Source organism: Pseudomonas sp. FW300-N1A1 (genome assembly GCF_058789115.1).
In genome coordinates this window covers 1-55,248 of sequence record NZ_JBYTBK010000013.1, presented here as the reverse complement: position 1 = coordinate 55,248, position 55,248 = coordinate 1, and the positions used below count along the sequence as shown (strand labels likewise).

The 55,248-nt window shown below is 60.1% G+C and carries 55 protein-coding genes; 29 read left to right on the top strand and 26 right to left on the bottom strand.

Translation table 11 applies throughout. The annotated features are described in order from the left end of the window. Window positions 1-97: 97 nt before the first annotated feature. Window positions 98-427 (top strand): DUF2025 family protein, encoded by a 330-nt coding sequence (locus tag AC3WQN_RS11805; RefSeq protein WP_103399513.1) that lies wholly within the window; start codon window positions 98-100, stop codon window positions 425-427. Here AC3WQN_RS11805 and AC3WQN_RS11800 read toward each other — a convergent pair. Together AC3WQN_RS11800 and AC3WQN_RS11795 are read right to left on the bottom strand one after the other, a co-directional pair. Then, window positions 415-747 carry an antibiotic biosynthesis monooxygenase family protein gene (locus AC3WQN_RS11800; protein WP_103399512.1) on the bottom strand — a complete coding sequence of 111 codons (333 nt, stop codon included), beginning with the start codon at window positions 745-747 and terminating at the stop codon, window positions 415-417. The genes AC3WQN_RS11805 and AC3WQN_RS11800 overlap by 13 nt on opposite strands. Further along, window positions 744-1,454 carry a CTP synthase C-terminal region-related (seleno)protein gene (locus tag AC3WQN_RS11795; RefSeq protein WP_103399511.1) on the bottom strand — a complete coding sequence of 237 codons (711 nt, stop codon included), beginning with the start codon at window positions 1,452-1,454 and terminating at the stop codon, window positions 744-746. The genes AC3WQN_RS11800 and AC3WQN_RS11795 overlap by 4 nt, the downstream gene beginning before the upstream one ends. Window positions 1,455-1,469: 15 nt before the next feature. Between AC3WQN_RS11795 and AC3WQN_RS11790 the strand changes: the two genes are divergently transcribed. Beyond that, entirely contained in the window at window positions 1,470-2,420 is a 951-nt protein-coding gene (locus AC3WQN_RS11790; protein WP_103399510.1) for a LysR family transcriptional regulator, read from the top strand. Between the two features lie 6 nt (window positions 2,421-2,426). On the opposite strand, the gene AC3WQN_RS11785 is transcribed toward AC3WQN_RS11790, so the two are convergent. Further along, window positions 2,427-3,485 carry a diguanylate cyclase gene (locus AC3WQN_RS11785; protein ID WP_103399556.1) on the bottom strand — a complete coding sequence of 353 codons (1,059 nt, stop codon included), beginning with the start codon at window positions 3,483-3,485 and terminating at the stop codon, window positions 2,427-2,429. 170 nt (window positions 3,486-3,655) lie between these two features. Next, window positions 3,656-4,264 (bottom strand): TetR/AcrR family transcriptional regulator, encoded by a 609-nt coding sequence (locus AC3WQN_RS11780; protein WP_103399509.1) that lies wholly within the window; start codon window positions 4,262-4,264, stop codon window positions 3,656-3,658. 204 nt (window positions 4,265-4,468) lie between these two features. Between AC3WQN_RS11780 and AC3WQN_RS11775 the strand changes: the two genes are divergently transcribed. Beyond that, window positions 4,469-5,524 (top strand): MBL fold metallo-hydrolase, encoded by a 1,056-nt coding sequence (locus tag AC3WQN_RS11775; protein ID WP_103399508.1) that lies wholly within the window; start codon window positions 4,469-4,471, stop codon window positions 5,522-5,524. Between the two features lie 43 nt (window positions 5,525-5,567). On the opposite strand, the gene AC3WQN_RS11770 is transcribed toward AC3WQN_RS11775, so the two are convergent. From AC3WQN_RS11770 to AC3WQN_RS11755, 4 genes are all read right to left on the bottom strand, one after another. Continuing rightward, on the bottom strand, window positions 5,568-5,888 hold the full coding sequence (locus AC3WQN_RS11770) for a helix-turn-helix domain-containing protein (protein ID WP_095145325.1): 321 nt from the start codon (window positions 5,886-5,888) through the stop codon (window positions 5,568-5,570). Continuing rightward, entirely contained in the window at window positions 5,881-6,243 is a 363-nt protein-coding gene (locus AC3WQN_RS11765; RefSeq protein ID WP_095145326.1) for a type II toxin-antitoxin system RelE/ParE family toxin, read from the bottom strand. The genes AC3WQN_RS11770 and AC3WQN_RS11765 overlap by 8 nt, the downstream gene beginning before the upstream one ends. A gap of 46 nt (window positions 6,244-6,289) precedes the next feature. Continuing rightward, window positions 6,290-6,607 carry a helix-turn-helix domain-containing protein gene (locus AC3WQN_RS11760; protein WP_103399506.1) on the bottom strand — a complete coding sequence of 106 codons (318 nt, stop codon included), beginning with the start codon at window positions 6,605-6,607 and terminating at the stop codon, window positions 6,290-6,292. A gap of 94 nt (window positions 6,608-6,701) precedes the next feature. Next, entirely contained in the window at window positions 6,702-7,472 is a 771-nt protein-coding gene (locus AC3WQN_RS11755) for an AraC family transcriptional regulator (protein WP_103399505.1), read from the bottom strand. Window positions 7,473-7,585: 113 nt separating this feature from the next. Between AC3WQN_RS11755 and AC3WQN_RS11750 the strand changes: the two genes are divergently transcribed. From AC3WQN_RS11750 to AC3WQN_RS11740, 3 genes are all read left to right on the top strand, one after another. Next, complete coding sequence (locus AC3WQN_RS11750; RefSeq protein WP_103399504.1) at window positions 7,586-8,401, top strand: sulfite exporter TauE/SafE family protein; 816 nt, start codon at window positions 7,586-7,588, stop codon at window positions 8,399-8,401. A 66-nt stretch (window positions 8,402-8,467) separates the two neighbouring features. Further along, the gene (locus AC3WQN_RS11745; protein WP_103399503.1) at window positions 8,468-8,830 is read left to right on the top strand and encodes a hypothetical protein; all 363 of its coding nucleotides are present in this window, start codon (window positions 8,468-8,470) and stop codon (window positions 8,828-8,830) included. A gap of 33 nt (window positions 8,831-8,863) precedes the next feature. Beyond that, entirely contained in the window at window positions 8,864-9,556 is a 693-nt protein-coding gene (locus AC3WQN_RS11740) for a DUF6933 domain-containing protein (RefSeq protein ID WP_103399502.1), read from the top strand. A gap of 39 nt (window positions 9,557-9,595) precedes the next feature. On the opposite strand, the gene AC3WQN_RS11735 is transcribed toward AC3WQN_RS11740, so the two are convergent. From AC3WQN_RS11735 to ygfZ, 5 genes are all read right to left on the bottom strand, one after another. Continuing rightward, the gene (locus AC3WQN_RS11735) at window positions 9,596-10,555 is read right to left on the bottom strand and encodes a hypothetical protein (RefSeq protein ID WP_103399501.1); all 960 of its coding nucleotides are present in this window, start codon (window positions 10,553-10,555) and stop codon (window positions 9,596-9,598) included. Between the two features lie 335 nt (window positions 10,556-10,890). Beyond that, the gene (locus AC3WQN_RS11730; RefSeq protein ID WP_103399499.1) at window positions 10,891-11,607 is read right to left on the bottom strand and encodes an HNH endonuclease; all 717 of its coding nucleotides are present in this window, start codon (window positions 11,605-11,607) and stop codon (window positions 10,891-10,893) included. 234 nt (window positions 11,608-11,841) lie between these two features. Beyond that, window positions 11,842-13,089, bottom strand: coding sequence for a ribonucleotide-diphosphate reductase subunit beta (locus AC3WQN_RS11725; RefSeq protein ID WP_027619933.1), 1,248 nt, complete (start codon window positions 13,087-13,089; stop codon window positions 11,842-11,844). Window positions 13,090-13,543: 454 nt separating this feature from the next. After that, a complete protein-coding gene (locus AC3WQN_RS11720; protein WP_103399498.1) occupies window positions 13,544-14,365 on the bottom strand; it encodes an HDOD domain-containing protein in 822 nt (273 codons plus the stop codon). Window positions 14,366-14,410: 45 nt separating this feature from the next. Further along, window positions 14,411-15,352 (bottom strand): CAF17-like 4Fe-4S cluster assembly/insertion protein YgfZ, encoded by a 942-nt coding sequence (gene ygfZ / locus AC3WQN_RS11715; RefSeq protein ID WP_103399497.1) that lies wholly within the window; start codon window positions 15,350-15,352, stop codon window positions 14,411-14,413. 150 nt (window positions 15,353-15,502) lie between these two features. On the opposite strand from ygfZ, the gene AC3WQN_RS11710 reads away from it, so the two are divergent. Both AC3WQN_RS11710 and AC3WQN_RS11705 read left to right on the top strand, forming a co-directional pair. Continuing rightward, entirely contained in the window at window positions 15,503-15,757 is a 255-nt protein-coding gene (locus AC3WQN_RS11710; protein WP_103399496.1) for an FAD assembly factor SdhE, read from the top strand. Further along, a complete protein-coding gene (locus tag AC3WQN_RS11705; protein ID WP_103399495.1) occupies window positions 15,741-16,193 on the top strand; it encodes a protein YgfX in 453 nt (150 codons plus the stop codon). Before AC3WQN_RS11710 ends, AC3WQN_RS11705 begins: the two co-directional genes overlap by 17 nt. Here AC3WQN_RS11705 and nadB read toward each other — a convergent pair. Further along, a complete protein-coding gene (nadB, locus tag AC3WQN_RS11700; RefSeq protein WP_103399494.1) occupies window positions 16,162-17,778 on the bottom strand; it encodes an L-aspartate oxidase in 1,617 nt (538 codons plus the stop codon). The two genes, AC3WQN_RS11705 and nadB, sit on opposite strands and share 32 nt — an antisense overlap. Before the next feature lie 558 nt (window positions 17,779-18,336). Here nadB and rpoE point away from each other — a divergent pair. From rpoE to AC3WQN_RS11680, 4 genes are all read left to right on the top strand, one after another. Then, on the top strand, window positions 18,337-18,918 hold the full coding sequence (gene rpoE / locus AC3WQN_RS11695; protein ID WP_003172477.1) for an RNA polymerase sigma factor RpoE/AlgU: 582 nt from the start codon (window positions 18,337-18,339) through the stop codon (window positions 18,916-18,918). A gap of 30 nt (window positions 18,919-18,948) precedes the next feature. Continuing rightward, window positions 18,949-19,536, top strand: a complete 588-nt coding sequence (locus tag AC3WQN_RS11690; protein ID WP_103399493.1) for a sigma-E factor negative regulatory protein — start codon at window positions 18,949-18,951, stop codon at window positions 19,534-19,536. 8 nt (window positions 19,537-19,544) lie between these two features. Further along, window positions 19,545-20,504, top strand: coding sequence for a MucB/RseB C-terminal domain-containing protein (locus AC3WQN_RS11685; protein WP_103399492.1), 960 nt, complete (start codon window positions 19,545-19,547; stop codon window positions 20,502-20,504). Window positions 20,505-20,754: 250 nt separating this feature from the next. Beyond that, window positions 20,755-22,188: a DegQ family serine endoprotease gene (locus AC3WQN_RS11680; protein ID WP_103399491.1), complete on the top strand. Its 1,434-nt coding sequence runs from the start codon at window positions 20,755-20,757 to the stop codon at window positions 22,186-22,188. 238 nt (window positions 22,189-22,426) lie between these two features. Here the strand turns inward: AC3WQN_RS11680 and AC3WQN_RS11675 are convergent, their stop codons facing one another. Then, complete coding sequence (locus AC3WQN_RS11675; RefSeq protein ID WP_103399490.1) at window positions 22,427-25,321, bottom strand: ribonucleoside-diphosphate reductase subunit alpha; 2,895 nt, start codon at window positions 25,319-25,321, stop codon at window positions 22,427-22,429. Window positions 25,322-26,056: 735 nt separating this feature from the next. Here AC3WQN_RS11675 and AC3WQN_RS11670 point away from each other — a divergent pair. After that, the gene (locus tag AC3WQN_RS11670; RefSeq protein ID WP_103399489.1) at window positions 26,057-26,782 is read left to right on the top strand and encodes a response regulator; all 726 of its coding nucleotides are present in this window, start codon (window positions 26,057-26,059) and stop codon (window positions 26,780-26,782) included. Then, window positions 26,779-28,395 (top strand): ATP-binding protein, encoded by a 1,617-nt coding sequence (locus AC3WQN_RS11665; RefSeq protein WP_103399488.1) that lies wholly within the window; start codon window positions 26,779-26,781, stop codon window positions 28,393-28,395. Before AC3WQN_RS11670 ends, AC3WQN_RS11665 begins: the two co-directional genes overlap by 4 nt. A 4-nt stretch (window positions 28,396-28,399) precedes the next feature. Here the strand turns inward: AC3WQN_RS11665 and AC3WQN_RS11660 are convergent, their stop codons facing one another. Beyond that, window positions 28,400-29,125: a 4'-phosphopantetheinyl transferase family protein gene (locus AC3WQN_RS11660; RefSeq protein ID WP_103399487.1), complete on the bottom strand. Its 726-nt coding sequence runs from the start codon at window positions 29,123-29,125 to the stop codon at window positions 28,400-28,402. A 195-nt stretch (window positions 29,126-29,320) separates the two neighbouring features. Between AC3WQN_RS11660 and AC3WQN_RS11655 the strand changes: the two genes are divergently transcribed. From AC3WQN_RS11655 to AC3WQN_RS11645, 3 genes are all read left to right on the top strand, one after another. After that, window positions 29,321-29,920, top strand: a complete 600-nt coding sequence (locus AC3WQN_RS11655) for a hypothetical protein (protein ID WP_103399486.1) — start codon at window positions 29,321-29,323, stop codon at window positions 29,918-29,920. 114 nt (window positions 29,921-30,034) lie between these two features. Further along, window positions 30,035-30,712, top strand: a complete 678-nt coding sequence (locus AC3WQN_RS11650; protein ID WP_095144054.1) for a response regulator transcription factor — start codon at window positions 30,035-30,037, stop codon at window positions 30,710-30,712. Next, complete coding sequence (locus AC3WQN_RS11645) at window positions 30,709-32,055, top strand: ATP-binding protein (protein ID WP_103399485.1); 1,347 nt, start codon at window positions 30,709-30,711, stop codon at window positions 32,053-32,055. Before AC3WQN_RS11650 ends, AC3WQN_RS11645 begins: the two co-directional genes overlap by 4 nt. Before the next feature lie 30 nt (window positions 32,056-32,085). On the opposite strand, the gene AC3WQN_RS11640 is transcribed toward AC3WQN_RS11645, so the two are convergent. Then, window positions 32,086-33,090, bottom strand: a complete 1,005-nt coding sequence (locus AC3WQN_RS11640) for an AraC family transcriptional regulator (RefSeq protein ID WP_103399484.1) — start codon at window positions 33,088-33,090, stop codon at window positions 32,086-32,088. Between the two features lie 336 nt (window positions 33,091-33,426). Here AC3WQN_RS11640 and AC3WQN_RS11635 point away from each other — a divergent pair, with 336 nt between their 5' ends. Together AC3WQN_RS11635 and AC3WQN_RS11630 are read left to right on the top strand one after the other, a co-directional pair. Further along, window positions 33,427-34,761 (top strand): dicarboxylate/amino acid:cation symporter, encoded by a 1,335-nt coding sequence (locus tag AC3WQN_RS11635; RefSeq protein WP_103399483.1) that lies wholly within the window; start codon window positions 33,427-33,429, stop codon window positions 34,759-34,761. Between the two features lie 146 nt (window positions 34,762-34,907). Next, window positions 34,908-36,089: a CaiB/BaiF CoA transferase family protein gene (locus AC3WQN_RS11630; protein ID WP_103399482.1), complete on the top strand. Its 1,182-nt coding sequence runs from the start codon at window positions 34,908-34,910 to the stop codon at window positions 36,087-36,089. A gap of 266 nt (window positions 36,090-36,355) precedes the next feature. Here AC3WQN_RS11630 and AC3WQN_RS11625 read toward each other — a convergent pair whose 3' ends face one another. Beyond that, the gene (locus AC3WQN_RS11625) at window positions 36,356-36,850 is read right to left on the bottom strand and encodes a SprT family zinc-dependent metalloprotease (RefSeq protein WP_103399481.1); all 495 of its coding nucleotides are present in this window, start codon (window positions 36,848-36,850) and stop codon (window positions 36,356-36,358) included. A 183-nt stretch (window positions 36,851-37,033) separates the two neighbouring features. Next, window positions 37,034-37,636, bottom strand: coding sequence for a Yip1 family protein (locus tag AC3WQN_RS11620; RefSeq protein ID WP_095078438.1), 603 nt, complete (start codon window positions 37,634-37,636; stop codon window positions 37,034-37,036). A gap of 313 nt (window positions 37,637-37,949) precedes the next feature. On the opposite strand from AC3WQN_RS11620, the gene ttcA reads away from it, so the two are divergent. Together ttcA and AC3WQN_RS11610 are read left to right on the top strand one after the other, a co-directional pair. Then, window positions 37,950-38,774 carry a tRNA 2-thiocytidine(32) synthetase TtcA gene (gene ttcA, locus AC3WQN_RS11615; protein ID WP_095144074.1) on the top strand — a complete coding sequence of 275 codons (825 nt, stop codon included), beginning with the start codon at window positions 37,950-37,952 and terminating at the stop codon, window positions 38,772-38,774. Between the two features lie 68 nt (window positions 38,775-38,842). Then, window positions 38,843-39,514 (top strand): DNA-3-methyladenine glycosylase I, encoded by a 672-nt coding sequence (locus tag AC3WQN_RS11610; protein WP_103399480.1) that lies wholly within the window; start codon window positions 38,843-38,845, stop codon window positions 39,512-39,514. Window positions 39,515-39,639: 125 nt separating this feature from the next. Here AC3WQN_RS11610 and AC3WQN_RS11605 read toward each other — a convergent pair whose 3' ends face one another. Genes AC3WQN_RS11605 through arsC form a run of 3 tightly spaced genes read right to left on the bottom strand, consistent with a single transcriptional unit; the run spans window position 39,640 to window position 41,031 of the window. Continuing rightward, complete coding sequence (locus AC3WQN_RS11605) at window positions 39,640-40,065, bottom strand: DUF2069 domain-containing protein (protein WP_103399479.1); 426 nt, start codon at window positions 40,063-40,065, stop codon at window positions 39,640-39,642. Then, on the bottom strand, window positions 40,058-40,681 hold the full coding sequence (gene wrbA / locus AC3WQN_RS11600) for an NAD(P)H:quinone oxidoreductase (protein ID WP_103399478.1): 624 nt from the start codon (window positions 40,679-40,681) through the stop codon (window positions 40,058-40,060). Before wrbA ends, AC3WQN_RS11605 begins: the two co-directional genes overlap by 8 nt. Continuing rightward, window positions 40,678-41,031 carry an arsenate reductase (glutaredoxin) gene (gene arsC, locus AC3WQN_RS11595; protein WP_103399477.1) on the bottom strand — a complete coding sequence of 118 codons (354 nt, stop codon included), beginning with the start codon at window positions 41,029-41,031 and terminating at the stop codon, window positions 40,678-40,680. Before arsC ends, wrbA begins: the two co-directional genes overlap by 4 nt. Before the next feature lie 116 nt (window positions 41,032-41,147). Here arsC and AC3WQN_RS11590 point away from each other — a divergent pair, with 116 nt between their 5' ends. After that, a complete protein-coding gene (locus tag AC3WQN_RS11590; protein ID WP_103399476.1) occupies window positions 41,148-41,615 on the top strand; it encodes a TlpA disulfide reductase family protein in 468 nt (155 codons plus the stop codon). 146 nt (window positions 41,616-41,761) lie between these two features. On the opposite strand, the gene AC3WQN_RS11585 is transcribed toward AC3WQN_RS11590, so the two are convergent. The 4 genes from AC3WQN_RS11585 to AC3WQN_RS11570 all read right to left on the bottom strand — a co-directional run bounded on the left by AC3WQN_RS11585 (window position 41,762) and on the right by AC3WQN_RS11570 (window position 46,487). Continuing rightward, on the bottom strand, window positions 41,762-42,166 hold the full coding sequence (locus tag AC3WQN_RS11585) for an META domain-containing protein (protein ID WP_103399475.1): 405 nt from the start codon (window positions 42,164-42,166) through the stop codon (window positions 41,762-41,764). Then, complete coding sequence (locus AC3WQN_RS11580; protein WP_095144044.1) at window positions 42,166-42,600, bottom strand: hypothetical protein; 435 nt, start codon at window positions 42,598-42,600, stop codon at window positions 42,166-42,168. Before AC3WQN_RS11580 ends, AC3WQN_RS11585 begins: the two co-directional genes overlap by 1 nt. A gap of 81 nt (window positions 42,601-42,681) precedes the next feature. Continuing rightward, window positions 42,682-43,671, bottom strand: coding sequence for a 2-hydroxyacid dehydrogenase (locus AC3WQN_RS11575; RefSeq protein WP_103399474.1), 990 nt, complete (start codon window positions 43,669-43,671; stop codon window positions 42,682-42,684). 65 nt (window positions 43,672-43,736) lie between these two features. Continuing rightward, complete coding sequence (locus AC3WQN_RS11570; RefSeq protein ID WP_103399473.1) at window positions 43,737-46,487, bottom strand: response regulator; 2,751 nt, start codon at window positions 46,485-46,487, stop codon at window positions 43,737-43,739. A gap of 218 nt (window positions 46,488-46,705) precedes the next feature. On the opposite strand from AC3WQN_RS11570, the gene AC3WQN_RS11565 reads away from it, so the two are divergent. From AC3WQN_RS11565 to AC3WQN_RS11535, 7 genes are all read left to right on the top strand, one after another. Continuing rightward, a complete protein-coding gene (locus tag AC3WQN_RS11565; RefSeq protein ID WP_103399472.1) occupies window positions 46,706-47,428 on the top strand; it encodes a response regulator transcription factor in 723 nt (240 codons plus the stop codon). After that, window positions 47,415-48,779 (top strand): sensor histidine kinase, encoded by a 1,365-nt coding sequence (locus AC3WQN_RS11560; protein WP_103399471.1) that lies wholly within the window; start codon window positions 47,415-47,417, stop codon window positions 48,777-48,779. The genes AC3WQN_RS11565 and AC3WQN_RS11560 overlap by 14 nt, the downstream gene beginning before the upstream one ends. A gap of 150 nt (window positions 48,780-48,929) precedes the next feature. Next, window positions 48,930-49,832, top strand: coding sequence for a cysteine synthase CysM (cysM, locus tag AC3WQN_RS11555; protein WP_095078419.1), 903 nt, complete (start codon window positions 48,930-48,932; stop codon window positions 49,830-49,832). Further along, complete coding sequence (rlmD, locus tag AC3WQN_RS11550; protein WP_103399470.1) at window positions 49,832-51,184, top strand: 23S rRNA (uracil(1939)-C(5))-methyltransferase RlmD; 1,353 nt, start codon at window positions 49,832-49,834, stop codon at window positions 51,182-51,184. Before cysM ends, rlmD begins: the two co-directional genes overlap by 1 nt. Window positions 51,185-51,306: 122 nt before the next feature. Further along, complete coding sequence (relA, locus tag AC3WQN_RS11545; RefSeq protein WP_095144038.1) at window positions 51,307-53,550, top strand: GTP diphosphokinase; 2,244 nt, start codon at window positions 51,307-51,309, stop codon at window positions 53,548-53,550. A gap of 139 nt (window positions 53,551-53,689) precedes the next feature. Beyond that, window positions 53,690-54,523: a nucleoside triphosphate pyrophosphohydrolase gene (gene mazG, locus AC3WQN_RS11540; RefSeq protein WP_103399469.1), complete on the top strand. Its 834-nt coding sequence runs from the start codon at window positions 53,690-53,692 to the stop codon at window positions 54,521-54,523. A gap of 24 nt (window positions 54,524-54,547) precedes the next feature. Beyond that, a complete protein-coding gene (locus AC3WQN_RS11535; protein ID WP_095078415.1) occupies window positions 54,548-55,090 on the top strand; it encodes a DUF2058 domain-containing protein in 543 nt (180 codons plus the stop codon). The last annotated feature ends 158 nt before the right edge of the window (window positions 55,091-55,248 follow it).

The following is a 55,248-nucleotide window of genomic DNA, read 5'->3' as shown; positions in this document are numbered from 1 at the left end:
ATTTCCCCGTCAGAGGGAAACCCGCAACAATCTTCAGCCCGCCCTGCGTGTAAACCATCGTTCAGCTGTCCTTCGGGACGCACCTGTGAGGTTTACCATGCGCATCACGTCCGAGCTCATCTGCCAGGCCGCCGACCAACTCAACGGTTTCGTCGGTTTCAATCGCAAGACCGCTCACTACATCGTCCGTTTCAGCGAAGACTCGTTCGGCATGGATGTCGCCGACGATGCCATCATCCCGGCCAGCGAGTTCGTCTGGGCGTGCGAAGACGGCCAGACCATGACCCTCAAGCGTGAGTTGATCCGGTTGCTGCTGGAGCAGAATATCGATGACCGGATCAACATCACCGAACCGTTGCGGGTGTACATGCGCCGTGAGGACCTGCCGGAGATCTCGGCGGTGAGGAGCCTGGTTCAGTCCCGCTGACGCTCGAAGCCATATGCACGTTCAACCTTGCACACCCGTGTGTGGCACGCCTCGTACCAGGTCGAGCGTCCTTGCTCGCGGATGGCGCTGTGTTCGGCGTGATGCTTCCACGCCAGGATTGCCGCCTCGCTGGCCCAGTAGGACACGGTGATCCCCAGCCCGTCATCGCCCCGCGCCGATTCCACGCCGAGAAACCCCGGTTGATCGCGGGCCAGGTCGAGCATGCGTTGCGCGGCCTGGCCATAGCCTTGATCCCCGGCGGTGCGCAGCGAAGTGAAGATGACCGCGTAGTAAGGCGCCGCGGGTGTGTTGGCGATCATGAACGGTGCCTCGCGCAGGCCTGGACAAAGGCGTCGACCAAGGGTGCCGTTTTGCCAGCGAGCGCTGCGCGTTCGGGTTGAAACAAGGTTGCGACGAAAAACGGATGATCGTGTAACTCCACGGTTCGCACCTCGCCCGCCGCGTCGTGGCCGGTGGCATGCAGGTCCTGTTTGAGCAGCGCGCGCTCGAACTCGGGATTGACCCCGTAGCGGCAACGGTAACCTTCCTGAATGTCGCGGCTGGCGTAGGCACGGGCGATCAGCGAGCCTTCGATCAAGTGGATGCGGTCGACGGCCTCGACCAGTGAACAGGCCAGTGGCGAGAGCACGGCGCGAGCGGCGTCCGGCGAGGTTTCAGCATGCTCGGCATCGGCCCAGCCCAGCACGTTACGGGCGTACTCAAGCACCGCATGCTGAAAACCACCGCATGTGCCGAGGAACGGTCGGCGTTGTTCACGGGCATATTGAATCGCCCGTAGCGCGCCGTCGGTGTGGCGATAAGGGCTGGCGGGCACGCACCAGAAACCATCGAAGTCAGTGAAACGGGTACCAGCGTCGATAAGATCGGTGGCCAGCCAGTGAAACCGAACATCAAGGTCGGCGTGTTGCGCGGCCCGGTTCAGCGCCACAGGAATGGCCTGGTGGGCGGTGACCTGTGGGTCGTAGTCACCGATCAGCGCGATACACAGGTGAGGGGACGTTTGCATGGAGGCTCCCGAGGCTTGTTGATTCCTGGAGGCCACTATAGATTGGCGTTCACGCAATCAATATTGGCGTTTACCCAAGTGATCAATGCATCGCTGCACTATCGACTGGACTACCCTGACCTGGCCCTGATTCTGGCGTTGGTCCGCGGCGGCTCCCTGGCCCGGGCGGCGGCCCTGTTGAAGGTCGATGTGTCCACGGTGTTTCGTGCGGTACGGCGCCTGGAAGCCGCGTTGGGCCAGATGCTGTTCGACAAGAGCCGCGCCGGCTACTTGCCGACCACCTTGGCCCGTACCCTCGCCGAACAGGCCGAGCGTGCCGAGCAGGCGTTGGAAGCGGCGCGTATCGGGGTGGAGCAGGGCGGTGAAGTCATCAGTGGCACCGTGCGCCTGACCTGCACCGACTCGGTGTTGCATGCCTTGCTGTTGCCTGCCTTGGCTCAGTTCATGCCGGCATACCCGGCGTTGACCCTGGAGCTGAGTACCTCCAATGATTTCGCCAACCTCAGCCGCCGTGATGCCGATATCGCCTTGCGCCTGACCCGTTCTCCCCCGGAGCATCTGGTCGGGCGGCGATTGGGGGCGGTGTCATACAGGGTGTGCGCCAGTACCGCCTATTTGCAGGCGGTGGATCAGGGTGATTGGTCACGCCTGAGCTGGATCGCGCCGGATGACTTTCTGCCCGACCATCCGACGGTCATCTGGCGTCGTCAGCAACTGCCTGGCGTGATCCCGGGTTATCGCTGCAACAGCATGCTCGCCGTGACCGAGTTGGTGCGCGCCGGGCTGGGTGTGGCAGCGCTGCCGGACTTTCTGATCGATCCCGCGCAAGGCGTGCAACCCTTGAGCGACCCCCTGCAAGGCTACGACACCAGCCTGTGGTTACTGACCCGGCCGGACTGTCGCGCATTGCGTTCGGTGGTGACCTTGTTTGATCAATTGGCGCGGGCCATTCGCTTGCCGCACTGACGCCCTTCACGCGATTGAGGGCGTGAACCGGCCGGCGCTGCTGATTCTGTCGCGGCCATTACTCTTGGCGCTGTACAGCGCCTTGTCTGCGGCATCGAGCCAGCTGGCGGCGTCGGCGAAGTGTGGCTGGCAGGTGGCCAGGCCGATACTCAGGCTGACCCGAAGTCCGGGTATTTGCGGATGGCGATAATTGCCGAACACTTCACGCAGGCGCTCCATGACTGCGGTGGCATGTTCCAGCGGCAGATCGGGCAGAATCACGCAGAACTCATCCCCGCCATAACGTCCCGCCAGATCGTTTTCCCGCAGGTTGCGTTTTAGCTCGAGGCTGAGTTGACGTAGCACGGTATCGCCAACGATATGCCCGTAGTTGTCATTGATGAGTTTGAAATGATCGATGTCGATCAAGCCAACGGTGGCCTGGGTCTGTTGCTGCTGGCACTGCTGGAACGTGATCTGCAGCAGGTCTTTCCAGGCACCGTGATTGAGCAACCCGGTCAGGCTGTCGGTACGGCTCAAGGCACTGAGGGTGCGTTTGTGTTCGGACAGTTTGATCGCCAATTGATAACAGACCATGCCAACCGCCAGCGGGTAGAGCGTGAGCATCGGCAGGCAGGCGTAAACCTGGAGCTGACTGACCGTCGGCGAAAAAGCCGCACCGAGCAGCAACCATGAAACCGCTACGCCTGTCAGTTGCGCCAGGCTGCCCTGCACGAGCAGGCGCACGCCACCGGCTGCCACGTTGTTCATCGTCATCATTGACAGGATGGTCACGGTGCTCAGCGGGTTGAACTGCATGCTGGCGGCCCAGAAGCCGCCCAGCAGCGAGTCGAACAGCATATTGTGGCGTTCTGCCTTGTACGGAAACGCCGAGCGTGTCGACAGCAGATACGCAACGTGGGGCCAGACCATGGCGTTGAGCAGCAACGCTGCCCAGACCCAGGTGGGAACCTGTAGCGGATAGAGTGCCGCCGCTACGCTGAGGGCGCCAATGCCCAGGCCGATGATGCGGGGTTTGTAGATGCGTTTGGCAAACGACAGCCCTTTGCCACGTTGGTTTTCCATAAGTCCCTGTGCCCGGTTCGCGCTGAAATACTTTGTTGTGTTTTTATTCAGGGCGTTCATCCAGCGGATGCCACGCATCAATAGTGTCATTTATTGCACGTGCGTTCATCAATACCCTCGCCAGTCAGTTGCTGGTGGAGGGAGTATCATCTATCAGGAGAGTCCTGTGGTCAGCGCAGGTAGCAGGCCAGGAACATGTCCAGCGCCGACTCTATGACCTGTGTCTGCATCTTGGGAGACAGCGCCGGTTCGTTCATGGAAATCTGCGGCCAAAAGGCGAAGGCCTTGAGCATCCCGTGCATTTGCTGGGCGGCGAAGCCGGGATCCACGGGCTTGAGCTTGCCGTCAGCTTGAGCGGCGCGAATCCAGGTGCTGAGTACTTCTTCACGTTCGCCCATGCGCAGGACCATGTCCTGTACCCGCTCCGGGGAATGGATGGTGGCGGCAATGGCCACGCGTGCCAGATCCTGGAAACTGTTGTCTGCCAGCAGTGTCAATTTACAGTGCAGCAACTGGCTGAGCTGCTCGCGAACTGGCAGGCCGGGGTTGTAGACAGTGTCTTCTTGCGCGGTGACGTTGGTCCACAACCGTTGCAGAATTTCCGCGAACAGCTCTTCTTTACTGGGGAAGTGGTTGTACACCGTGCGCTTGGACACGCCTGCCGTCGCAGAGATCTTGTCCATGCTGGTGATGTCGAAACCGTGGGTACGGAATTCGGCAATCGCCGCCTGAACGATGGCTTCGCGTTTACGGTCGGTCAGGCGCTGTGGAGCTGTCATAAATACGCTTCGGCAAGGTGAATGGGTAATTACACTCCACAGTTTACTTAGTCCCGGCTTTGATGCAATCTTGAAACTACACCGTACAGTGTAATTGTGCGGCAAAAAAAATTAGAGTTTGCGGCTGACGCGTGCGTGCATTGGCCATTTATCGTCCGAAAAGAAAACCCTCAGCCTCAATGGTTTTTCTGGAGTCCCACCAACATGGCCACGTTCTCTTACCAGGCAGATACCGCCAAGGAACTGAAAGCTTCCCGACAGGAACAGGGGCGCTATCTCAACCATGCGGTCGTCCATCAACTGGGCTTGCGCAAGAGCTTGCGGGTGTTCTGGAACATGCTGTTCCACAAACCTGCCAATTCACGGCCAACAGGTGCCGTGCCGGTTCAGGGATTGACCCGCCAACAGTTGCTGGACGCCCCCGATCACAGCGTGTTTCGCTTGGGGCATTCCACCGTCCTGCTGAAACTGCGCGACAAATTCTGGCTGACCGACCCCGTGTTCGCCGAGCGCGCCTCCCCGGTGCAATGGGCCGGCCCCAAACGATTCCACCAGCCACCGATCAGCCTTGATGAACTGCCGGAAATCGAAGCGGTGATCCTGTCCCATGACCACTACGATCACCTGGACCATCAATCCATCTTGAAGATCGCCGACAAAACCCGGTACTTCCTCACCCCGCTGGGGGTCGGCGATACCTTGATCAAGTGGGGCGTTGATGCCAACAAAGTGCGTCAACTGGATTGGTGGGAGGGCACCCAGGTCGACGGGATTCATTTCATTGCCACCCCTTCGCAGCACTTCTCCGGTCGCGGGCTGTTCGATGGCAACAGCACGCTCTGGGCTTCCTGGGTGATCATCGACGCCGACCGGCGCATTTTCTTCAGCGGTGATACTGGCTACTTCGACGGCTTCAAGCGAATCGGCGAACAGTTCGGCCCCTTCGACCTGACCTTGATGGAAACCGGAGCCTACAACGTCGACTGGCCACTGATTCACATGCAGCCGGAGCAAACCCTGCAAGCCCACATCGACCTCAAGGGGCGTTGGCTGCTACCCATTCACAACGGCACCTTCGACCTGTCGATGCACGCCTGGTACGAACCCTTCGACCGCATCCTGGCCCTGGCCTGGGAGCGCAATGTATCCATTGCCACGCCGCAGATGGGTGAGGCTTTCAGCCTGAGTCAGCCACAACGGGGCCAAGCCTGGTGGCTGGAGGTTGAAGGGGAGGTCGAGCCGGTGGTTGTCAGCGGCTAGAGAGGCGGGCGGAAGTCGTTGGTTTTTCCGCCATGATCAGTGATCAGGCAAAGACCACTTCAATCCGCCCTTCGCGCCTTGATCTCGGCACGGTCTTGACGACGATTTGTATATCGCGGCCAAGACGGGAAAGGCATTCCATCATCTTGGCCTCACTGACGCCTCGAAATTTTCCACGGAGCATTTCGGAAAGCTTGGGCTGTGATAATCCCAGGATATCGGCAGCCTGAACCTGGGTCAGGTGACGAGCTTTGATGATTTCACCGATCTTGGTGGCGAGTTGCGCTTTAACCCGCATTTCGTTGGCGTCGGCCCCACCCAGGTCTTCGTAAACGTTGCCTGTGCTTTCTTCGATATCAATCATGTCCTGATCCCTTTGCGTGATTCTGGGCCGCTAGCAGCCTTGTTTTGATCAGTTCGATATCGCACTGGGCGGTTTCGATACCCTTGGTCGATTTCTTCTGAAAGCAGTGGAGAACGTAAATCGCAGTCTTAAAACGAACGGTATAAACGGCTCGATAGGTATTGGTATTGAAGTCTTCAACGACCTCAAGTACACCCGCTCCACCAAAACCTTTCAATGGTTTCGCCTGAGGATGCTTTGCACCGTCCTGTGCCAAGTGGAGGGCGAATCCAAAAACGTCCTGTATGCCTTCAGGCATCTGTTTCAGGTCTTTTTTACTGCTACCGACCCACAAGAGTGGCTTCCCTGTACTCATGTGAGATATACCCATTTAGGGATAATCGTCAAGCCGTGAAACGCGATTACTCAATCATCGCGTAATCCGCGCGTCCCACCGGGTCGGGGGTCGACCCTCGGACACTCATGGCTCTGCCTGGCGCAAAGCCCGGGAAGAACACCAGGCCCTCTGCCTCCAGCCGATAGGCGAGGGCCAGGCGGGTGACGTCGAGCACTTCAGCGCCTGCCTCGAACCGTTGTATCGCTTCAACGCTGACCCCGGCCTCCCGGGACAAAACCTCCAGAGACCAACCCAGCATCGCACGGGCCTGCGCGCTGTGTTTGGGTGTGAACTGAAACAGAGCGATACGCTCCAGGGTAATTTTCATCGCAAGAGAGGCCATGGTTTTCTCCGGGCTCGAGAGTGGCAAATCAATAAGTACTGTGTTTTTGTACAGTTGTTTTGCGTCCGGATCAAACTCAATTTTTTGATGGGTGCTATTTCGCGGCTTCGAGGTAGGCGGTGGGTGCTTGTCCCAGTACCCGACGGAACATCGTCGAAAACGCTGCCGGGCTTTCGTATCCGGAATCCAGGGCAATCCGCGTCACCGGCTCACCTGCTGCGAGCCGGGCGAGGGCGAGGATGACGCGGGCGCGCTGCCGCCATTGGCTGAAGCTCAATGTGGTCTGCTGTCGAAACAACCGGTTGAAAGTACGAAGGCTGACGTGCAGTTGATCGGCCCAATACTGGGGAGATTGGTGGGTGTCGGGCTGTTGAAGGAAGCTCTGGCACAGTGCGAGCAGGCGTTTGTCCGCTGGAAGCGGAATGTGCAGAGGCAGATGGGCGCTGCGTGCCAGTTCATGCAGCAACAAACTGATCAATGCAGCGTCGCGTCCCGTTTCGGCGTACTCAAGCGGCAACTCCACCGCTTCCAGCAGCAACTGACGCAGTAAGGGCGATACCTCGATCACCTGGCAACCGCGGCCAAAAGCGAGTATGGGAGTCGGTTCGATGTACAGACTGCGAGTGCTGACGCCAAGCATCAGCACCTCATGTGGCACATCTGCAGGAATCCACACGGCACGCTGTGGCGGAACGACCCAGCTGCCATCGAACGTGCTGACCTGCATCACCCCCGTGGCGCCGTACAGCAACTGCGAACGACGATGGCTGTGACGTGGCAGTAGGTGCCCGTTGGGATAATCCGTGCCAATCGCTACCACCGTACGCGGCGTTTGATCGAGCACGTCGATTGAAGTATTGCGCATGAGGTAAATATCCGGCGGCTGGCGTAAACGCGATCACTATTGGCATTGTTGCGTAAGCAGGCCAAGTACTGTGCCTCTATTGTTGAGTCCACTCAACCGATGGATGCGGCTCAATGTTTTATCTTCTACTGGCGATTTTTGGCTGTATGACCGGCGTCACCGCCGTGCTGTTCGGCTTTGGTGGTGGCTTCGTTGTGGTGCCGTTGCTGTATCGGATGTTGATGTTTAACCATGATGCAGCCGACCCGGTCAGCCAATCAGCCATGCATATCGCCGTCGCCACCTCGACCTGCGTGATGATCGTCAACGCCATGGTCGCCACCGGAAAACACCGGCGCGCGGGTAACCTCATTCGCCATTACCTGTGGCCGCTTGGCGGATTCATCGGCCTGGGCGCCATTTTTGGTGCCGTTGCGGCGATGTCGCTGGAAGGTGACGTGATCCGTTACGCGTTCATTGCTTATTTGGGCGTCACCATTGTGGATTGCCTAGTGCGGCGTGGTTTTCTCACCTCGACCGAAGGCATTTCTCCACGACGATTGGGCGGGGCGGAAGCCACTGGTGGCGGTGTCATCATTGGTACGATTGCGACGTTTCTCGGTGTCGGTGGCAGTGTCATGACGGTACCCTTGTTGCGGCGGTGCGGCCTAAGCATGTCGCAGGCAACGTCGATGGCCAACCCATTGAGCCTGCCAGTGGCATTGGCCGGAACATTGACCTACATGGCCATGACCGGTTTCACTCAATTCGATCTGGGGCCCTGGTTTATCGGCTACGTCGACCTGCTGGCTTTCGCACTGTTGACCCTGGGTTCGATGCTCGGGATTCACTTGGCCACGCCGTGGATCGGACGGATACCGGATCGGGTGCATGCGCGGGTCTATATTGGTTTGTTGGTACTGGTGATGCTTGGCCTGTGGGTTGGATAGTTCTGCGAGGTTTTTGCCGCAGAATAGGCGCAGGCACCGTTCATGACCTTTGTAGGAGACGTTGCCATGTCAATCAGCGAAAAGGATTGGAAGTCGTTCAAGGAGTTGCACAAGCTGGCGCTCGATCGTTTTTGTCTGGGTGTGTTGGCCGATGCCGAGACTATTGCCCAGCACGGTGCGCTCTCGGCTCACGCCCGGTACGGAATGCTTTACCGCCTTCTCCATGATCGGGACAAAGACATCATCCGAACCTTTGACACCTATAGCCGCTCTCGTGCATTACCAGCGCTGAGGATGATGGTTATGCATGACTTGCTGACCGATGCGGAGTTGTCGGTTCTCAGCGAAACGGCGCTTGAGGAGATTGCTAACATTGTTCGTCAGCCCTACGAGCTTGAATGGGTTTCAGAGATCGTGCGAGAGAATTGAGCGTCGCACACCGTATTAATCAGAGGACCCGGCATGTTGATCTTCAACTGCACCGAAGCGGCCAGCAAATTTTTCAGCCGCGTCCACAAGGGCAAAACAATCACCCCCGTGGATCATCAGCCGTCCTCGTCCACCGTTGAAGAGGATGAGAGGAGGGATTCGGCGGAGCAGTGGTTGGTTCATGCGATCATTGTTCAGCGCAAACACGTGCTGTTTGTGATTCATATACAAACACGTTATTGCATGATTTTTGCGGACGCCAAAAAAGCTGATGTTGAATCGTTTATCCAACGTTTTACTAATCGCTGGATTTACGGCTTGATGCGTCATGCGCTGCAGCACGATGTCCTTCAATGGGTCAACGACGAGCCCATGATGGAACGTTTCGAGGAGAGCAATCGTCAGTACATGCTGTACAGGCGCCGCCATCGCGGTGCGCAAAAGCACATCGACGACATTGCCTGGCTCTTCGAGGACTGCGCTGCGGAGTGGGGTACTTTACCGCCGGACGAGATTGCGGCTGACCGCTTTGACGCGCAGATGAACGATACCTTGAGAATCAGCAAGGGCCGTAAAGACTACTTCTCTCCTAATGAGGAAATGATGGTGCACTGGTTGCGCGCCTACTGCGGCCTTGATGAACCAGGCATCCAGACAGCCCGTGATCGGAGCAAAGAGGTGAAGCGGGAAATCAGGGAGCTGGAAAGTCGTCTTCATTCGGGTTGAGGCGAAACGGAATGCTTAACGCGTTCTGCGAGCCCACGATCACTTCCCCTCCAACCCCGGTACCTCCCGAATGATGAAGTGATCCAGATTCTCGATATCGCCACTGAATACCCCGAACGTCTGCTCGGGGTTTTTCTTGCTCGGCACCTGTTTCAACTCCGGCGTCACACCATAGAAAAAGCAAAACAACTCCCGCTCGCTGCCAATGGCGCTCTTGATCTCCTCCAGGAAGGCTTTGCGCTTGCGGTAGTTCTCTATCAGGCTTTTGCTCAGGTAAACGTTCACCGAGTAAGGCTTCTTGTCGAGCCAGACCTTCTTTTCGAAATCGATGCGGAAACTGGTCTTGTAGTCCTTGATTGCCTTGATCTTGCCCCAGTAAATCAGCCCCTTGTTGTCCAGCAGGTATTCGATCTTCTTGAAGAACGCGCCGTAAGACGCCGTATGCTCACCGATCTTCAGCGGCATACGCTTGAGCAAGTCCTTGTTATCGAAGTTCGAAACGAAGCACTCCACGGGATGGGCAAAGACACTGGTCTTGTCCGGTGCCGAATCCTGGGTAGGGTGTTCGATGTGGCGGGCGGGTGAAGGCGTTTCCGACTCAGCCTGCCCCCCATCTGTCGCCGTCTTCGGACTGGGAGGCTTGCGCACATACTGACGCCGGGTCAGCAGCAACTCCGACGGAAAATGTTCCTCCGGCCCATCGTCCGTTTCCGCCCCTTCGGAACCTGGTGTCTTGAGGCTGGCATAAGGACAACTTTCAATGTGCCGGGTGCTGGGTACGTTCTTGAAGTGCGGCGTCCTGATGTAGTTCACGTTCTTGGCATTGAACGTCCCCAGCACATTCGCCTCACCCAACGCCGCCCGACAGGCATCGTTGGGGCACTGGAAGTGCTCCCGGGCGGAATCGAAGGCCATCGTCTCGTCGAAATTCAGATCGCGCACGTCATAGATCGACAGCTTGGCGTCGAGGCTGAGGCAGTAGGCGAGGTCGAATTTCATGGCGGGCTCGGGTCCTTGAGGGGGGAGGAGATTAACAGCGGAAGGTGGGACGGGTTGCACTGACTGTTTTCAATACACCACAAAATCTGCGGTAAAACACCAAACCTGTGGGAGTGAGCTTGCTCGCGATTCCGAGCATCAACTCGATCCATATGCCCTGCACTCACTCTGTGGCAACGCAACTTACTCTGGCGAGGGAGCTTGCTCCCGCTGGGCTGCGCAGCAGCCCCAAAACCGGCTAGCGCGATACATCAGACAGATCAAGGTGTTTGCTCGGCGACTGCTCCGCAGCCGAGCGGGAGCAAGCTCCCTCGCCACAAATCTCAAGCAGTCAGTTATTCAGGCTTTAACCGCTTTACCTTCGTATAAAGCGAAGCAGTGAACTCATCCCGGTCGCTCGAATAGTGACAACGCCGATGACAGTTCGGGCACAGCGCCACAGCATTGCTAGGACGATCCGACCCAAGGTCTGCCAAATGCTTAACATGATGAAGCTCAAGAAAGTGCGATCCGTTAGCCTGCTTGAACGGTGCGTCTTGACCACAGCCTTCACAGACGCCATTCGCCTCCTTCAATACCCAAGTTTTAACCAGAGGATCGCGGAAGAACGTGGAGATCGTACCGTTCAACCGTTGTGGTTTATCGATACCTCGCGGGATGCCTATGAACTCTCTCTGCTCAAGCTTTTGAACCTTCGTGTTCAACGTTTGATCATTCGCAGTAGGTGCATAGTCGTCAGGATCGAAAGCACCTTTTGCAATCATCGCTGCTCGTACGCGTTGGGTGACTCCAGCGCCAAGATGTTTAGCGGGCAGATATCCAACAATGTAAGGCAGGCACAAATCATGGAGTACGGTGGAAATATTACGCATTCGATACTCGATGGAGACTCTGCTGCGATTCATCAGCACCCCCTCGCGCAAAAGGCGATTCTCGTGGGCCTTATTGAGCTTCTGGTCACTTTTCTCGATCGCCAACATCTTCAAGTAGCCTTCGACTGCAGCTTCCAGTTCCTCGTCGCTCCAGTCATTCTTTTCTTTTTCGATATCCATACAATCGCCGAGGGTTGAATACCTTCGGACGATACTGAGAGGCCATCATGGCTGTCTACGAAATTTCCTACAGGCTGAAGTGTTGCTACCTTCAAAGAATCAGGCTGTGTCTTTCGGAAGTAATCCCGTAGCCAAGAAAGCAGGCTTTTTATCTCGACCACAAAAAAGCCCTGAGCACATCACATGCTCAGGGCTTTCACAGGTCATTGACTCAGTAGAGATGAGCCCCAGGAATCAATCCCAGCTCAACGCCCCACCTGTCTGATACTCAATAACCCGAGTCTCAAAGAAGTTCTTCTCTTTCTTCAAGTCCATGATCTCGCTCATCCACGGGAACGGGTTGGTCGTCCCTGGGTACTCTTCCTTCAGGCCGATCTGCGACAGGCGACGGTTGGCGATGAATTTGAGGTAGTCCTCCATCATCGCTGCGTTCATGCCCAGTACGCCGCGAGGCATGGTGTCGCGGGCGTATTCGATTTCCAGCTGGGTGCCTTGCAGGATCATCTGCGAGGCTTCTTCCTTCATTTCAGCGTCCCACAGGTGCGGGTTTTCGATTTTGATCTGGTTGATCACGTCGATGCCGAAGTTCAGGTGCATGGATTCGTCGCGCAGGATGTACTGGAACTGCTCGGCGACGCCGGTCATTTTGTTGCGGCGGCCCATGGAGAGGATCTGGGTGAAGCCGCAGTAGAAGAAGATGCCTTCCAGAACGCAGTAGTAGGCGATCAGGTTGCGCAGCAACTCCTTGTCAGTTTCGACGGTGCCGGTTTCGAACTTCGGATCGGAGATCGAACGGGTGTACTTCAGGCCCCAGGTGGCTTTTTTAGCGACCGACGGGATCTCGTGGTACATGTTGAAGATCTCGCCTTCATCCATGGCCAGCGATTCGATGCAGTACTGGTAGGCGTGAGTGTGGATCGCCTCTTCGAACGCCTGGCGCAGGATGTACTGGCGGCATTCCGGGTTGGTGATCAGGCGGTACACGGCCAGTACCAGGTTGTTGGCAACCAGGGAGTCGGCGGTGGAGAAGAAGCCCAGGTTGCGCATCACGATGCGGCGCTCGTCGTCGGTCAGGCCTTCCGGGTTTTTCCAGAGGGCGATGTCGGCGGTCATGTTGACTTCTTGCGGCATCCAGTGGTTTGCGCAACCGTCCAGGTACTTCTGCCAGGCCCAGTCGTACTTGAACGGGACGAGTTGGTTGAGGTCGGCGCGGCAGTTGATCATGCGCTTCTCGTCGACCGCAACGCGGGCGGAGGCGCCTTCGAGTTCGGCCAGGCCTTCGGCGATGTCGAGTTTGTCGAGGGCGGCCTTGGCGCGAATGATCGCGGCCGAGTCGGTGGCGGTTACGGCGCGCGCTTCAAGCGCTGCAGCACCACCGGCGCTGTCGAGGCGGTCCATGTTGGCTTCTGTAGCGTGGCCAGCATTGGCGCCCTTGGCGACAACTTCGCCGTCTTCTTTGTCGAATTCGTCCCAGCTCAGCATGACGTGTCGTCTCCTGCGTGAGGGCCAGATGCCCGTGTGACAACTCTGATGGTCGGTTGTTCACACGGCGTGGTGGCCGCGATGGATCTAAAGGAATCGTTTTGTTGCAGCAGAACGCAGGCAAAAAACAGAAATGTCTACGGGTGTCCTGAAGTCGCTGAAGGGCGGAATCGACAGGGTCAGTTCCGGTGGTGGCTTCAGCGTGGCTTTCACTCTCATGTAAGGAGGTGTTGCAGGCCCGATTTACCGGCGCATTATAGGTGTTTTTTTGTGCTTGTGGTGCGACGAAATAGCCTAGCAAGCGGCCATTGAGGGCGCTTCTCAAGACGGAGCGAGCATTTATGGGGCTTTGGCCGGCATAGAATTTTTTTGCCGGGGATCGGGAATTTTTTGCTGGGTTGGGACGGGGTTGCCGAGAGACTCACGCAAACCCTGCCCCTGCTGGCGCGCCCGCTCAATAAAACATCGACTGTGACTCTTCCAGGTCGTTGCTCAGCAGCGGGTTGTTCGGGTCGAGACCGAGTCGCTTGAAGGCTGGCAGGCTGGTGATATCAATCTGTGCCAGAGGATGATCAGTGTCTTGGTGGCCGTAGATGGTTGCCATTTGCACGAGGTCGACATAATCAACCTGCCGGGGCTGACGCTTGAGGTCCAGGTACTGGCCCGGCAGCTTGGCCAGCATTTCCGGGAACTCCCAGACTTGCAGCAGTTTGTCACCGAGCAGGGGATGAATGTGCTCGATCACGTGGTTGAGGCTCACGGGGTCGGACAACAGCTCGTAGTGGTCTTCGGCGTAGGTCAGGATCGGCAGTACGCCGATCTGGTGCACCAGCCCGCCCAGTGCGGCCTGGTCCGGTTTCAGTTGGGTGTGGCTGCGGCACAGGGCGTAGCTGATACCGGCGATTTGCAGGCTCTTGCGCCAGACATCGCGCATCTTCTGTTCCACCACCTCGGACCGGGCATGGAAAATCTGCTCCATGACCAGGCCGATAGCCAGGTTGCTGCTGTAGTTGACGCCCAGCCGGGTGATGGCCGCGTGTAGGTCGGTCACTTCCTGGGCGGCGCGCAGCATCGGGCTGTTGACCACTTTGATCAGGCGCGCCGACAAGGCGGTGTCACGACCGATGACTTTGCTCAGAGTGGTGACACTGACGTCCGGGTCTTCAGCGGCCCGGCGAATCTGCAGGGCCACTTCCGGTAACGTTGGCAGAACCAGGTCATCATTATCGATGGCCTCAACCAAGTCCTGTTGGATCTTTTCCGCCAGCTCGCTCATTTCGTTTCTCTAGGGTGTTGCCAAAAGGTGCTGCTTATTAACGCTTTAACGCTGGATCTCAAGATCGCGATCCAGTTGGTAAGGCAGGTCGAGCAGGTGCAGGGCGGGCCCTTCAAGCGCGCCCAGGTGCAGGTCGGCGCTGTCGACGGCTTCGGCTTGCAGCACGGCGAGCAGTTCAATGCCCTGGCCGGCGTGGGCGGCGATCACCACTTCACCGATGGAGCTGCCATGGGTCGGGGAGAACAGGGCGGTGCCGGGCTCGGGCAGTTCGCTGGTGCCCAGTTGCAGGCGATACAGGCGGCGCTTGAGCTTGCCCAGGTACTGCATGCGCGCGACGATTTCCTGGCCGGTGTAGCAGCCTTTCTTGAAGCTGACGCCGCCCACGGCTTGCAGGTTGAGCATTTGCGGGATGAACAGCTCGCGGGTGCCTGGCATGACCTGGCCGATGCCGGCGCGGACCTGGCCCAGCAGCCAATCGTTGAGCGTACCCTGGGCCAGTGTTGGCGAGAGTTTTTCGGTCAGGGATTGCGCCTGGTCGGCGGAGGCCCAGAGTTCGGTGCGACCAGGGGAGACGCGAATGGCGATCAAGCCGTTGTGACGCACTACCGAGTCGGTTTCCACGGGCACGTCGAGCCCGAGAGCCGCCAGTGCAGCGTCGGCATCGGCCAGGCCGAAGCGAACCCAGGCAGCGCTTTCATCGGTGAGTCTGGACTTGGAGAACACGGCGTATTTTTTCAGGTCCGCCAGTTGTGGCTCCAGCAACTCGCTGGCCATCGCCATCACCACCCCGTCACCTTCCAGCAGGATGCGAAAGCTCGACTGCATGCGGCCTTTCTGGGTGCAGCGCGCACCGAGGCTGGCCCGGGTGTCGCTCAGGTAGTTGAGGTTGCAGGTCAATTGCCCTTGAAGAAACTTGCTGGCGTCGGAGCCTCGGACGGCGAGAACGCCTTCATGGGACAAGGTGCAGAAAAAAGCGGAATCGGCCATGGGTCATCGCAGGGTAAAAAAGTCTGGGGGACATCATAAGGGCGCGCTGTTGAAATGGGTAGTTCACAAAGGGGCGCGGGTGACCGACCAAAGCCGACTGTTCGAGCGGGGCAGGGGCTGTATACTTGCGCTCTATTTGAGGAGCGCTCCATGGTCGAAGATGTTGAACTCAATCGCCTCTACTGGCACAGCCGTCGCGGCATGCTTGAACTTGACGTGTTGCTGGTACCGTTTGTCAAAGAGGTTTATTCGCACCTGAACCAGGTTGATCGCGATTGCTATGTCAGGCTGCTTGAATGCGAAGACCAGGACATGTTCGGCTGGTTCATGGAGCGTTCCGAATCGGAAGATCCTGAATTGCAGCGCATGGTTCGCATGATCCTGGACCGTGTCCAACCCAAGTAATTCGTTTGAATGCCGCTGGCATGCCTCACGGCAATTGCTGGCGGCTTATCTTCTCGCCCAACTGTTCGCGTTGGGTTCGCTGTTGATCCTCGATGTTCCCTGGTGGGCAAGCGTGCCCGGCGCCTTACTGTGCCTGGCCCATGGGGCGTGGGTGCTGCCACGGCAGATTCTGCTGACTCACCCCGGTGCAATTCGTGGTTTGCGCCGCGATGCCGATGGCTGGCAGTTGTGGAGTCAGGCCTGCGGTTGGCAAGCGGTGCAATTGCGCCCTGACAGCCTGGCCTTGCCATTGATCGTGGTGTTGCGCTTTCGGCTGCGTGGGGAGCGGCGGGTGCGTTCGATCTGCGTGCCGCGCGACGCGCAGGCGGCGGATGTCCACCGGCGCCTGCGGGTGCGGCTCAAGTTCAGTCGGCGTAGGTGGGCGGCACCAGAATAGTGTCCAGTGCTTGCGGCAGCAGGTCCGGGTAGTCGAGGGTGTAGTGCAGGCCCCGGCTTTCCTTGCGTTCCATGGCTGAGCGAATCATCAGCTCGGCCACCTGGGCCAGGTTGCGCAGTTCGATCAAGTCCCGGCTGACCTTGTAGTTACTGTAGAACTCGTCGATCTCGTCCAGCAGCAGGCGCACGCGGTGCTGGGCCCGCTGCAGGCGCTTGTTGGTGCGCACGATGCCGACGTAGTCCCACATGAAGCGCCGCAGTTCGTCCCAGTTGTGCGCAATGATCACGTCTTCGTCGGAGTCGGTGACCTGGCTGGCGTCCCAGGCGGGCAGAGCGTTGGGGATTGCAATGTGCGGCAACTGCTCAAGGATGTCCGCGGCCGCCGAGCGGGCGTAGACGAAGCACTCCAGCAGCGAGTTGCTGGCCATGCGGTTGGCGCCGTGCAGGCCGGTGAAGCTGGTTTCGCCAATGGCGTACAGCCCGGGTACGTCCGTGCGCCCCTGTTGATCGACCATGACCCCGCCACAGGTGTAGTGCGCGGCCGGAACCACCGGGATCGGCTGCTTGGTGATGTCGATGGAGAATTCCAGGCAGCGCTCGTACATGGTCGGGAAGTGCGACTTGATGAACGCTTCAGGCTTGTGGCTGATGTCCAGGTAGACGCAGTCGATACCCAGGCGCTTCATCTCGTGGTCGATGGCCCGGGCGACGATATCGCGCGGGGCCAGTTCGGCCCGGGGGTCGAAGCGCTGCATGAAGCGCTCGCCGTTCGGCAGTTTCAGGTGGGCACCTTCGCCCCGCAGGGCCTCGGTGATCAGGAAGCTTTTGGCTTGTGGGTGATAGAGGCACGTGGGGTGGAACTGGTTGAACTCCAGGTTCGCGACCCGGCAGCCCGAGCGCCAGGCCATGGCAATGCCATCACCGCAGGCGCCATCGGGGTTGCTGGTATAGAGGTAGACTTTTGCCGCGCCGCCAGAGGCGAGGATTACAAAGCGCGCGCCATAGGTGTCGACTTCGCCGGTGTCGCGATTGAGGACGTAGGCGCCAAGGCAGCGATCGCCTGCCAGGCCCAGGCGCTTCTCGGTGATCAGGTCGACGGCGACCCGCTGCTCCAGCAGTTCGATGTTCGGGCGCAGCCGCGCTTGCGCCAGCAGGGTGTTGAAGATGGCGGCACCCGTGGCATCGGCGGCGTGGATGATGCGTCGATGACTGTGGCCGCCCTCGCGGGTCAGGTGGAATTCGAAACCGCCGTCCTCTGTTCCGGACTGTTCGTCGCGGGTGAAGGGGACGCCCTGATCGATCAGCCACTGAATGGCTTCGCGGCTGTGCTCGACGGTAAACCGCACGGCGTCTTCGTGGCACAGGCCGCCGCCAGCGTTGAGGGTGTCGTCAACGTGGGATTCAACGGTATCGGTGTCATCCAGGACGGCCGCGACGCCACCCTGGGCCCAATAGGTCGAGCCGTTGGCGAGGTTGCCTTTGCTCAATACGGCAATGCGCAAATGGTCGGGCAACGTCAGCGCCAGACTCAAACCGGCAGCACCGCTGCCAATCACCAGAACATCGTGTTGAAACTGTTGGCTCATTTCAGGATTCCGCTCAAAGCGACCCGGGTCGGGGTTGGCGCAAGACACCTGATTCGGCGAGTCAAGGCAGCCACACAGCCTACTAGTATATAGAGGGGTGGATCGGCACAATAGTCGGGCCTTCGTGGCAATGTGAGACTACCGTGATGGAAAAGCCTGAAGGTTGTGTCAGGTGATTTACCTGTTGAAAGGCCGTCAAGCGTGCTTTATCGCGGACAAAGCGCGCATGTTCGCTTCACGGTTACACATTGTCCGTTTGGCTCGACGATAAAACATGGGAACTTTTGCACCGCGCTCAAGCTCAATAGACGGTTACCTGAGACAAGGGACAGCGTCGGTTTTGCGCAGGATCCGTGTTTCGGTCCTTGCGAATGGATTCGACGACAAGATTATTGGCGCAGCCGGCCAAGCCGGTGCTGCGCTTTTCGTGTGTGCCAAATCAGAGCACGCAGGAAACTTGCCTGGAGGGGGAGAACTTTTGCGAAAAGCACGAGTCTATGTTTGCAAGCCTGATCGATTAGTGATGCAAGCCTCCTCCGAGCTTATCGAGGAGTGTTCATGCTAACCCAGGAAGAGGATCAGCAGCTGGTCGAGCGCGTTCAGCGCGGCGACAAGCGTGCGTTCGATCTGCTAGTGCTGAAATACCAGCACAAAATTCTCGGGTTGATCGTGCGTTTTGTGCACGACACCCATGAAGCCCAGGATGTCGCACAGGAAGCTTTTATCAAGGCTTACCGTGCACTTGGTAATTTTCGCGGGGACAGCGCGTTTTATACGTGGCTTTACCGTATCGCCATCAACACGGCGAAAAACTATCTGGTTTCACGCGGCCGTCGGCCGCCGGATAGCGATGTCAGTTCCGAGGATGCAGAGTTCTACGATGGCGATCACGGCCTCAAGGACCTCGAATCGCCCGAGCGGGCATTGCTACGCGATGAGATCGAAGGCACCGTCCATCGAACCATCCAGCAACTGCCAGAAGATTTGCGTACGGCTTTAACTTTACGTGAATTCGACGGTCTGAGTTACGAGGACATTGCGAGCGTCATGCAGTGTCCGGTGGGTACCGTGCGCTCCCGGATTTTCCGCGCCCGGGAGGCCATCGATAAAGCCCTGCAGCCGTTGTTGCAGGAAAACTGAGACAGCGGCGACAGCCAAGAGAGGAACGCCATGAGTCGTGAAGCCCTGCAGGAATCGCTGTCCGCAGTGATGGATAACGAAGCGGACGAACTGGAATTGCGTCGGGTATTGAATGCCTTTGACGATGTTGAAACCCGCGAAACCTGGGCTCGCTACCAGATCGCTCGTGCCGTCATGCACAAGGACTTGCTGATCCCGCGTCTTGACCTTGCTTCGGCCGTTTCGGCTGCGCTGGCTGACGAGGCCGTGCCGGCAAAAGCCAGTCGCGGACCTTGGCGCAGCCTGGGTCGCCTGGCGGTAGCCGCTTCGGTGACTCTTGCTGTCCTGGCGGGTGTGCGCCTGTACAACCAGGACGAGATCGCCGGCGTCGAACTGGCCCAGCAATCGACCCAACCTGGTCTGGCAGTTCCTCAAGTCAAGGGCCCCGCCGTATTGGCAGGCTACAATGAAAGTTCGCAAGCCACGGGTCCCATGGCCAATGGCGTATTGCAAGGTCAGCCAGGCTGGCACGATCAGCGTCTGCCAGGCTATTTGCGTCAACATGCTCAGCAAGCTGCACTCAAAGGTACTGAAAGTGCCCTGCCTTACGCTCGTGCAGCGAGCCTGGAAAACCGTTAAGGAGGATCATGCGCGCCATACCTCTACTTACGCTTTTGCTTAGCGGCTGGTTCGTTGTTCCAGCCCATGCCGATGAGGCTCAGGAATGGTTGACCCGTCTGAGCCAGGCCGAGCAGCAGCAAAGCTTTCAAGGCACTTTCGTTTACGAGCGTAACGGTAGTTTTTCTACCCACAACATCTGGCATCGTGTCCAGGAAGGCAAAGTCCTCGAGCGTTTGCTTCAGCTCGACGGCTCGGCCCAGGAAGTCGTACGCATTGATGGGCGCACTCAATGCGTCAGCGGCAGCCTGGTGGCGGGGCTGGGGGATGCGCCCGATACCTCTGCTCGTGCACTGGACTCGCAAAAGCTAAAGAATTGGTACGACCTTGCCGTCATCGGCAAGTCGCGCGTGGCCGGGCGGCCAGCGGTGATTGTGTCGCTGACGCCCCGTGACCAGCATCGCTATGGTTTCGAACTGCACCTGGATCGCGAAACCGGCCTGCCATTGAAGTCATTGTTGCTGAATGAAAAAGGGCAGTTGCTGGAGCGATTCCAGTTCACTCGCCTGGATACGGCCGACGTACCGAGCGATCACGATCTGCAGGCCACTGCCGAGTGCAAGCCCTTGGTGCTCGAAGGCGACAAGGCGTCTGCTGTCAAAACCGCTCAGGACTGGCATTCCGACTGGTTGCCACCGGGCTTTGAGCTGACCGCCAGTGGTTCGCACAAGGATCCCCAGACCAAGGTTCAAGTCAGCAGCCTGATGTATGACGATGGCCTGGCACGCTTTTCGGTATTCCTTGAGCCGCTCAATGGCGCAGCGGTCACCGATACCCGTACTCAACTGGGGCCAACCGTTGCCGTTTCCCGGCGCCTGACCACTCCCAAGGGCGAGATCATGGTCACGGTAGTGGGGGAAATTCCCATCGGTACCGCTGAACGGATTGCGCTCTCCATGCGCACCGACGCCGCTACGGTCAAGCAGTAAGTCGATCCGGTGACGCTCATCGAACGACAGCTCGTTTGTGCACAAGGTCAGTCAATGTCCACGTCGCAATCGAGCTGTCGAAATGTTTGGTGAGCATTTCAATTTGCAAAAAACCTTAAATTTTTTTATAGGTCAGGGTCCCTCGGCTCTGGCCTTGTATAGTTGTTCCCGGAACAAAAGTACCGGTGCATGTTTTCCCGGTGTTTCTTGCTCCATATCGCTTAACCATGCTCGTCGTAACGGGAGCCGTATGTCGATACCACGTTTGAAATCCTACCTGACCATTTTTGCCACTGTGCTGGTGCTGGGTCAGACCGTCACTGCCCAGGCAGCCGAACTGCCTGACTTCACGCAGCTGGTTGAGCAGGCCTCACCCGCGGTGGTGAACATCAGCACCACCCAGAAACTGCCCGAGCGCAAGGTATCCAATCAGCAGATGCCTGACCTGGAAGGCTTGCCGCCGATGCTGCGCGAGTTTTTCGAGCGAGGCATGCCGCCTCAGACGCGCCCGCCTCGTGGTGATCGCCAGCGTGAAGCGCAATCCCTCGGTTCGGGGTTCATCATCTCGCCTGATGGCTACGTCCTGACCAACAACCATGTGATCGCCGATGCAGATGAAATTATCGTGCGCCTGGCAGACCGCAGTGAGCTCAAGGCCAAAGTGATTGGCACTGACCCGCGTTCCGACGTGGCGTTGCTGAAGGTCGAAGGCAAGGACCTGCCGGTCCTGAAACTGGGCAAGTCCCAGGATCTGAAAGCCGGGCAATGGGTCGTGGCCATCGGTTCGCCGTTCGGCTTTGACCACACCGTGACGCAAGGCATTGTCAGTGCCATTGGGCGCAGCCTGCCGAACGAGAACTATGTACCGTTCATCCAGACCGACGTGCCGATCAATCCGGGTAACTCCGGTGGTCCGCTGTTCAACCTGGCGGGCGAAGTGGTGGGGATCAACTCGCAGATCTACACCCGCTCCGGTGGCTTCATGGGCGTTTCGTTCGCCATCCCGATCGACGTTGCCATGGATGTCTCCAATCAGCTGAAAGCCGGTGGCAAGGTGAGCCGTGGCTGGTTGGGCGTGGTCATCCAGGAAGTGAACAAGGATCTTGCCGAATCCTTTGGCCTGGACAAGCCGGCCGGTGCGCTGGTGGCCCAGATTCAGGACGATGGTCCGGCCGCCAAGGGTGGCTTGCAGGTTGGTGACGTGATTCTGACCATGAACGATCAGCCGATTGTCATGTCGGCGGATCTGCCTCACCTGGTGGGTGCGCTGAAGGCTGGTGCCAAGGCCAATCTTGAAGTGATTCGCGACGGTAAGCGCAAAAACGTCGAGCTGACCGTCGGGGCGATTCCGGAAGAAGGCAAAGAGCTCGATGCCCTTGCTAATAAATCCGGTGTCGAGCGCAGCAGCAATCGCCTGGGCGTGGCCGTGGTCGAGCTCAGTGATGAGCAGAAGAAAGCGTTCGACCTCAAGAGCGGCGTTGTGATCAAGGAAGTGCTGGAGGGTCCTGCCGCGCTGATTGGCTTGCAGCCAGGCGATGTGATTACCCACCTGAACAACCAGGCCATCGGTTCGGCCAAGGAGTTCACGGAGATCGCCAAGGCGTTGCCGAAGAACCGTTCGGTGTCGATGCGGGTTCTGCGTCAGGGTCGTGCCAGCTTCATTACCTTCAAGCTGGCTGAGTAACCCGGTTACTCGCTGGTAAAAGAAACGCCTCGCAAGAGGCGTTTTTTTTCGTCTGTACAAAGCCTTTGGAGGCTGTGTGGTCGTCGGTTGGAGGGGAGGGCGATACCTGCTGGTCCGGTTTGCGTGGCGGCTGGTGCTGGCTGTCAGTGCTTTTCCCGGGGCAAAAGAAAACCCCCGATAAACCCAGGGGGCTATCGGGGGTTTCAGGCAGGCGCCTTGTGGCGCCTGCCGGCTCAGCTTATTGGCAAGCTTCGCAATCCGGCTCGTCGATGGCGCAAGCCTTCGGCACTGGAGCAGGACCGGCTGGGGCAGCCAGGACCGAGTCGTCACCGTGGTTGCCGCCGCTGGAAACAGCGTTCAGCTTACCGGTGTTGATGGTCGACTTCTCGGTGCTGGTCGCGGCCAGGGCACGGAGGTAGTAAGTGGTTTTCAGGCCACGGTACCAGGCCATGCGGTAGGTCACGTCGAGTTTCTTGCCCGATGCGCCGGCGATGTACAGGTTCAGCGACTGAGCCTGGTCGATCCACTTCTGACGGCGGCTGGCGGCGTCGACGATCCACTTGGTGTCCACTTCGAAGGCAGTCGCGTAGAGCTCTTTGAGTTCTTGCGGGATGCGTTCGATCTGCTGCACGGAACCGTCGTAGTACTTCAGGTCGTTGATCATGACCGAGTCCCACAGGCCGCGAGCCTTGAGGTCGCGAACCAGGTACGGGTTGATCACGGTGAATTCGCCCGACAGGTTCGATTTCACGTAGAGGTTCTGGTAGGTCGGTTCGATCGACTGCGATACGCCAGTGATGTTGGCGATGGTGGCGGTCGGTGCGATGGCCATGATGTTGGAGTTACGAATACCTTTCTGCACACGGGCACGGACCGGTGCCCAGTCCAGGGATTCGTTCAGGTCAACGTCGATGTACTTTTGGCCACGTTGTTCGATCAGGATCTGTTGCGAATCCAGCGGCAGGATGCCTTTGGACCACAGCGAGCCCTGGAACGTCTCGTAGGCGCCACGCTCGTCAGCCAGGTCGCAGGAAGCCTGGATCGCGTAGTAGCTGACCGCTTCCATCGACTTGTCGGCGAACTCGACGGCCGCGTCGGAGCCGTAAGGGATGTGCTGCAGGTACAAGGCGTCCTGGAAGCCCATGATGCCCAGGCCGACCGGACGGTGCTTGAAGTTGGAGTTCTTCGCTTGCGGCACCGAGTAGTAGTTGATGTCGATCACGTTATCGAGCATGCGCACGGCGGTGTTGACGGTGCGCTCCAGCTTGGCGGTGTCCAGCTTGCCGTTGACGATGTGGTTCGGCAGGTTGATCGAACCCAGGTTGCAAACGGCGATCTCGTCCTTGTTGGTGTTCAACGTGATCTCGGTGCACAGGTTCGAGCTGTGGACCACGCCCACGTGCTGCTGCGGGCTGCGCAGGTTGCACGGGTCCTTGAAGGTCAGCCATGGGTGGCCGGTTTCAAACAGCATAGACAGCATTTTGCGCCACAGGTCTTTGGCCTGGATGGTCTTGAACAGCTTGATCTTGCCGGGGTACTGGGACAGGGCTTCGTAGTACTCGTAGCGCTCTTCGAAGGCCTTGCCGGTCAGGTCGTGCAGGTCTGGCACTTCGGACGGCGAGAACAGGGTCCACGGGCCGTCATCGAAGACGCGCTTCATGAACAGGTCAGGGATCCAGTTGGCGGTGTTCATGTCGTGGGTACGACGACGGTCATCACCGGTGTTCTTACGGAGCTCGATGAACTCTTCGATGTCCATGTGCCAGGTTTCCAGGTAGGCACAGACAGCGCCTTTGCGCTTGCCACCCTGGTTAACGGCGACGGCGGTGTCGTTCACTACTTTGAGGAACGGAACCACGCCTTGCGACTTGCCGTTGGTGCCCTTGATGTACGAACCCAGCGCACGAACCGGCGTCCAGTCGTTGCCCAGGCCACCGGCGAATTTCGACAGCATGGCGTTGTCGTGGATCGCGTGGTAGATGCCCGACAGGTCGTCCGGCACGGTGGTCAGGTAGCAGCTCGACAGCTGTGGACGCAGGGTGCCGGCGTTGAACAGGGTCGGGGTCGAGGACATGTAGTCGAAGGACGACAACAGGTTGTAGAACTCGATCGCACGGTCTTCTTTGTTCTTTTCTTCGATTGCCAGGCCCATGGCCACGCGCATGAAGAAGATCTGCGGCAGTTCGAAGCGCACGCCATCCTTGTGGATGAAGTAACGGTCGTACAGGGTTTGCAGGCCCAGGTAGGTGAACTGCTGGTCGCGCTCGTGGTTGATCGCCTTGCCGAGTTTTTCCAGGTCGAAGGATGCCAGGACCGGGTTCAGCAATTCGAATTCGATACCTTTCGCGATATAGGCGGGTAGTGCCTTGGCGTACAGGTCGACCATTTCGTGGTGAGTGGCGCTCTCGGCGACGCCGAGGAAGCCCAGGCCTTCGGCACGCAGGGTGTCCATCAGCAGGCGAGCGGTCACGAACGAGTAGTTTGGCTCACGCTCGACCAGGGTGCGGGCGGTCATCACCAGGGCGGTGTTGACGTCGGTCAGGGCCACGCCGTCGTACAGGTTTTTCAGGGTTTCGCGCTGGATCAGGTCGCCATCGACTTCTTCCAGGCCTTCACAGGCTTCGGTCACGATGGTGTTCAGGCGGCCCATGTCCAGAGGAGCAAAGGTGCCATCGGCGCGGGTGATGCGGATCGACGGGTGAGCGTTGACCGCTTCTTCGGCCGGTGCGTGGGCAGCGCGTTCTTTCGAACGACCGTCACGGTAGATCACGTAGTCGCGCGCTACTTTCTGCTCGCCGGCACGCATCAGGGCCAGTTCGACCTGGTCCTGGATTTCTTCGATGTGGATGGTGCCGCCCGAGGGCATGCGACGCTTGAAGGTCGCGGTGACCTGTTCGGTCAGGCGGGCAACGGTGTCGTGGATTCGCGACGAGGCGGCAGCGGTGCCGCCTTCAACTGCGAGAAACGCTTTGGTGATAGCGACGGTGATTTTGTCATCGGTGTAAGGAACGACAGTGCCGTTACGCTTGATCACACGCAATTGGCCAGGCGCGGTGGCGGACAGATCCGAATTCGAATCAGCGCCCTGCGGCAAGGTGCCTTGCGGGTTCTCGCGAGTTGTGTCGGTTTGCATGGGGGGGTGTCTCCACATTCTCTATGTTTGTTTGGGCACCATCACGGTGCCCACCGTTCCGTCCTGAAGCACTACAACCGGCAAGCGCCGGGCATAACAACTTCGGGACAGTAGGAAGGGGCTGTCGTGCGCCGCTTCCATGCCGAAGTCTTTGGTTTCAAGCCAGGGGCTGAAAACCGAATTCTGTTTGGGTGACAGTAAATGACTGCAACACCCGTACCGTTTTCGCTGTTTTGAGCTGGAAAACGGTCGCCATCCGCGGGAGCGGTTTGGGCTTCTGAAAAAGCGTTTGGTTCAACCAAAAACATGCAAGAAAAGCACTTGAGTTTCTTGTCTGATTTGTGTTTGGTTTTCAGCTCAAAACCCTACATCTAGGGATTTTTTGAACGTGAGCTACAAGATAATGCGTTTTAGGGGGTGATTGCAACGTACTACCTGTGGATAAAGCTGTGCGTAAAATGTGTATGAAACGGCCGATCGTCGTGTAGGCCGCGACCTTGCTGGGGTAGACCGTTTGTCACTGTTTTTTACCCTGGAAAATAGCCCGGGCGGATTTTTGCGGGCGCGAACCCTACCACAAAAAAACGCAGTTACCGAGCGCATTTGCCAGCTTGTGTTCTCGAGGGGAGGCGTTGCTACAATCGGTTGCTGTCCATGCAGTTTTATCCACTCCAATCATTACAAAAAGACGGGTGGATTCTTCCTTAATAGTGTTCTGGCAAGTAGAGGTCACCCGTGGAGCAAGAAGCCTGGCAGGTATTGATTGTCGAGGACGACCAGCGCCTGGCTGAGTTGACTCGTGAGTACCTGGAAAGCAATGGATTGCGTGTTGCCATCGAAGGCAATGGCGCGTTGGCGGCGGCCCGGATCATCGACGAGCAACCGGACCTGGTGATCCTTGACCTGATGCTGCCCGGCGAAGATGGTTTGACGATTTGCCGCAAGGTCCGCGATCGCTACGACGGACCGATCCTGATGCTCACCGCACGTACCGACGACATTGACCAGATCCAGGGCCTGGACATGGGGGCCGACGACTATGTGTGCAAACCGGTACGCCCACGCTTGTTGCTGGCGCGTATCCAGGCGTTGCTGCGGCGCAGCGAGACGCCCGAGCCGGCGGCTCCCGAAAAGCTCCGTCGTTTGCAGTTTGGCCCGTTGGTGGTCGACCACGCGTTGCGCGAGGCCTGGCTACATGGCAACGGCATCGAGCTGACCAGTGCCGAGTTCGACCTGCTATGGCTGCTGGTGGCCAACGCCGGGCGGATTCTGTCCCGCGAAGAGATTTTTACCGCACTGCGCGGCATTGGCTATGACGGCCAGGACCGCTCCATCGATGTACGCATTTCCAGGATCCGCCCGAAAATAGGCGATGACCCGGAACACCCGCGCCTGATCAAGACCATTCGCAGCAAGGGTTACCTGTTCGTTCCCGAAGCCTGTGCAGACCAGCCCCTGTGAACTCGATCTTCCTGCGCATCTACGGCGGCATGTGCGCTGCGCTGATACTGGTGGCCGTGCTCGGGGTGCTGGCCTTGCACCTGCTCAATGAGGTGCGCAGCGAGCAATACCGGGAACGGCTGGCCCACGGCACGTTTTCGCTAATGGCCGACAACCTGCGGCCGATGAACGAGACCGAGCGTCATCGGGCGCTGCTGGTGTGGGAGCGTTTGCTGGGCATTCCGTTGAGCATGCAGACCTTCAGCCAGACGGAGCTCGACCTGGGGCAGCGCACCCGTGTGCTGCGTGGCCAGGCGCTGGTAGAGCAGACAGGCCCGCACGCGGCCAAGGTCTACCGCCTGGTCAGCGACAAGGAGCAGTTGGTGCTCACCGGGGAGGTGCAGCAGATCAGCGAGCAACTGGCGCGGGCGACTATTTACCTGCTGGCCGACGAGTTGGTGCGCTACCCGGTGGCTGAACAGCCCAAGCGCCTGGAGACCTTGAAGAGGGACAAGGGGTTCGGCTTCGAGCTGAATCTGGTCACGGTGGACCAGGCCGACATGGATGAGGACCAGCGACGTCGTGTGTCCGAGGGCGACACGGTGATGGCGCTGGGCAAGGGCGGCGATTCGATCCGGGTATTTTCCGGGATGGTGGGCACGCCGTGGGTACTGGAAATCGGCCCGCTGTATCAGATGAACCCTTATCCGCCGGAGTGGCTGATCTTGATCGCGGCGCTGGGGCTGAGCCTGATCGGCTTGATCGTCTATTTGCTGGTGCGACAACTGGAGCGTCGGCTCAGTGGCCTGGAGTCGGCCGCGACGCGAATTGCCAAGGGCAGCCTGGAGACCCGGGTGCCGACACGTGGCGCGGACTCGGTCGGCCGCCTGGCGGCCGCCTTCAACGGGATGGCCGAACACCTGCAGCAACTGCTGGCGATTCAGCGCGAGCTGGTGCGCGCGGTGTCCCATGAACTGCGCACGCCCGTTGCAAGATTGCGTTTTGGCCTGGAAATGATCGGTTCGGCAACCACGCCGCAGGCGCGCGACAAGTACCTCGAAGGCATGGATCACGACATCCAGGACCTGGATGGCCTGGTGGATGAAATGCTCACTTATGCGCGGCTGGAGCAGGGCTCACCGGCCCTGAACTTCCAGCGGGTGGACCTGGATGCCCTGGTCAATCAGGTGATCAGCGAACTGGCGCCGCTGCGGGCCAACGTGACGGTGCAGCGCGGACTGTGCCTGTCGGCGGCCGATTGTGATGGTGCCTGGGTCGAAGCCGAACCGCGCTACCTGCATCGTGCACTGCAGAACCTGGTGGGCAACGCCATGCGTCATGCCCAGGCGCAGGTCTCGATCAGTTATCAGGTGGGCCAGCAACGGTGTCGCATCGACGTCGAGGACGACGGCCCGGGTGTGCCGGAAAGTGCCTGGGAAAAAATCTTCACGCCGTTTTTGCGCCTGGACGATAGCCGCACCCGAGCCTCGGGTGGCCACGGCCTGGGATTGTCTATCGTGCGCCGAATCGTGCACTGGCACGGTGGCCGGGCGTTGATCAGCAACAGCAAAAACCTGGGCGGGGCGTGTTTCAGCCTGAGTTGGCCGCGCAATCAGGAAAAAGCCGAGCGCTGAGGGTTCAGGCCTTGATGCTGACCAGGCTCAGCAACTGCCCGTCCTTCATCCCGAACTGTGCGTCCAGCTCCTTGCCGTTATGCCACTCACGGGACAGGTCCGTCAGCAGGCGCAGGCGTACATGCCCGTCCTCAGTCCACTCCAGCACCTGGGCATGCTCGAAGTAGAAGCGTTTTTGCACGATGGGGTAGAGCGCCTTGAACAGGCTTTCCTTGACTGAAAAGGTCAGGGTGACCCGTAGCGCCCGTTGATCCCGGCTATCTGCCGCCATGCGTTCTAGTTCGCAAGGGGTGAGAATCTCACCGGCCAGGCGCTCGGCGCGTTCGGTGCTGAGCAGGTTTTCCAGGTCCATGCCCAGGCCTCGCCACTGCGCCTTGTGGGCAACGATCGCGGCGGCCCGGCCGGTGGTGTGGGTGATCGAGCCGCACAGGTGCGCTGGCCAGACCGGTGCACGATCCTCGCCAATGGCCGGTACACAGTCCAGCCCTGCCAGTTGCTGCAGCGCGGCGCGCACACACACACGCCCGGCGAGAAACTCGGCCTGACGCTTGGCGACCGAGCGCTGGATGCTGGGGGGCGGCTCGATGGTGCAGCGGCGAAAATCCTCGTATTCCAGTCGGGCGGGATCGAACCGGGTACTGAGCAATACCGTGCCGGGCAGTGCATCAGGCAACGGCCAGTGGGCGTCGAGGGGCGTGCAGCAAGCGGGAATAGGGGGGAGCGAGTTCATACCGGCATTTTGCCGGGTTGGCCTGGGGCTGGATAGTCCTGGTGTGCGTGATCCTTCGGCAAGGACCCGCGCAGTGGATTCATCGCCGTCGAACTCGTTCAGCCGAGGTTCAGCGCGTGTTCAGGAGGAGTTCAGTGGCGGGTGGTTAACCTGCACGCATCCCCCAACAGCACGATGCGAACGAGGAAACACACTATGACTACTTTCAAGAAACTGATCCTGGCCATGACCGTACTGGGCGCCAGTGCCGCTGTTCAAGCCGCTGACGAAAACTTCGCCAGCCTGACCCTGGGCCAGACCAGCGACAAGGTCAGCAAATCCAGTTCACTGAACAAGAACCTGAATCACCCGAACACCGATGGCGTGATCGGCAAGGACACCACCTGGGGTGTGCGTCTGGGCCAGCAAAACGATGAGCGTCGGTACTATGCGACCTATGACAACGTATCCGGCAGTCATAATGGCATCAAGTTGCGTCAGGAAAACCTCCTGGGTAGCTACGATATGTTCCTGCCAGTAACCAGCACCACCAAACTGTTTGGCGGCGGCACCGCCGGCCTGACCAAGCTGACTCAGGACTCGCCGGGCTACAGCCGCGACAGCGACATCGGTTATGCCATGGGCGTCCAGGCCGGTATCCTGCAACAGGTTTCGAAGAATGCGTCGGTAGAGCTGGGTTACCGTTACCTGCGCAGCAATGCCAGCACCGAAATGAGCGCCCAAGGCAGCAAGCAGGGCTCGTTGAGCCTGACCAGCAGCGCACAAACCTATCTGTCCGCCAACTACGCTTTCTGATATCCGGGTACCATCGAACCGCGCCGGATCAACCTTTGGGTGATCTGGCGCGGGTGTGTCAGCAAACTGGGTGCGGGGCACCCGTGGAGACGTTGATTTGCCTGGGAGAGCGTTATGAAACTACTGGTCGTCGAAGACGAGGCGCTGTTGCGTCATCACCTGCACACGCGCCTGACCGAAAATGGCCACGTGGTGGAGCCTGTTGCCAACGCCGAAGAGGCCTTGTACCAGTCCGGCCAGTTCAACCATGACCTGGCGGTGATCGACCTGGGCCTGCCGGGCATGAGTGGGCTGGATCTGATTCGCCAACTGCGGTCTCAGGGCAAGACCTTCCCGATCCTGATCCTCACCGCGCGCGGCAACTGGCAGGACAAGGTCGAAGGCCTGGCTGCCGGAGCCGACGATTACGTGGTCAAACCGTTCCAGTTCGAAGAGCTGGATGCGCGGCTGAATGCGCTGCTGCGCCGCTCCAGTGGCTTCACCCAGTCGACCATCATCGCCGGGCCGTTGCTGCTGGACCTCAACCGCAAGCAGGCGAGTCTCGACGACCAGCCGTTGGCGCTCACCGCCTATGAGTATCGAATCCTCGAATACCTGATGCGCCACCATCAGCAGGTGGTCGCCAAGGATCGCCTGATGGAGCAGCTTTACCCGAATGACGACGAGCGCGATCCGAATGTGATCGAAGTGCTGGTCGGTCGCTTGCGGCGCAAGCTGGAAGCGCCGACCGGATTCAAACCGATCGAGACGGTGCGGGGCCTTGGCTATCTGTTCAATGAGCGCTGCAAGTGATTCGTTCGCTTCGGCTACGGCTGATGCTGGCCGCCACCACCTTGGCCGTGTTGTTCATGCTGGCGCTGTTACCGGCCATGCAAGGCGCCTTCAGCCTGGCACTGCAAGACTCGATCGAGCAGCGCCTGGCGTCGGACGTCACCACGCTTATTTCTGCGGCACGGGTTGAAAACAACCAGTTGAAGATGCCCTCACAGCTGCCGGATGAGCGCTTCAATCTCGCCGACACTCGCTTGCTGGGCTACATCTATGACCGCGAAGGTCATCTGGTCTGGCGTTCGCGGGCGACTCAGGACGAGAGCATCAATTACAAGCCGCGTTACGACGGGCGCGGCAACGAGTTCGCGCGGATTCGCGAGGGCAACGGCCAGGAGTTCTTCGTCTATGACGTCGAAATCAAACTGCTGGGCGGCAAGAGTGCGGCGTTCAGCATCGTTGCGCTGCAACCGGTGCGTGAATACCAGCAGACCCTCGAAGGGGTGCGGGAGAATCTCTACCTGGGCTTTGGCGCAGCGTTGCTGGTACTGCTCGCCTTGCTCTGGATCGGCCTTACCTGGGGCTTGAAGGCATTGCGGCGCTTGAGCCAGGAATTGGACCAGATCGAAAGCGGTGAGCGCGAAAGCCTCAGCGAGGAACATCCGCGGGAACTGCTACGCCTGACCGGCTCCCTGAACCGGTTGCTAAGCAGTGAACGGGAGCAACGCAGTCGCTACCGTGACTCTCTGGACGATCTGGCCCACAGCCTGAAAACCCCGCTGGCAGTGCTGCAAGGGGTCAGTGAAGACATGGCCCAGCGACCTGAAGACCGGGAGCAGGCGTGGGTGCTGCAATCGCAGATCGAGCGCATGAGCCAGCAAATCAGCTACCAGTTGCAGCGCGCCAGCTTGCGTAAAAGTGGCCTGGTGCGTCATCAGGTCCAGTTGCAGCCGGTGCTCAAGAGCCTGTGCGATACGCTGGACAAGGTCTACCGCGATAAGCGGGTCAAGGCCTCATTTGACCTGCCGGCCTCGTGTCATGTACCCATCGAGCAGGGCGCCTTGCTGGAAATGCTCGGCAACCTGCTGGAAAACGCCTATCGGTTGTGCCTGGGTGAAGTGCACGTCAGCCTGCGCCAGACATTGGCAGGGATTGAGTTGTGCGTGGAAGACGATGGTCCGGGTGTTCCAGTGGATCAGCGAGCGCGGATTCTCCAGCGCGGCGAACGGCTGGACCGTCAGCATCCGGGGCAGGGTATTGGTCTGGCGGTGGTCAAGGACATCATCGAAAGCTATGGCGCGCAGTTGACGCTGGGTGATTCTGAGCTGGGTGGCGCGGCGTTCCGGATTCATTTCCCGGTCCTGTGAGGCCCCTCTCGCCACGGGAGGGGCTCATGTTCACACTTGGCTCTCCTGCGCCCGATAGGCACCTGGCGTTAACCCGGTCCACTTTTTGAACGCCCGGTGAAACGCCGAGGGTTCCGAGAACCCCAGCTGCTCGGCGATCTGTTGCAATGACAGATCGGCGCGGCTCAGGTGATAAATCGCGATGTCGCGACGTAGCTGATCCTTCAACTCCTGAAAACTCGAACCTTCTTCACGCAAATGCCGACGCAATGTTTGCGGGCTGATGTGCAGGTGTGCGGCAACGGCCTCCAGATCCGGCCAGCGAGCGCTGTCACGGCTGAGCAGGCGTCGTAGCTGGCTGCTCAAACTGTCGCCGTCATCCGGTCGCGACAGCAGGTCGGCTGGCGAGTGCTCAAGGAAGTGCTTGAGGGTCCGTTCGTCCTGGAGCAGGGGCATGGACAGGTAGCGGCTGTGAAACAGCAGACCGCTGTGTTCGGCGCCGAACGCCAGCGGGCAGGGAAACAGCAGGTCGTATTCGGCGCCGTGCCCGGGTTTCGGGTAGCTGAAGCAGGCTTGCTCCAGGCGAATGCGCTGGCCGATCAGCCAACTGCCCAGGCGATGCCAGATCACCAGCAGGCTTTCAGTGAGAAAGTGATCCGGATCCAGAAGCTGTGAATCATCCAGGCTCAAGCGCACCCAGTCGCCTTCGCGGCTCAGGGTCAGGCTCGGAGCGTCGGGGAACAGGCTGTAGAACAACAGGCCGCGCTCCAGAGCTTTTTCGAGATTGCGGCAGTGGATCAGGGCATGACACATCATGGCGAAAGTGCCGCGCTTGCTTGGGCGGCGGGCGAGCCCCAGGTACTCGTCGTCCAGCGCCAGCCACAGGCCTTGCAGCAGGGCCGTGAACTGCTCCGGTGCGATCCGGGCGCGAGGTTCGTCGAGCAGTTCGGCACTGATCCCGAGGCTGTGCAGCAGGCTTGAACAGTCGTAGCCAACCCGGCGCGCGCCACCGGTGGCCGCACGAGCAAAATGACTGGCAATGGTGCGTTCGCGCATGGGGGGATGGTCCGTCCATTGAGTGGCGGATCTTAGCCATCACCCCGGGGTGGGGCAAGGCGGATATCCGCCAAATTGTAGGACGGGATTCGGTGGGTGGGCGGGAATCCGCCATCGGCAACGGCCCTCTCGGCAAGGGCGGATTCGCTGCAGCCCTTGTAGCAAAAGGCTTTCAGTGGATTTTTGAAAGGTGGCACGGGGTTTGCGATAGGGACGAGAGGTCTGCCAGCGTGCAGCTCGACACAACAAATCCCTCCAGTGCAGGAGGGTTCGCACGGTAGGCGTCGCTTGCATCAGATGGATGATTGCAGCGCGGTGCTCTTGAGGAACTTTGCAATGACGACTCGTCAGCCACTGTACAAATCCCTGTATTTCCAGGTGATCGTTGCCATCGTTATCGGCATTTTGCTCGGTCACTTCTATCCGCAGACCGGGGTGGCGCTCAAGCCACTGGGTGACGGGTTCATCAAACTGATCAAGATGGTCATCGCACCGATCATCTTCTGTACCGTCGTCAGCGGTATAGCTGGCATGCAGAACATGAAGTCGGTCGGTAAAACCGGCGGCTACGCGTTGCTGTACTTCGAAATCGTTTCCACCATCGCGCTGCTGATCGGCCTGGTCGTGGTCAACGTCGTCCAGCCGGGCAACGGCATGCACATCGATGTGTCGACGCTCGATGCCTCCAAGGTCGCCGCCTACGTCACTGCCGGTAAGGACCAGAGCATTGTCGGCTTTATCCTCAATGTGATCCCGAACACCATCGTCGGTGCCTTTGCCAACGGCGACATCCTGCAAGTGCTGATGTTCTCGGTGATCTTCGGTTTCGCCCTGCATCGCCTGGGTGCCTATGGCAAGCCAGTGCTGGACTTCATCGATCGCTTTGCCCATGTGATGTTCAACATCATCAACATGATCATGAAGCTGGCGCCCATCGGTGCGCTGGGTGCCATGGCTTTCACCATCGGCGCCTACGGTGTCGGCTCGCTGGTGCAGCTGGGGCAACTGATGATCTGCTTCTACATCACCTGCATCCTGTTCGTGGTGGTGGTACTGGGTGGCATCTGCCGTGCTCACGGTTTCAGCGTACTGAAACTGATCCGCTACATCCGTGAAGAGCTGCTGATCGTGCTGGGCACTTCCTCGTCCGAGTCCGCACTGCCGCGCATGCTGATCAAGATGGAGCGCCTGGGCGCACAGAAATCAGTGGTGGGCCTGGTGATCCCGACGGGTTACTCGTTCAACCTCGACGGCACGTCGATCTACCTGACCATGGCGGCGGTGTTCATCGCTCAGGCGACTGACACTCAAATGGACATCACCCACCAGATCACCTTGCTGCTGGTGCTGCTGCTGTCTTCCAAAGGTGCTGCGGGCGTGACCGGTAGCGGCTTCATCGTGCTGGCCGCCACCCTGTCCGCCGTAGGCCACCTGCCGGTTGCCGGCCTGGCGCTGATCCTGGGTATCGACCGCTTCATGTCCGAAGCCCGCGCCCTGACGAACCTGGTGGGTAACGCGGTTGCCACCCTGGTCGTGGCCAAGTGGGTCAAGGAGCTGGACGAAGACAAGCTGCAGGTCGAGCTGGCTTCCGGTGGTCGCGGTATCTCCGACACCCGTGAAGTCGACGACCTGGGTGTGGCTGAAGGCCCAACCCCGACTTCCGTGAAGTAACTCACTCAAGTCGATGAAAAACCCGCTACGGCGGGTTTTTTCTTGCCCCGGATTTGAGCGCAACGGTCACTCGCGCTGATGCTAAAGGTGATTGCCGCCGGGTCATCGTCTGCCTAGGCTTGAGGTATCGCTCAAGGAGAAGGTTTATGCAGGGTCCATTGGCATCACTCAAGATTCTGGATTTCTCGACACTGTTGCCGGGGCCGTTTGCCTCGCTGTTGCTGGCGGACATGGGCGCCGAGGTATTGCGCATCGAATCGCCGACCCGCATGGACCTGTTGCGGGTATTGCCGCCCCATGACCAGGGCACCTCGGCCAGCCATGCCTACCTCAATCGCAACAAGCGCAGCCTGGCGCTGGACCTCAAGCAGCCCGAGGCGCTGGAGGTGGTCAAGCAGTTGCTGCAAGACCATGACATTGTCCTGGAGCAATTTCGCCCGGGCGTGATGGAGCGCCTGGGGTTGGGTTATGAGGCGTTGAAGGCGATCAATCCGCGGCTGATTTACGTGTCGATCACCGGCTATGGCCAGACCGGTCCGTACAAGGATCGCGCCGGGCACGACATCAATTATCTGGCGCTGGCGGGAGTGGCCAGTTACACCGGGCGCAAGGACAGTGGGCCATTGCCGCTGGGGATTCAGGCGGCGGACATCGCCGGCGGATCGTTGCACGGTGTCATCGGCTTGCTGGCAGCGGTGATTGCCCGCCAGCACAGCGGACAGGGCCAGCACCTGGATGTGAGCATGACCGATTGCGCGTTCAGCCTGAATGCGATGGCGGGTGCGGGCTACCTGGCGTGCGGCGTGACGCCGGGGCGCGAGGACCAGGTGCTCAACGGTGGAAGCTTCTACGACTACTACAGCACGCGCGACGGACGCTGGTTGTCGGTGGGCAGCCTGGAGCCCGACTTCATGCAGCAATTGTGTACGGCGCTAGGCCAGCCGCACTTGGCGGCGCAGGGGCTGTCGCCCAGGCCCGAAGAGCAAAAGGCACTGAAGCTGGCGTTGCAGATCGAGTTCGAAAAACACGACTTCGCCGAGCTTTGCCAGCTGTTCGCCGGGGTCGATGCTTGCGTCGAGCCGGTGTTGAGCCTGGCCGAAGCGGTGGAACATCCCCAGCTCAAAGCAAGGGAACTGGTGACCCAGGTGCCCCGTAGTGACGGCAGCACACAGGCGCAGATGGCCTGCCCGTTGAAATTCTCCGAGGGGCTGCCTGAGCCACGGCATATCGGTGCGGCACTGGGGGCGCATACCGATCAGGTGCTGAGTGAGTTGGGGTACAGCCTGGAGCAGATTGCAGCGCTGCGCCGTGCCAGGGTGGTTGTTTAGCGTCGGTCAGGTCCCTACATGGCTCCTTGTGGGAGCAACGGTCCTGATCACAGGCATCGTGGCGAGCGAGCTTGCTCGCGCTGGGCTGCACAGCAGACCCAAAGCCGGTCACCGAGTTTTATCTGAAAGACTGCAATAGGCTTGTTGGGGGCGCTTCGCACCCCAGCGCGAGCAAGCTCGCTCGCCACGGGGAAGTGTTCACGCTTGATTGAGTGGGTTGAGTGCATGCGCGCACAGAGGGGGAGCATTGGTCATTGCCAACCCAGTTATTCAATCCGCATCTCGCCGCTGAACACCAGTGTGCCGCGGCACTGGCGGCACAGATAGCGTCGCCCCTGGCGCACCAGGCTGTGGCGCTGGGCTGAAAACGGGAAGTCGTTGCGGGCACACGGGCAGCGGTAGATGTAGCGGGTCACGCTGCGGCGTTTGACGGCGTAGGTGTGGCAGCGGTTGGGCGGCAGTTCGTAGACGCCGCGCATGATCAGTTGCCACTCCTCGCCGTGGGGGGCAATGCGCTCACCGAACAATTGGTGGGCGATCAGGTGGGCGACTTCGTGGGCCACGGTCTGTTTGAGGAAGTCTTCGGTGTTTTCCCGATACAGTTGCGGGTTGAAGCGCAGCAGGTTCTCATGCAGATGGGCAACACCGGCCTTCTGGCCGCGCAACTTGAGGCTGACCACCGGGCGCTTGAAGGGGCGTTTGAAAAAGGATTCGGCTTGTTGGAAACAGTCTTCGACGCGGGTATTGAGTTGCTCGGGCATGCTTGGCGGTTCTCCAGAGGCGTCGAGTATGCGGCAAACCGCGTGCATTGCGAATCGCTCAGGTACCGAGTGGTCGTGGCCCAATCAAAAGGCCGCCTTGCGGCGGCCTGTGATGGCAGATCCTGATTTGTGTTATCGGCGGCATCCCTGGCTCGCTCCAGTTGCCCGCTGTGATCGCCTGTTTTAGTTGGTATAGACCGGACCGACGCCCAGGCCCCAGACAATCACGGTGAATGCCATGATCGCAACCAGCACTACCAGCCCTACGGCGAGCACTGAACTTGAAAACAGAAAACCCTCGTCAGATGGAATGTTCATGAAGGTCGGCAACCCCACATACAGCAGGTAAACCGTGTAGCAGATCGCGGCGGTGCCGACGATCATGCCCAGCCACATGTGCGGATAGAGCGCCGCCAGGCCCCCGATGAACAGCGGTGTGGCGGTGTAGGTGGCAAACGCGACACAGCGTGCCAGGCTCGGGCTGGCGTCATAGGTGCGGGCCATCCAGTGGATGAACGCGCCCATCACCGCGACTCCGCCAAGCATCGCCAGGTACGACATGATGGTCATCCACAGTGCGCTTTCCATGGTCAGCATGACCGGTGCGCGACTGCCAATGACCCAGCCCACCTGGGTCGTGCCGATAAACGCCGAAATCGCTGGTATCGCCGCCAGAATCAGCGTGTGAGTGAGGTACATGTGGCTGATGCTTTCCTCTTGGTCGCCACGAATCTCTTTCCATTCTTGATCTGGGTGGGTGAAAAGCCCCACGACGTGATGGATCATAATCAGTCACTCCTTCGTGATTGCTATCGCCCCCCAACGGAGCGCCTACAGGCCATTGGCCAAGTCAGTAAAGGTCTTCAGGTGCATGCAACCTTATGTCGCAGTATAGAAAGGACTGGATAGGGCGGGAGCAGGGCCTTTAGAGCAAATTGCGCTGTAAACCCGGGGGTTAATCGCTGCACTGCATGACAGAACACCAAGCAGTGGCCTACCTGATATCAGTGGCGAGTCAGGACGCGCGGAACTCTTCGCCCACTCAGTATTTTTGCGTAAAATGCGCACCTTTCGTCACACCTCGCGGATTTCAAGCGCCATGGGCACTCTTACGGTCAACCAGAACAAACTGCAGAAACGTCTACGCCGGCTGGCCGGTGAAGCCGTTGCCGACTTCAACATGATCGAAGACGGTGACAAGGTCATGGTCTGCCTGTCCGGTGGCAAGGACAGCTACACCATGCTCGACGTGCTGATGCACCTGCAGAAGGTGGCACCGATCAAGTTCGACATCGTCGCGGTGAACATGGACCAGAAGCAGCCGGGTTTCCCTGAGGATGTGCTGCCGGCCTACCTTAAGGCGCTGGGCGTGGAGTACCACATCGTCGAAAAAGATACCTATTCGGTGGTCAAGGAGTTGGTGCCGGAGGGCAAGACCACGTGCTCGCTGTGCTCGCGCCTGCGCCGTGGCACGCTCTATACGTTTGCCGACGAAATCGGCGCGACCAAGATGGCCCTCGGTCACCACCGCGACGACATTGTCGAGACCTTCTTCCTGAACATGTTCTTCAACGGTTCGCTCAAGGCCATGCCGCCGAAACTGCGTGCCGATGACGGGCGCAACGTGGTGATTCGTCCGTTGGCCTACTGCAATGAGAAAGACATTCAAGCCTACTCGGACTTCAAGCAATTCCCGATCATTCCGTGCAACCTCTGTGGTTCCCAGGAAAACCTGCAACGCCAGGTGGTCAAGGAAATGCTTCAGGAGTGGGAACGCAAGACCCCCGGCCGTACCGAAAGCATTTTCCGCAGCCTGCAGAACGTGATTCCGTCGCAGTTGGCGGACCGTAACCTGTTCGACTTCACCAGCCTGCGCATCGACGAAACGGCGGCGTCGCGGTTCGTGAATGTGGTCAACCTCTGATTCAATGGACGGTTACGCTCTGACGGCGCTCACGGGCGCCGTTTTTATTTCTTTGCTCAGGAGAGGGCATGCGCGATTACAAGTGGCTGCACGAATACTGTCTGAACCGGTTTGGCTCGGCGGCCGAACTGGAAGCCCACCTGCCCGTGCCCAAGACGGCGGAACAACTGCGCCAGATCAGCGATGACCGCTACTTGTCGACCCTGGCCCTGCGTGTGTTCCGTGCCGGGCTCAAGCACAGCCTGGTGGACGCCAAGTGGCCGGCGTTCGAAGAGGTGTTCTTCCGGTTCGACCCGCAGAAGGTGGTGTTGATGGGCGCCGAACACCTGGAACGGCTGATGCAGGATGCGCGGATCATCCGCCACCTGGGCAAGCTCAAGAGCGTGCCGCGCAATGCACAGTTGGTGCTGGACGTCGCGAAAGAGAAGGGCAGCTTTGGCGAACTGATAGCCGAGTGGCCGGTGACGGATATCGTAGGCCTGTGGAAATACCTGGCCAGGCATGGGCATCAGTTGGGTGGCCTGTCGGCGCCACGCTTTCTGCGGATGGTGGGCAAGGATACCTTTGTGCCGACCTTTGACGTGGTCGCGGCACTGAACGCGCAAGGAATCATCGACAAGGCGCCTACCAGCCAGCGGGACCTGGCGACGGTGCAGAATGCGTTCAACCAGTGGCATGCCGAGAGCGGCCGGCCGATGTGCCAGATTTCGATGATGCTGGCGTATACCGTCAATCATTGAGACCCCGGGACCTACATCGCGAGCCCGTCTGCTCCCGCAGGGTCATCGAGTGTTCACACAGGGTGTGCCCACTGAAGAACCCGTGTGGGAGCAGGCATGCTCCGGGCGGCGATCCTGGCGTCAGGTCAGGCGACTGAAGGCTCGCCTTCGCCCGCCAGCTTGCGGTTGAGCTGGAAGCGCCAGCGCACGTACAGCAGCGCCGAGCAGAACACCGCCAGGCTGGCGGCCATTTCCAGCAGGCCGAACAACTGGCGATTGGGGTCGAACGCGGCAATCGCGCCCTTGATGAAGTACAGGTTCACCACAAAGCACATCCACGAATGCCCGCGGGCACTGCCACTGATCATGCCGGGTGCCAGCAGCACCAGCGGCACCAGCTCGATCAGCAGGATGACCCATGGCCGGGCGCCATGCAGGTCGGCAAACACCAGGTAGTAGGCGCACAGCAGGCCAACCAGGCCGAAAAAGCACAGCAGGCTGGCGGCACGGCTGAACCGCACGCGGGGTTCCAACCACTCGATGGAGGGCAGGATCTTGGGCTTTTTAGCCACGGTTGCTCTCCATTGGCTGACGGCTTTCCAGCTTTTGCGCGGTTTTCGCCAGGCGCAGGCCCAGGGCCCGGCACAAGGCGACTTCGTGTTGATCCAGGCCGCTTTTACCGTCGGCTCCGGCGTGATGACTGGCGCCATACGGCGTACCGCCACCCTGGGTTTCCAGCAAGGCCGACTCGCTGTAGGGCAGGCCGGTGATCAGCATGCCGTGGTGCAGCAAGGGCAGCATCATCGACAGCAAGGTGGTTTCCTGGCCGCCGTGCAGGCTGGCGGTGGAGGTGAAGACGCCTGCCGGTTTACCGACCAGGGAGCCCGTCAGCCACAGGTTGCTGGTGCCATCGAGGAAGTACTTGAGCGGTGCGGCCATGTTGCCGAAGCGGGTCGGGCTGCCGAGGGCCAGGCCCGAGCAGTTTTTCAGGTCGTCGAGGCTGGCGTACAGCGCACCTTCGTCGGGAATGTCCGGCGATACGGCTTCGCATTCGGTGGAGATTGCCGGGACGGTGCGCAGGCGCGCTTCCATGCCGGCCTGCTCGATGCCCCGGGCGATCTGGCGGGCCATTTCATTGGTCGAGCCACTGCGGCTGTAATACAGCACCAGAATGTACGGCGCGCTCACGGCACCAGCTCCAGCACGTTCTCGGGCGGACGGCCAATGATGGCTTTGTCACCGACCTCGAGGATCGGTCGCTCCATGAGCTTGGGGTGCTCGGCGATGGCGGCGATCAGTTGCGCCTCGCTCAGGCTGCTGTCGGCCAGGTTCAGGGTCTTGTACTCGTCTTCACCGGTGCGCAGCAATTGCCGGGCACTGATCCCCAGCTTGCCCAACAGGCTTTGCAGTTGCGCGGCATTGAGCGGGGTTTCCAGGTAGCGGACCACGGTCGGCGTCAGCCCACGGGCTTCCAGCAGTTCCAGCGCACCGCGGGATTTCGAGCAGCGCGGGTTGTGATAAAGCGTCAGATCGGTCATGAGCGGGTCGCTTCTTGCGTAAGGTGGCGGCTATTCTACCCGCGCGGCGAGCAGTCCTGAACCTTCGGTGGCAACGGGTCGCAAGCAGTCTCTATTTTTTGAGTAAGGATCACCCGATGACAAGGCGATTGACGGCAGCACTGGCACTTTGCACAACCTTGCTGCTCAGCGGTTGTGGTTACGATTACGGCACCGACCAATTGGGGCAGAAGGTGGCGTCCGAGCGCCTGGATGGCCAATGGCTGGTGCTCAATTACTGGGCCGAATGGTGTGGCCCATGCCGCACGGAGATCCCTGAACTCAATGCGCTGGCCGAACAGCTCAAGGGTCAGAAGATCGATGTCTTCGGGGTCAATTTCGACCATGTGCAGGGCGAGGAGCTCAAGAGCGCCAGCAACAAGCTCGGTATCGCCTTCACGGTCCTGGCTCAGGATCCGGCCGAGCGGTTTGAGCTACCGCGCAGCGAAGCGTTGCCTGTGACCTACATCATCGACGACAAGGGCAAGGTGCGTGAGCAACTGATGGGTGAGCAGACGGCGGCGGGAGTGATGGCCAAGCTCAAGGCATTACAGGCGACGAACTGAGTGTGGCGCCGAGGTCGTACCTGTAGGAGCGAGCATGCTCGCGATGAACTCAAGAGCAACGCGTTTAATCAGAAAGTACGCGTTATCGTTAACGTCCATCGCGAGCACTCGAGCGTCGACCGGCTGCTACAAGGCTCGGCGTTCGCTTAACCCTCTTCAGGCCACCAGCGCAACGGTTTGCCTTCGGCCGGCCAGAAGCGCAGTTGCTCGATCGGCGAGATGTCCCAGCGTTGCACGGTTTCCAACGCTTGCAGGAAGCGTTTTTCCTGCTCCATCAGGGCCGGAGCACACAGCTTGCGGGTGCTGCCAACCTTGCCGAAACTCAGCTTGTCACCGTCCAGGGTGTAGGGGGCGAACCAGTGGTTGCAGCCGCCGTTGCCATAGGCCCGGCCGTCTTCACCCAGGGTGATGGTCAGGTGGCTGTAATCGATCAGCGGACGCTCACCGATCCATTCCAGGATGTAGCTGCGATCCTGCTGCAGTTTTACCGGTTCAGCGGCACAACCCAACAAGCCCGCGCCTGCCATACCGGCCAGAACGAGGTGTTTCATCACGCCGGCTCCTGGCATTTCGGGCAGCGGTGCTTTTCACCGGCAGTGGTCCAGCCCAGCTCGGCGATGCGCGCAGTGGCGGCCGGCTTTTCAGCCTTGTTGCCCAGCTTGGCGTCGACCGCGAACTCGAAGCTCAGCTCCTTGGCGCAGCTGTCGCAGTTCACCTGCCAAGTGTGAATGGCTAGTTCGCCAAACACCGGACCGCTGGCCACGGCCACCCACTGCCCCATTGGCTTGAGCAGGTGACGGACGTTTTCGACGGTCAGGCGCATGGACAAATCCTTGCTGCCCTTGAGGGTGACCAGCAACACGTCATCGGCGCGAATCGAGCCACCGTTGCCGGTGACCTGATAGCGTCCCGGCGTCAGTGCGCGGCATTCGGTCAGGGTGTGCTGCGGGTTCATCAGGTTGTAGCGGAAATCGTGTTCGACCATGGGTCCTCCAAATATGGCCGATATGCTAGCACGCGAAGGCGTGGCGCATGGCCCACGGATGCGACCTTCGATCAGTCCGGCTCAACCCTCGACCAGGTTGTGCGGGGTACCCGCCGCCCAGTCACTGATGTTGCTCAGGGTCGTGGCGGCAATGGCGGCCAGGGCTTCGCGGGTCAGGAACGCCTGGTGGGCGGTGACGATCACGTTGGGGAACGTCAGCAGGCGCGCCAACACGTCGTCCTGCAAGGGCAGGTCGGAGCGGTCCTCGAAGAACAGCTGGGCCTCTTCTTCGTAGACATCCAGCCCCAGATAGCCCAGTTGACCGCTTTTCAAGGCCTCGATCAGCGCCGGGGTGTCCACCAGCGCGCCGCGCCCGGTATTGATCAGCATGGCGCCGGGTTGCAGTCGGGCCAGTGACTGACTGTTGATCAGGTGTTTGCTTTCGCTGGTCAGCGGACAGTGCAGGCTGATGATTTGCGCTTCGGCCAGCAGTTGCGGCAGAGGCAGGTAACGGGCTCCGAGGGCCTGGACTTCAGGGTTGGGGTAAGGGTCGTAAGCCAGGAGCTGGCAGCCGAAGCCGGCCATGATCCTGGCGAATGTGGCGCCGATCTGCCCGGTACCGACCACCCCCACGGTTTTGCCGTGCAGGTCGAAACCGGTCAGGCCGTGCAGGCTGAAATCACCTTCGCGGGTACGGTTGTAGGCGCGGTGCAGGCGCCGGTTCAACGCCAGGATCAAGGCCACGGCATGTTCGGCAACGGCGTGGGGTGAATAGGCCGGTACACGTACGACGTTCAAACCCAGGCGTTTCGCCGCCGTCAGGTCGACGTGGTTGTAGCCGGCCGAGCGCAGGGCAATCAGCCGCGTACCGCCGGCGGCCAGCTGTTCCAGTACGGGCGCACTGAGGTCGTCATTGATAAAGGCGCAGACCACCTCGAATCGCTCGGCCAGGGCCACGGTGTCCAGGCACAGGCGTGCGGGCTGAAAGTGCAACTCGATACCGGCGTGTGCGGGGGCGGCAAGAAAACTGTCGCGGTCGTAGGTCTGGCTGCTGAAGAGAATCGTGCGCATGGTCGGGTCCTGGTTCTGAATGCCCTGAGTTTAACGGCCAATGAGTGCAGCGCCATTGCGCTGGGTCAGGCAGTGATACGTGCTTGCGTGGCCAGGCGATTGATCGCCCGTTCCAGATCATCCAGCGCCGCCTGGGCCTTGGGATCGTGCTGCTTGAGCAGGGTTTCGCTGCGTTGGCACGCCGCGCGCAATTGGGGAACCCCGCAATAGCGGGTCGCTCCGTGCAGGCGATGGACGCGCTCGATCAGGGCGTTGTGATCACGGCTGTCGCGGGCCACGCGAATGGCCTCGCGGTCGGAGTCCAGCGACGCCAGCAACATGGCCAGCATGTCGGCCGCCAGGTCAGCCTTGCCAGCCGCCAGTCGCAGGCCTTCATCGGGGTCGAGTACCAGCAGGTCGCTGTTGGAGCCATGGGCGTCGGCCCGTTCCGGAAGGTGGTTGTGCAGCGCCAGCCCGGTCCATTTCAAGACCACTTGTGCCAGTTGGCGTTCGCTGATGGGTTTGGTCAGGTAGTCGTCCATGCCGCTTTGCAGCAAGGCGCGTTTCTCGTTGGCCATGGCGTGGGCGGTGAGGGCGACGATGGGCAGTGGCGTGCAAGGCCGCTCGCTTTCCCATTGGCGAATCGCTTCGGTGCTCTGGCGTCCATCCATGCCGGGCATCTGTACGTCCATCAACACCAGGTCGAAGGTTTCATTCTGCACGGCCTTGATCGCGGCGTAACCACTTTCGACGGCCAGCACCTTGCCTCCCATGTCTTCGAGCAAGGTCTGCACCAACAGCAGGTTCGCCGGGTTGTCGTCTACACACAGCACTTTGGGCGCGCGGCTGGACACCGGTTCGCCCGGGTCGTTGCGTACCTGGCGCGGGTTGACCAGGTCGGAGAGTGCCCGGCGCAGCTTGCGGGTGCAGGCGGGTTTGGCCTGCAACTGGCTGTGGGGGTTGGGCACGGAAAGGTGGAACAGCGTCTGTTCGGTCGTCGGGCACAGCACCAGCACCTTGCAGCCCAGGTGCTCGAGGTCCCAGATGTGCTGGTTGAGCCGCTCCGGCGGCATGTCATTAGAGGTGATGCCCAGCACCGCCAGGTCGATGGCCTGATCGGTCTGGTGAGCGCTGGTGACGCCGTTGCTCAGGCTTTCCAGGGTATTGAAGGTCGTGACCGCCAGGCCACAGTCTTCCAGTTGATGCTGCAAGGCCTGGCGTGCCAATTCGTGGTTTTCCAGCACCGCGATGCGTCGCCCGAGCAGTGGCAGGGCCGGCAGGTCCTCGGCATCGTCGCGGGCTTTGGGCAGGCTCAGGCTGATCCAGAACTCCGAGCCTTCGCCCGGTGTACTGTCGACACCGATCTCGCCCCCCATCTGCTCGATCAGGCGCTTGGAAATCACCAGCCCCAGGCCGGTGCCGCCGGGTTGTCGGGACAAGGAGTTGTCGGCCTGGCTAAAGGCCTGGAACAGTGCGCGGACGTCCTGGTTCGACAGGCCGATACCGGTGTCCTGGATGCTGATGCGCAACTGCACGCTGTCTTCGTGTTCATCTTCGAGCATGGCGCGGGCAACGATGGTGCCTTCGCGGGTGAACTTGATCGCGTTGCTCACCAGGTTGGTGAGGATCTGCTTGAGGCGCAGCGGGTCGCCCACCAGCGACAGCGGTGTATCGCGGTAGACCAGGCTGACCAGTTCCAGCTGTTTGGCGTGAGCGGCGGGGGCGAGGATGGTCAGGGTGTCCTGCAGCAGGTCGCGCAGGTTGAACGGAATGCTGTCGAGCACCAGCTTGCCGGCCTCGATTTTCGAGAAATCGAGAATTTCGTTGATGATGCCCAGCAGGCTGTCGGCGGACTTTTCGATGGTGCCCAGGTAGTCGAGCTGGCGCGGTGTCAGTTCGCTTTTTTGCAGCAGGTGGGTGAAGCCGAGGATGCCATTGAGCGGCGTGCGGATCTCGTGGCTCATATTGGCCAGGAATTCGGACTTGATCCGGCTCGCTTCCAGGGCCTCCTTGCGGGCCAGGTCCAGTTCGATGTTCTGGATTTCGATGGTTTCCAGGTTCTGGCGTACGTCTTCGGTGGCCTGGTCGATGCTGTGTTGCAACTCTTCCTGGGCATTTTGCAGGGTGCTGGCCATGCGGTTGATGCCTGAGGCCAGTTCGTCCAGCTCCTGGCTGCCGAGCGGCGGCAAGCGGGTTTCGAGATGGCCTTCCTTGAGCAGGGCTACGGCCTGCTTGATGCTGTGGAGCGGGGTATTGATCGTTTTGCCCATGCGCAAGGCGAGCAGTGCGGTACAGATCAAGCCGGCGACAATCAACAGCAGGCTGGCAAACAGGCTGCGATAACCGCGCAGCAACATGCCGCTATGGGAAAGCTCCAGCTCGACCCAGCCCAGCAACCGTTCGGCTTCTTCCGGGATCACGTCGCCGGCCAGGTTGCGATGTTTGCCGAACACTGGCAGCAGGTAGCGGGTGGCGTCGTTGCCGGTCCGTTGGCGCATGTGCGAGCCGTCACCGCTCGGCGCCGGGTTGAGCATCAACGGGCCGGCGTGGGCCACCAGTGTGCGGTCCGGGGCGAGAAACGACACGACGCGTACGTCTGGATGCTCCAGTGCCTGCGTGGCGATGCGCTCCAGCAACTCTTCATCCTGGTGGCTCATGGCCGGGGCCACCAGGGGCGCCAATTGTTCGGCGATCATTTCGCCCCGTTGCAGCAGTTGGGTCTGCAGGTCGGACAGTTGCATCCAGGTGAAATAGCCGCCCAGGACCAGGGCCATCAGGCTAGTCGGCAACAAGGTCAGCAAGAACACGCGACCTTTGATCCCCAGTTTTCTCAGCACGCCACTCTCCTGCTATCACGCTGCTCATCAATGACCGATGCGTGCATCCGGCACGCCGCACCTGCGCAGTGTAGCGATTTGCCGGCGGGCAATCTCTGCAAAATATCCACGACGTTGTCGCCCTTTGATCGCCTTTGGCAACCAAGACTAAAGGAGCGGGTTGCTCGCGGCGGGGCAATCTTGAATAATTGGCGATTGAGAATGACTTGCAGAAGCTAATGACTCCCGTATCTGTTGGCTGCCCACGTATCCTGGCGATCGAAGACGACCTCGTGCTCGGTGCTTATGTGCATGAGCATCTGGGGCGCTGCGGTTTTCAGGTCACCTGGTGCCAGAACGGCAAGGACGGCCTGGCGATGGCCCGTGCCCAGGCCTTCGACGTGGTGCTGATGGACATTCTGTTGCCGGGCATGGACGGGCTGTCCGTATTGACTGACCTGCGCACCCGTGACTCGACGCCCGTGCTGCTGATGTCGGCGCTGGGTGCTGAAGCGGACCGCATCAGCGGCTTTCGCCTGGGCGCCGATGACTATCTACCCAAGCCCTTCAGCATGGCCGAGTTGCGGGTGCGCATTGAAGCCATTCTGCGGCGTGTCGCCCTGGATCGTCGGCATGTACCGCCGGTGGTCAACACCCAAGCCCACAGCCTGCGCTACGACGGTGAACTGTGCGACGTCCACTACGGCGAGCAGTGGGCGGGCCTGACCCGCAGCGAGTACCGCTTGCTCGAAACCCTGTATCGCAACGGTGACGAAGTGCTCAGCAAAGCCTTCCTTTATCAGCACGTGCTGCAGCGCGGCTACGCACCCCATGATCGCAGCCTGGACATGCACATCAGCCAGATCCGCCGCAAACTCAAGGCCATTGGCTACAGTGAGCGCGAAGTGCGGACGGTGTGGGGCAAAGGTTATGTCTTGAGTGCCCTCGATGAAGTGGCCTGACGTTCCGGGCAAGCATTCGCTGTTCTGGAAACTGGCTTTTTTACTGGTTGCCTTCTGCCTGCTGATGATCTGGCTCAGTTGGTCGTGGGGCCACTACATGGAAAAGCAGAACCAGTTCCTGTCGGATGAGGCTCGGGGGACCCTGACGGGCTATGCCGCCGAAGCCGAGCAGGCGTGGTTGCAGCGACAGAGCGCCGGCGTCGATGACTGGCTGCAGCGCATGCATCAGCGCGAAGCCGGTTGGGTGGGGGTCATTGGTGGTGACCTGCAGTCCTTGAGCAACCACGCGCTGATGGACAAGGAAATCCAGCGCCTGACCTTTTTGCGCGGCCTGGAGTGGCCCATCCATAACAAGGGCCTGCCGTGGCTGCGGGTACCGTTTCCCGGCGACCCCTCCACCGGCAGCCTGGTGATCGAACTGCCCCAGCGATTCCTGCCTGGGCGCTACAAGGTGTTCTGGCGCGTGATCACCAACGGTGTGATTCCGGGGCTGTTCACCTTGTTGTTGTGCGTCGGGCTGTATCGGTTGCTGGTCGTCCCGCTCAACAGTCTGCGTGAACAGGCCAACGCCTGGCGTGCCGATCAGTTGGGCGTGCGCGTGTCGAGCCAGACGACCAATCGCCTGGATGAACTGGGCGAGTTGGGCCGAGCGTTCGATCACATGTCCGAGCGCCTGCAAGGGATGGTGGCCTTGCAGCAACAACTGTTGCGTGACCTGTCCCACGAGTTGCGCACACCGCTTAGTCGTTTGCGGGTGGCCAGCGAGAGTGAGCAGGACCTGGCGCGGTTGCGCGAACGCATTGGCCGTGAAGTCGATGGCATGCAGCGACTGGTCGAAGACACCCTGCAACTGGCCTGGCTGGACACTGAACGGGCACCGCTGCCGGATGAGGACATCCAGATTCAGGCCTTGTGGGAGATGCTCACGGAAAATGCCTGCTACGAAAGCGGCTGGCCCGCCGAGCAACTGCACTGCAGCGTGGATGCCTCATGCTGGGTTCGCGGCAACCTCAATACCTTGGCCCAGGCCCTGGAAAACCTCTTGCGCAACGCCATTCGTCACTCTCCGGCGGGCGGCATTGTCCGCCTCGACGGGCGGCGCGACGGTGATTACTGGCTGTTGCGGCTTGAGGATCAGGGCGGTGGCGTCGCCGAACGGGACCTGGAGCGTATCTTTGATCCGTTCACCCGGCTCGATGGCTCACGGCCGGGCAACGGCGGGTTTGGCCTGGGCCTGAGCATTGCGCGCAATGCCGTGCAGCGACAGGGCGGGCGCCTGTGGGCACAAAACACCGGGCAGGGACTGCGGCTCACTATGCGCTTGTTGGCGGGGGTCGGCAGTGACGGTTGAACCGCCAGAGTCTGACGGTGAGTAGCCTTCCCATCCCATGCGCAGCGAGGCTTATTCCTACAAAGCATAAGCTTCGCACTTTGCGTGATATGGACTGCCGAGGTTTGCCGGTATGATGGTCACCCCCGCAGTCTGGATTGCGAATACGCCATGACCTTGCAGTACCCCACCATCGCCGATTGCGTCGGCAACACTCCGCTGGTTCGTTTGCAGCGCCTGCCCGGTGCCACCAGCAATACCCTGCTGCTCAAGCTCGAGGGCAACAACCCGGCGGGTTCGGTCAAGGACCGTCCGGCGCTGTCGATGATCACCCGCGCCGAGTTGCGCGGGCAGATCCATGCCGGCGACACCCTGATCGAGGCGACCTCCGGCAATACCGGGATTGCCCTGGCCATGGCTGCGGCGATCAAGGGCTACAAGATGATCCTGATCATGCCCGACAACTCCAGCGCCGAGCGCAAGGCCGCGATGACGGCCTATGGTGCCGAGTTGATTCTGGTCAGCCAGGAAGAGGGCATGGAAGGTGCCCGCGACCTCGCTCAACGCATGGAGGCCGAAGGGTGTGGCAAGGTGCTGGACCAGTTCGCCAACGGTGATAATCCCGAAGCGCACTACACCACCACCGGCCCGGAAATCTGGCGCCAGACCCAGGGCAGCATCACCCATTTCGTCAGTTCCATGGGCACCACCGGTACCATCATGGGCGTCTCGCGCTATTTGAAAGAGCAGAACGAGAACGTGCAGATCATCGGTCTGCAACCGATGGAAGGCTCGGCGATTCCGGGCATCCGTCGCTGGCCCCAGGAGTACCTGCCGAAGATCTACCAGGCTGATCGCGTGGACCGGATCGTCGACATGGCCCAGAGCGAAGCCGAAGACGTGACCCGTCGACTGGCCCGCGAAGAAGGCATCTTCTGCGGAGTGTCCTCGGGCGGTGCCGTGGCGGCCATGCTGCGTCTGTCAAAGGAAGTTGAAAATGCGGTAATCGTCGCGATTATCTGTGACCGGGGCGACCGTTACTTGTCGACCGGCATTTTCGACGCGCCCAACTGATGGCCAAGCAACAGAGAGGCCTGCGCTTCCAACCCACCGGCGGCAGCAAGGCCCCACAAGTCCCGACCGGCAAGAAGCAGCGCTTGATCATCGAGCGCCTGGCCAATGACGGTCGCGGTATCGCGTTTTTCGAAGGTCGCACCTGGTTTGTCATCGGTGCCCTGGCCGGTGAAGAGGTCGAGGCGCGGGTGCTGGGTGCTCACGGTAAAGTGGTCGAGGCGCGCACCGAGCGTGTCTTCGTCGCCAGTGACTTGCGTCGCCCGGCACCGTGCGCCCATGCCGGGCGCTGCGGCGGCTGTAGCGTGCAGCATCTGCCCCACGGCGAACAACTCGCCCTGAAGCAGCGCATGCTCGCCGAGCAGTTGTCACGGGTGGCCGGTGTTGAACCCGATGAGTGGGCAGCGCCTTTGAGCGGGCCGGAATTCGCCTACCGGCGTCGCGCCCGGGTGGCGGTGCGCTGGGACATCAAGGCCAAGGTGCTCGAAGTCGGTTTCCGTGCAGCGGGCAGCCAGGACATTGTCGGCATCAACGATTGCCCGGTGCTGGTCCAGCCCCTGCAACCGATCATGAGCCGTTTGCCCGAGATGCTCCGGCGATTGAGCAAGCCTCAGGCCTTGGGGCATGTCGAACTGTTTGCCGGTTCGTCATTGGCGCTGTTGCTGCGGCACATGGCACCGCTGTCCGAAGCTGACCTGACCATCCTCAAGGAATTCTGCGCCTTCCATGACGCCCAATTGTGGCTGCATGGCGAAGGCGAGCCGCAACCGGTGCAGGCGGATCAGGCGCTGGGCTACCGTCTCGAGCAATGGAACCTGGAGTTGGCATATCGTCCGGGGGATTTCATCCAGGTCAATGCTGGGGTCAATGAAGCGATGGTTGCCCAGGCACTGGAATGGCTGAAACCTGCGGCAGACGAGCGCGTTCTCGATCTGTTCTGTGGCCTGGGCAACTTTGCCTTGCCGCTGGCGCAACAGGTTCGCGAGGTGGTCGCGGTGGAAGGCGTGCAAGCCATGGTCGAGCGTGCCGCAGCGAATGCCGCAAGCAACAATCTGCATAACGCGAAGTTTTTTCAGGCCGATTTATCCCAGCCTTTGGCTGATGCCGAATGGGCAGGCGAGGGCTTTTCTGCGGTACTCTTGGACCCACCGCGTGATGGCGCTTTCGAGGCGGTGCGTACGCTCGCCTCCCTGGGTGCCAAGCGGTTGGTCTATGTGTCGTGCAACCCGGCAACGCTGGCGCGCGACACGGCCGAACTGATCAGGCAGGGCTACCGGTTAAAACGTGCCGGGATCCTCGATATGTTTCCTCAGACGGCACATGTCGAGGCCATGGCGTTATTCGAAGCGAGCTAGGATGCTCGTCTGGTCCGACTGGACCGCCCCTGCATCCGTCGTGTCAGCCCAGCGGCGGTGCATGGGCAACGAAGTTCAGCGAATTGACGCATTGAATCTGCGTCGTAGGGAAGGTAAGCAAGATGGTACAGGTGAGAGCACACCAGCCGATCAACACCGACGGCAGTATCAATCTCGAGGCTTGGCTCGATCATGCGGTCAGTGTCGATCCGGCACTGGAGCGCGAAGCCTTGAAGGAAGCCTGCGAGTTCGCTCGCCAGGCCGAACAGCAAGACAATGCGGCGAAAAATCTCTGGTCCGAAGGGACGTCGAGTTTTCGTACCGGCCTTGAGATCGCGGAAATTCTCGCCGACCTCAAGCTCGACCAGGATTCGCTGGTGGCGGCGATCCTGTACCGTGGCGTGCGCGAAGGTCAGATCCAGCTGCCGGCTGTCAGCCAGCGCTTCGGCCCGGTCGTCGCCAAGCTGATCGACGGCGTGCTGCGCATGGCCGCGATCAGTGCCAGCCTGAGCCCCCGTCAGTCGATGGTGCTGGGGACGCAGGGCCAGGTGGAGAACCTGCGCAAGATGCTGGTGGCCATGGTCGACGACGTTCGCGTTGCCTTGATCAAGCTGGCCGAGCGCACCTGTGCCATTCGTGCGGTCAAGACCGCCGATGACGAAAAGCGCAACCGGGTCGCCCGGGAAGTGTTCGATATCTATGCCCCATTGGCCCATCGCCTGGGTATCGGTCATATCAAGTGGGAGCTGGAGGACCTGTCCTTCCGTTACCTGGAGCCGGAGCAGTACAAGCAGATCGCCAAGTTGCTGCATGAGCGGCGCCTTGATCGCGAGCGTTTCATCAGCGACGTCATGAGCCAGCTCAAAAGCGAGCTGCAGGCCACCGGCGTCGATGCCGACATCAGCGGCCGGGCCAAGCACATTTATTCGATCTGGCGCAAAATGCAGCGCAAGGGCCTGGAATTCAGCCAGATCTACGACGTGCGCGCCGTTCGCGTGCTGGTGCCGGAAATGCGCGATTGCTACACCGCGCTCGGCATCGTCCACACCCTGTGGCGGCACATCCCGAAAGAGTTCGACGACTACATCGCCAACCCGAAAGAGAACGGCTATCGCTCGTTGCACACGGCGGTGATCGGTCCCGAGGGCAAGGTGCTGGAAGTGCAGATCCGCACCCACGCCATGCACGAAGAGGCAGAGCTGGGGGTTTGCGCGCACTGGAAGTACAAAGGCACCGACGTCAAGTCCGGCTCCAACCACTACGAAGAGAAAATCTCCTGGTTGCGCCAGGTGCTCGAGTGGCACGAGGAGCTGGGAGATATCGGCGGCCTGGCGGAACAGTTGCGGGTCGATATCGAGCCGGACCGGGTGTACATCTTCACCCCGGACGGTCACGCCATCGACTTGCCCAAGGGCGCGACGCCGCTGGACTTCGCTTACCGCGTGCACACCGAGATCGGTCACAACTGCCGTGGCGCGAAGATCAACGGGCGCATCGTCCCGCTCAACTACAGCCTGCAAACCGGTGAACAGGTCGAGATCATCACCAGCAAGCACGGCACGCCGAGTCGCGACTGGCTGAACCCGAACCTGGGCTACATCACCACCTCGCGGGCTCGGGCGAAGATCGTTCACTGGTTCAAGCTGCAGGCGCGCGATCAGAACGTTGCCGCCGGCAAGACCCTGCTCGAGCGCGAACTCAATCGCCTCGGCCTGCCACAGGTGGATTTCGAGAAGCTGGCCGACAAGGCCAACATGAAAACCGCCGAAGACATGTTTGCCGCGTTGGGTGCGGGCGATTTGCGCCTGGCGCAACTGGTCAACCTGGCGCAGCAACTGGTCGAGCCGGAGCGGGGCAACGAACAGCTGGAACTGATCCCGCGCAAAGCCACCGGCTACAAGCCGGGCAAGCGTGGCGATATTCAGATCCAGGGCGTGGGCAACCTGATGACCCAAATGGCCGGCTGCTGCCAGCCGTTGCCGGGCGATGCGATCGTCGGTTACATCACCCAGGGTCGTGGCGTGAGCATTCACCGCCAGGACTGTGCCTCGGTGCTGCAACTGAGCGGGCGAGAGCCCGAGCGGATCATCCAGGTCAGTTGGGGGCCGGTGCCGGTGCTCACCTATCCGGTGGATATCGTCATTCGTGCCTACGACCGTTCCGGTCTGCTGCGCGACGTTTCGCAAGTGCTGCTCAACGAGCGGATCAACGTGCTGGCGGTCAATACCCGCTCGAACAAAGAGGACAACACCGCGTTGATGTCCCTGACCATCGAGATTCCTGGGCTGGACGCGTTGGGGCGGTTGCTGGGGCGGATTTCCCAGTTGCCGAACATCATTGAAACCCGGCGTAACCGTACGCCATAAGACGCAAGAGCTTTATTGTAGGAGCGAGCTTGCTCGCGAAGAACCTGAGGGCGACGCATTTATTCAGATAGCGCGCGTCATCGTTAACGTTCATCGCGAGCAAGCTCGCTCCTACAGAAAGCGGGCAGAGACCGTTTTGATGTATTCACTTGAAGATTTGCTGCACCTGATGAACCGCCTGCGCGACCCGCAGTACGGTTGTCCGTGGGACATCAAGCAAACGTACAAGACCATCGTCCCCCATACCCTGGAGGAAGCCTACGAAGTGGCGGACGCCATCGAGCGCGGTGACTTCGATCACTTGCAGGGTGAACTGGGCGATTTGCTGTTCCAGGTGGTTTATTACAGCCAGTTGGCCAGGGAAGAAGGACGCTTCGAGTTTGAGGGCGTGGTCGACAGCATCACCCGCAAGCTGATTCGCCGCCATCCCCACGTGTTTCCCACCGGCGATCTGTATGCGCCGCTGGATGTCCCGCGGCTGAGTGAAGAACAGGTCAAGCAGCGCTGGGAAGAGATCAAGGCCGAGGAGCGCGCAGAGAAATCCTCGGCGCCCGAACAGCTGTCGTTGCTCGATGACGTGCCCGGCGCATTGCCGGCATTGTCACGTTCGGCGAAATTGCAGAAGCGGGCAGGGCAGGTCGGTTTCGACTGGCCGGACGCCTTGCCGGTGTTGGACAAGGTGCGCGAAGAACTCGACGAAGTGCTCGAAGCCATGTCCGAGAATGATCCGCAAGCGGTAGCCGACGAGGTCGGTGACCTGTTGTTTTCCGTGGTCAATCTGGCGCGTCACCTCAAGGTTGATCCGGAAACCGCGTTGCGCGGCGCCAACAGCAAGTTCGAGAGACGTTTCCGATTTATCGAACAGGCATTGCGCGACACCCACCGTCCCATAGAAGATTGCACCCTCGAAGAGTTGGACGCCTTGTGGGGCGAAGCCAAACGTCAGGAAAAGAATTTGCCCAGCTGCGGTTGAGCAGTTGCCTAAGTGAGTAAGCACATGAGCATTTCCCTTCGCGACCAGTTGCTCAAAGCAGGGCTGGTCAACCAAAAGCAGGCCAAGCAGGTCGGCAAAGACAAGCAGAAGCAACAACGCCTGGCCCACAAAGGCCAGATCGAACTCGATGACACCCAGCAGCGCCTGGCGCAAGAGGCCATGGCCGAGAAGGTCAAGCGCGACCAGGAACTCAACCGCCAGCAGCAGGAGAAGGCCGAGCAGAAAGCCCGTGCCGCACAGATCAAGCAATTGATCGAAGTCTCTCGCCTGCCGAAGCTGAACACCGAGGACTACTACAACTTCGTCGACGACAAGAAGGTCAAGCGCCTGTCGGTCAACACCCTGATGCGCAACAAGCTCAGCAGTGGTTCGCTGGCCATCGTCCATCACGCCGGCGGCTATGAAGTCATCCCGCGCGAGGCGGCGCTGAAGATCCAGGAGCGCGATCCGCAACGTATCGTGCAGATGAATGTGCAGACCGAAGAAGTCGATGCCGAGGACGATCCGTACGCGGCCTATCAGATCCCTGACGATCTGATGTGGTAAGCCGCTAGCGACCCATCTTCGACAAACCCCGCTCATGGCGGTAATACTGTTCAGTTAAGGACAGGGTTGCTCAATACATCCCCCGTGGCGAGCGAGCTTGCTCGCGCTGGGCTGCAGAGCAGCCCCAAAAACTGTCGTCGAGTTCGTTCTGAAAGACC

Coding starts and splice junctions, on each gene's coding strand:
- AC3WQN_RS11805 (WP_103399513.1), top strand. CDS start 98: ATGCGCATCACGTCCGAGCTCATCTGCCAGGCCGCCGACCAACTCAAC.
- AC3WQN_RS11800 (WP_103399512.1), bottom strand. CDS start 747: ATGATCGCCAACACACCCGCGGCGCCTTACTACGCGGTCATCTTCACT.
- AC3WQN_RS11795 (WP_103399511.1), bottom strand. CDS start 1,454: ATGCAAACGTCCCCTCACCTGTGTATCGCGCTGATCGGTGACTACGAC.
- AC3WQN_RS11785 (WP_103399556.1), bottom strand. CDS start 3,485: ATGGAAAACCAACGTGGCAAAGGGCTGTCGTTTGCCAAACGCATCTAC.
- AC3WQN_RS11780 (WP_103399509.1), bottom strand. CDS start 4,264: ATGACAGCTCCACAGCGCCTGACCGACCGTAAACGCGAAGCCATCGTT.
- AC3WQN_RS11775 (WP_103399508.1), top strand. CDS start 4,469: ATGGCCACGTTCTCTTACCAGGCAGATACCGCCAAGGAACTGAAAGCT.
- AC3WQN_RS11770 (WP_095145325.1), bottom strand. CDS start 5,888: ATGATTGATATCGAAGAAAGCACAGGCAACGTTTACGAAGACCTGGGT.
- AC3WQN_RS11765 (WP_095145326.1), bottom strand. CDS start 6,243: ATGAGTACAGGGAAGCCACTCTTGTGGGTCGGTAGCAGTAAAAAAGAC.
- AC3WQN_RS11760 (WP_103399506.1), bottom strand. CDS start 6,607: ATGGCCTCTCTTGCGATGAAAATTACCCTGGAGCGTATCGCTCTGTTT.
- AC3WQN_RS11755 (WP_103399505.1), bottom strand. CDS start 7,472: ATGCGCAATACTTCAATCGACGTGCTCGATCAAACGCCGCGTACGGTG.
- AC3WQN_RS11750 (WP_103399504.1), top strand. CDS start 7,586: ATGTTTTATCTTCTACTGGCGATTTTTGGCTGTATGACCGGCGTCACC.
- AC3WQN_RS11745 (WP_103399503.1), top strand. CDS start 8,468: ATGTCAATCAGCGAAAAGGATTGGAAGTCGTTCAAGGAGTTGCACAAG.
- AC3WQN_RS11740 (WP_103399502.1), top strand. CDS start 8,864: ATGTTGATCTTCAACTGCACCGAAGCGGCCAGCAAATTTTTCAGCCGC.
- AC3WQN_RS11735 (WP_103399501.1), bottom strand. CDS start 10,555: ATGAAATTCGACCTCGCCTACTGCCTCAGCCTCGACGCCAAGCTGTCG.
- AC3WQN_RS11730 (WP_103399499.1), bottom strand. CDS start 11,607: ATGGATATCGAAAAAGAAAAGAATGACTGGAGCGACGAGGAACTGGAA.
- AC3WQN_RS11725 (WP_027619933.1), bottom strand. CDS start 13,089: ATGCTGAGCTGGGACGAATTCGACAAAGAAGACGGCGAAGTTGTCGCC.
- AC3WQN_RS11720 (WP_103399498.1), bottom strand. CDS start 14,365: ATGAGCGAGCTGGCGGAAAAGATCCAACAGGACTTGGTTGAGGCCATC.
- ygfZ (WP_103399497.1), bottom strand. CDS start 15,352: ATGGCCGATTCCGCTTTTTTCTGCACCTTGTCCCATGAAGGCGTTCTC.
- AC3WQN_RS11710 (WP_103399496.1), top strand. CDS start 15,503: ATGGTCGAAGATGTTGAACTCAATCGCCTCTACTGGCACAGCCGTCGC.
- nadB (WP_103399494.1), bottom strand. CDS start 17,778: ATGAGCCAACAGTTTCAACACGATGTTCTGGTGATTGGCAGCGGTGCT.
- rpoE (WP_003172477.1), top strand. CDS start 18,337: ATGCTAACCCAGGAAGAGGATCAGCAGCTGGTCGAGCGCGTTCAGCGC.
- AC3WQN_RS11690 (WP_103399493.1), top strand. CDS start 18,949: ATGAGTCGTGAAGCCCTGCAGGAATCGCTGTCCGCAGTGATGGATAAC.
- AC3WQN_RS11685 (WP_103399492.1), top strand. CDS start 19,545: ATGCGCGCCATACCTCTACTTACGCTTTTGCTTAGCGGCTGGTTCGTT.
- AC3WQN_RS11680 (WP_103399491.1), top strand. CDS start 20,755: ATGTCGATACCACGTTTGAAATCCTACCTGACCATTTTTGCCACTGTG.
- AC3WQN_RS11675 (WP_103399490.1), bottom strand. CDS start 25,321: ATGCAAACCGACACAACTCGCGAGAACCCGCAAGGCACCTTGCCGCAG.
- AC3WQN_RS11660 (WP_103399487.1), bottom strand. CDS start 29,125: ATGAACTCGCTCCCCCCTATTCCCGCTTGCTGCACGCCCCTCGACGCC.
- AC3WQN_RS11655 (WP_103399486.1), top strand. CDS start 29,321: ATGACTACTTTCAAGAAACTGATCCTGGCCATGACCGTACTGGGCGCC.
- AC3WQN_RS11650 (WP_095144054.1), top strand. CDS start 30,035: ATGAAACTACTGGTCGTCGAAGACGAGGCGCTGTTGCGTCATCACCTG.
- AC3WQN_RS11640 (WP_103399484.1), bottom strand. CDS start 33,090: ATGCGCGAACGCACCATTGCCAGTCATTTTGCTCGTGCGGCCACCGGT.
- AC3WQN_RS11635 (WP_103399483.1), top strand. CDS start 33,427: ATGACGACTCGTCAGCCACTGTACAAATCCCTGTATTTCCAGGTGATC.
- AC3WQN_RS11630 (WP_103399482.1), top strand. CDS start 34,908: ATGCAGGGTCCATTGGCATCACTCAAGATTCTGGATTTCTCGACACTG.
- AC3WQN_RS11625 (WP_103399481.1), bottom strand. CDS start 36,850: ATGCCCGAGCAACTCAATACCCGCGTCGAAGACTGTTTCCAACAAGCC.
- AC3WQN_RS11620 (WP_095078438.1), bottom strand. CDS start 37,636: ATGATCCATCACGTCGTGGGGCTTTTCACCCACCCAGATCAAGAATGG.
- ttcA (WP_095144074.1), top strand. CDS start 37,950: ATGGGCACTCTTACGGTCAACCAGAACAAACTGCAGAAACGTCTACGC.
- AC3WQN_RS11610 (WP_103399480.1), top strand. CDS start 38,843: ATGCGCGATTACAAGTGGCTGCACGAATACTGTCTGAACCGGTTTGGC.
- arsC (WP_103399477.1), bottom strand. CDS start 41,031: ATGACCGATCTGACGCTTTATCACAACCCGCGCTGCTCGAAATCCCGC.
- AC3WQN_RS11590 (WP_103399476.1), top strand. CDS start 41,148: ATGACAAGGCGATTGACGGCAGCACTGGCACTTTGCACAACCTTGCTG.
- AC3WQN_RS11585 (WP_103399475.1), bottom strand. CDS start 42,166: ATGAAACACCTCGTTCTGGCCGGTATGGCAGGCGCGGGCTTGTTGGGT.
- AC3WQN_RS11580 (WP_095144044.1), bottom strand. CDS start 42,600: ATGGTCGAACACGATTTCCGCTACAACCTGATGAACCCGCAGCACACC.
- AC3WQN_RS11575 (WP_103399474.1), bottom strand. CDS start 43,671: ATGCGCACGATTCTCTTCAGCAGCCAGACCTACGACCGCGACAGTTTT.
- AC3WQN_RS11565 (WP_103399472.1), top strand. CDS start 46,706: ATGACTCCCGTATCTGTTGGCTGCCCACGTATCCTGGCGATCGAAGAC.
- AC3WQN_RS11560 (WP_103399471.1), top strand. CDS start 47,415: ATGAAGTGGCCTGACGTTCCGGGCAAGCATTCGCTGTTCTGGAAACTG.
- cysM (WP_095078419.1), top strand. CDS start 48,930: ATGACCTTGCAGTACCCCACCATCGCCGATTGCGTCGGCAACACTCCG.
- rlmD (WP_103399470.1), top strand. CDS start 49,832: ATGGCCAAGCAACAGAGAGGCCTGCGCTTCCAACCCACCGGCGGCAGC.
- relA (WP_095144038.1), top strand. CDS start 51,307: ATGGTACAGGTGAGAGCACACCAGCCGATCAACACCGACGGCAGTATC.
- mazG (WP_103399469.1), top strand. CDS start 53,690: ATGTATTCACTTGAAGATTTGCTGCACCTGATGAACCGCCTGCGCGAC.
- AC3WQN_RS11535 (WP_095078415.1), top strand. CDS start 54,548: ATGAGCATTTCCCTTCGCGACCAGTTGCTCAAAGCAGGGCTGGTCAAC.